Consider the following 57,671-nt stretch of genomic DNA (forward strand, 5'->3'; position numbering starts at 1 on the left):
TGCTTCTTCAGCCTGACGAGAATAACTTCTCCCGCCAGGCCAGTCACAACATACAAGGAGCGAGCGCAGCTCGCGATGCGCCGCGCGGGCGGCGCTCGATCTCACAGGCGCTGAAGATGCTACGGCGAGCACCTGGCAACCCTGATGCCATCGCCAGCCCCCCCCTGGGCTACAACCTGAAATGCCCCACCATCCCCTTCAGGTCGGTGCCCAACTGCGCCAGCTCCACACTTGACCGGGCATTGTCCTGCATGGCCAAGGCCGCCTGGTCGGCACTGCCGCGGATCTGTGTGACGCTGCGGCTGATCTCTTCGGCCACCGAACTCTGCTGCTCGGCTGCCGCGGCGATCTGCTGGTTCATCTGCTGAATCAACGACACTGCCGCGGCAATGCTGCCCAGCGCACTTTCGGTGTGCAACGCGTCAGCCACCGCCATACGCACCAGTTCGGCACTGCCGCGGATCTGCGCCACCGACTGCTGCGCATTGCCGCGCAAGCTGGCCACCAGGGTCTCGATCTGCTCGGTGGACTGGCGGGTACGCTTGGCCAGCGCCCGCACCTCATCGGCCACCACGGCAAAACCGCGCCCCTGCTCACCGGCCCGGGCAGCTTCGATGGCGGCGTTCAGCGCCAGCAGGTTGGTTTGCTCGGCCACGCTCTTGATCACTTCCAGCACATCGCCAATGGTATGGATTTCGGCACTGAGGCTGTCGATGCCGGCACTGGCGGTTTCCGCCGCGGCGGCCAGTTGTTCGATGCGCTGCATGCTCTGGCGCACCACCTGCTGGCCCGAGCCGACCTTGGCGTCTGCCGACTCGGCCGCCTGGGCCGCTTCTTCGGCGTTGCGCGCCACATCGTGCACGGTGGCGGTCATCTGTTGCATGGCGGTGGCGACCTGTTCGGTTTCCTCTTTCTGGCTGCCCACCTCACGGTTGGTCTGTTCGGTCACCGCCGACAGCGCCTGGGCACTGCCTGCCAGTTGCTCGATGCCCTGCTGCAAGCCACTGACAATACCGGCCAGCCCCGCGGCCATCTGCTGCATGGCCTGCATCAACTGCCCCACTTCGTCACGCCGCGGCGCCTGGGCATCGAACGCCAGCTCGCCCGCAGCAATGCGCTGGGCGCGGGCGATCACATGCTTGAGCGGGCCAACCACAGCGCGGGTAATCAACCAGGCCGCCAGCACGCCGGCCAACAGCGCCAGCACCGTGGCCAGGCCAATGGCCAGGGCATTGCGCTGCAGCTCGCCCTGCAGGGCCTGCTCCTGCGCCAGGTAGGCCTGGTCGACGCGCCCGGTGACCTGCTCGGCACTGGCCTGCAACTGGTCCTTCAACCCTTGTTCACGGGCCAACTCGTCGGTGTATTCGTTGAGCTTTTCCGAGAAGCTGCCGATGTGCCCCGCCACTTCGCCCAGCACGCTCTGGTAACCGGCATCGGCGATGGCGCCCTGCAGCTGGCCGACCAGGCTGGCCGCCTCGACGGTTTGGGCAATGCGCTCTTTACTGACACCCTCTTCGCCCTTGCGGCTTTGCTCCAGGCGCACCCGCGCTTCGTCCATGGCCTGCAGCATCAGCCGCGACACCTGTGCCACCTGCCCGGCTTGCTCGAGAAACTCTCCGCCCTGCTGGCCTTGGGACTGCTTGAGGGTGTACACGCCATCGTCGGCCAGGCCGGCCTGCAGCACATCCAGGTTATTGGCCACGCTGGACACCGACCAGCTGGCCATGTCCAGCGCCAGCTCCTTGGCCTGCACCGCCTGCACGAAGGCCTCGAATGCCTGGCCGTAGGCCGCCAGGTCGGACTCTGCCGCCGTCAGCGCCGGCAGGGTACTGGCGCGCTCGGCCAGGCCCTTGAGGCCGCTGCGCAGCGCCTCGGCCTGTTTCAGGTCGGAACGCAGGGCAAATGCCTGTTCGTGCTGGCGCAAGCGCAGCAGGTCGGTATTGAACTGGGCCAGCTGGCGCAAGCTGTCGAAGCGCTGGCCCACGCTGTATAACGCCGCAACACCAATGGCTGCGACCGCCAGTGTCAGCAGCAGCACCAGGGCAAAGCCCAGCCCCAGTTTACGGGCCATGCCCAGGTTGGCCAGCACACCATGCTTGCTCGCGCCCATTGCCCATTCCCCTTGTGCTTGCGAGGTTAACCCGAAGGCCAAGGTTGGCAACGTTGCCTGCTGCTGAACAAGGGCCTGACGTCAGAATAGTGTCAAATAGCTATGTCTTGTCGCTTTTAGCTGCGCTGAAGTCGGTTTCATCAGATCGCTGTCGCCCCACCGTCCACGGTCAGGCAGTGGCCAGTGGTGAACGCCGCGCCGTCGCTGCACAAGTACAGCACCGCACTGGCAATTTCCTCCACCTTGCCAATGCGCCCGACCGGGTGCATGGCCGCGGCGAATTCAGCCTTGCGCGGGTCAGCTTCATAGGCGCGGCGGAACATGTCGGTGTCGATCACCGCCGGGCACACCGCGTTCACGCGGATGCCCTTCTTGGCGTACTCGATGGCCGCCGACTTGGTCAGGCCGATGACCGCATGCTTGCTGGCACTGTAGATGCTCATCTTCGGCGCCGCGCCCAGCCCTGCCACCGAAGCGGTATTCACGATCACCCCGCCGCCCTGGGCCAGCAGCAACGGCAGCTGGTACTTCATGCACAACCACACCCCCTTCACGTTCACGCCCATGATGGCGTCGAACTCGGCCTCGCTGCCGTCGGCCAGGCGATGCTGCTCGATCTCGATACCGGCGTTGTTGAAGGCGTAGTCGAGCCGGCCATAGGCAGCCATCAGCTCGTCGTGCAACTGACGCACCGATGCGTCACGGGTTACGTCGCAGGCAATGAACAGCGCCTGGCCCCCCGCTGCCTGGACAAGCGCTACGGTGGCTTCACCGCCGACCGTGTCGCGGTCGGCCACTACCACCTTCAAACCCTGCTGGGCGAACGCCAGGGCGGTTGCCCGGCCAATGCCGGCCGCCGCGCCGGTAACCAGGGCTACCTGGCCAGAAAAGGTCATGCTCATCGCGCGCTCCTGTGACGGTATGGTGGGGTTCAGAGCATAGTCAGGCGTTGTCTGGCGGGGCAGCATCATCACATGAGCATTTGGGCTGGCATGCTTGTCAGTGATATTAAGGACCTGTATTCATCAACAGGGTAGATTGAAGCCCTGTTTCCCTCCACTGCCTACAAGGACCCCGTCATGAGCCAAACCAACCGCCGCTTCCTGCTCGCCAAACGCCCGGTGGGTGCCGTGCGCCGAGACGACTTCAGCTACGAGACCGTACCTGCCGAGCAACCCGGCGAAGGCCAGGTGCTGGTGCGCAACCTGTACCTGTCGCTGGACCCCGCCATGCGCGGCTGGATGAACGAAGGCAAGTCCTACATTCCGCCGGTGGCCCTGGGCCAGGTGATGCGCGCGCTGGGCGTGGGCGAGGTAGTGGCCTCCAACCACCCGGACTTCAAGGCCGGCGACCATGTAAGCGGCGCGCTGGGCGTGCAGGACTACTTCACCGGCGAGCCCCAGGGCCTGCACAAAATCGACCCCAACCTGGCGCCGCTGCCACGCTACCTGTCGGCGCTGGGCATGACCGGCATGACCGCCTACTTCGCCCTGCTGGAAGTGGGCCAGCCCAAGGCTGGCGACACCGTGGTGATTTCCGGCGCGGCCGGTGCGGTGGGCAGCATTGTCGGGCAGATTGCCAAAGTGAAGGGTTGCCGCGTGGTGGGCATTGCTGGCGGCGCCGAGAAGTGCCAGTACCTGAAGGACGAACTGGGCTTTGACGGGGTGATCGACTACAAGGCCGAAGACGTGCTGGCCGGTTTGAAGCGCGAATGCCCGAAAGGCGTGGACGTGTACTTCGACAACGTGGGCGGCGAGATTCTGGACGCGGTGCTGACGCGCATCAACTTCAAGGCACGCATCGTGATTTGCGGCGCCATCAGCCAGTACAACAACAAGGAAGCGGTGAAGGGCCCGGCTAACTACCTGGCATTGCTGGTGAACCGCGCGCGCATGGAAGGTTTTGTGGTGATGGACCACACCAAGGAGTACGGCAAGGCCGCACAGGAAATTGCCGGGTGGCTGGCCAACGGGCAGGTGAAAAGCAAGGAAGATGTGGTGGAGGGGCTGGAGACCTTCCCAGAGACCTTGCTGAAGCTGTTCAACGGTGAGAATTTCGGCAAGTTGGTGCTGAAGGTTTAACCCTACCCGAATGCGCAGCCCCCGGAAGTTGCGGCCTGGCTTCACGCCGGGCTGCGCAGCACAGCCCCCCTCATTCCCGCACGCTCAGCAGGCGCCCGTGGCCCTGCTGGCGCCGCGAATTGCAGCACCCTTCGGCGTACCGGATTCACAGGTTGACCTTGCCTGTCCGATACCTGCCGTATCCCTTCGTTGCCCCTTCATTTAGAATGGGTAAAGCCTGAGCAAGACATTGGATTACCATCACTTCAGGCCTGGGCAAACAGGCAGTCTGCACCTAAGCGTCAGACAAAACGGATCAACGCTAGGGGTTTGAAATGTGTTCTGAGAATCACGCCGTTACTGACAATCCGTTGGTGACAGTGATCATCGCGTCTTACAACCATGCGCGCTACATCGAAGCCAGCATCATGAGCGTCATCAACCAGACCTACAAGAATATCGAGCTTCTGGTGATCGATGACGGTTCCAAGGACGACAGCCCCGCATTGCTCAAGCGTTTGCAGCAGCAGCACGGTTTCTACCTACGCCTGCAGGCCAACCAGGGCCTGGCACGCACCCTCAACGATGCGATCGCGCAAGCCAAGGGCGACCTGATAGTGCCTTTTGGCTCTGACGACATCATGCTTGCGCACCGTATCGCCACCCAGGTGGCGTATATGCAGGGCAAGCCCGAGGTGGGAATTTGCTCAGCCAACATCGAAACCATCGACCAGGACGGCAAGGTGATGGGTGCCCGTGAGCAGCGCAACCGCAACCTGCCCTTCCGCCGCCTGGACTTCGACGACTTGTTCCTCGACCGCAAGCCAGGGCCCATGGCAGCCACTTTGATGCTGCGCCGTGAGGCCCTGGAAAAGGTAGGTGGCTTCAACCCGGATATCCGCCTGGAAGACGTTTACATCGAGTTGTCGATTGCTCGGGCCGGTTATTACATCGACGTGTTGGGTGAAGTACTGGCGCAGTACCGTGACCACCCTACCAATACCTTCAAGAACGGCCGCTTCATGGTTGATAACGTACTGCGAACCTTTGCAGTGTTCAGCGACCACCCGCAGTACGAGCAGGTTTGCATGAAATTCCGCAACTCCATGCTATTGAAGTACGCCAACCGGGACAAAGCGCTGAGCCGGGAAATGCTTGCGCAAATCCCGCTCAGGTACTGGAACCGCAAGACCCTGCGCGGGCTGTGGCGGTTGCTCTGGTCTTAAGTAACGCGGCCGCGCTGCCAATGGATCAGTGACTGCCCGTAGACCAGCGCCAACGGAATCCAGATCAGAAACCAATGCTCTTTCGGGCGTGACATGAATGCACTGCCTTCAGTCAGGCCCGAAACAAACCCGAAGATCAGCCAGGTGGCAGCCAGCGTTACGCCAGGGTGCTTGCGATAATTCCAGCAGAAGTACATGGCCAGGCTGTAGATCGTCATCCACAGCACCAGGCCCACCACCCCGCCCGCGTACAGCACGCCCAACTCGATGTTATGGGGGTCGGCAAGCGTTTGCGCGAGGCCCGGAATAATCACGGTCATGGGCGTGTCGTAACCATGCCCCAGCCACGGATGCTCGCCAATCTGGCGCAGCGCCTCCAGCCAAATGGCCGGGCGATAGGACAAGCCCCGCTGCGTGATGGCCTCCGGGTAGACCACCACCATGCCCAGCAGCGCGACCAACACTGCAGCCAGCGCCAACAGACCGCGTTTACGGTCGCCGACGATAATCAGCCACGCCAATGCCGCGCCCAGGCCCATCAAAGGTGTCCGTGAACCTGTGGCTACTACCGTGGCGCCCAAGATCGCCAGCCACACCAGCGACATCGGGTCGAGCACGCGTTTTGCCTGGAACCAGTACGCCAGCCATACGGCTGTGAAAGCGCCCAGCACATGAGCGGTTAGTAGAGGGTTGTACAGGGCCCCGTAACCTTCCAGCCGGCTGGCACCCGCTGGCCGTTGGTAAAGCAGGAAATAGCCGAGGTACAGGGCCGCCGCTATCCCTACCAGAGTTGCAGCGATGCGCACGCACTGCTGAAGATGGGCTGGGGCATGCAGGCTGATCATGCCTGCCGATAGCAGCACCATGGCGATGTACAACGGCCTTTTCAGCAAGCTCCCTGCGGAGTTGGCCGAGTCGGACCATGCAATGCTCAGCATGGTGTACGCACAAAACACCAGGAATGCGATGAATAAAGGATTGCCGGCCAGCTTTTTCAGCATTGCCGGCTGCAACAGCAGCGCCACCAAGGTTGGCACTGCCAGCAGGATATAGAACAGCTTGTGGTAGAGAGAACGTTCCCCCACCCAGAACATGCCCGTGAGCATGACCAGCCAACCCAAAGGGAGAACATAGCTGTTGACCTTCCTTCCCCAGCGCTGGGCCGGGGATTCGACTAATACATCGGCTGACATTGACGTTCTCGACAAGAGTGGGGAACTCACGGGCTGCTTACTCGATGTGACCGTAACACAGGCATGTGAACAGAGCGCCTAACGCGCAAGGCTTTGGCCCAACGATGGCTCGGCACTCAGTTGCGAATTTCGGCAACAACGGCTGACAGCGCCTGGCCAGGGTTTGCCGCTTGGCTGATGGGCCGGCCGATCACCAGGTAATCCGAGCCGGCATCCAGCGCTTGGCGCGGGGTGAGGATGCGGCGCTGGTCATCCTGCGCGCTACCCGCTGGGCGAATACCCGGGGTCACCAACTGCAGCGCGGGGTGCGCCGCCTTCAAGGCCGGTGCCTCCAGCGCCGAGCAAACCAGCCCGTCCATGCCCGCTTTCTGCGCCAATGCCGCCAGTCGCAATACCTGCTCTTGCGGGTCTACATCCAGGCCGATGTCGGCCAGGTCTTCACGTTCCATGCTGGTCAGCACGGTCACGCCAATCAGCAACGGCTGCGGGCCGCTGCGCTTGGCCAGTTCTTCGCGGCAGGCCGCCATCATGCGCAGGCCACCGGAGCAATGCACGTTGACCATCCACACCCCCATTTCGGCCGCTGCCTTTACCGCCATGGCCGTGGTGTTGGGGATGTCGTGGAACTTGAGGTCGAGGAACACTTCGAAGCCCTTGGCGCACAGGGTTTCGACAATGCCCGAAGCGCTGCTGGTGAACAGCTCTTTGCCCACCTTTACCCGGCACAGCGCAGGGTCAAGCTGGTCAGCCAGCTTCAGGGCGGCATCACGGGTCGGGAAATCCAGGGCGACGATCAGGGGCGTCTGGCAGGCGGACATGGCAGGGTCTCTTGGCAAGTCGAAAACGGCGCGCATTGTAAACGAAGTGGCGCGGGCTTTGGGGCCCGCAGGTCACGGAATTGGCCCGGCACGGGCCGGCACCTATAATTGAACCAACGGAACGGGTAATTGCTCAAACTTTACACACGCGTTGCCCATGGCCCGATCAAAGGAGAACGACAATGCCCTGGTATGCCTGGCTGATCCTCATCATAGCCCTTGGCTCCATCGTCGGCGGGTTGATGATGTTGCGCGACACGGCCAAGAAACTGCCGCTTACCGATGAGCAACTGCGCAAGGTGCATGAGCGCAACGCCGAGGCAGATGCCAAGGATGCGCGGGATCGCTGAGACGGCCCGCCGTTGCCCGGGGCGCGAGGATTGTTTTTTACGGCCACTTATAAACAGGGCTGGGGGGTAGTGCCTGTTAGTTAAGCGTTACTGGGGCTGCTTTGCAGCCCTTCGCGGGCACGCCCGCTCCCACAGGTTTGGCGCCGAACTCAAGAAATGTGCGATACCCTGTGGGAGCGGGCGTGCCCGCGAAGGGTCGCAAAGCGGCCCCAAATTACTTAACTGACTGGCACGCCCCCTGCCCCTCCTGCAGTTACTCCACCATCACCTTATCCCGGTTGCGCTCCAGCAGGGCATTGCCTATCCCCTTGATCTCCAGCAACTCATCCACCGAGGCAAACGGCCCATTCGCTTCGCGGTAGGCCACAATAGCCTCGGCCTTGGCCTTGCCAATGCCATTCAGCTCCTTCTGTAGTGTGAGGGCATCGGCCTTGTTCAGGTCCAGCCGTTGCGGCTGCTGCACCTGCTGCTGGCTGACTATGGGCACCGGTTCGGCAACCGCTGCCGTATTGGCCGGGGCGGCACTGAGGGAAAAGGACAGGCTGGCGAACAGCGGCAGCAGCAGGTACGACAGAACGTTGTTACGCATGGTGAACACTCCTTGGGTTGGTCTTTTACAGCAGCCGGTTTCCTTCGGCTGTGCCAACAACCCTAGCGACTAACCCGGAAGCAAAACACCCACGCCCGGCAGCGAATGGTTACCAGATCCGTCAACAAGCCTATCAACCTCGCCGACCCTCAAACCGAGTTCACAGCCCCCCCTTAGGCGTCGTCCTCACTGAGGCATGGCTCTGCCGACCGACGTGAGGGCAAATGCCTAAATCTCCGCAAGCGCCTGCCCACCATTAGCCGGCTGTTTTCCCACAAGGCACGCCGCACAATGCCCCAAGAACCGGAAGCCTGACCTTGCCACTGTTGTCGGTGGAGGTGGAATGGGACGCCGCGTTACAAGACATCGACCTTGCCCTGGCCTTCGATCCCGATGGGACCAGTCAATCTGTCGAAATCAATTATGTCAGACTTTCCTGAAACGCTTCCCCGCCTCTTCAGCTTTGGACAACAAGCGAACTATCCTACGCTCCGGTCAGAAGCAGCTGAATAGCCGGGGAAATGCCCTAGGGATAACTTCACCGGGTCGCCGATTTGGTGACCGGGTGTGAGAACCCGACGCGAGTTATCTGGCTTGACTGTAATGGCAGTCGTACGCGGGCAGACTACGGTCTGGCCGGGCTTTGTAGCTCCCTCGGTTTCTCACCCCGTGTACGACTGCCACCCTGATCCGTGAGAAAGATCCGCGTGGCGGTTCCACTTTTCAGGAGCTACAGCCATGAAAAACCACGACCAAGCCCCCATCCTAACCGCAGGCATCGAAACCTTCCTCGAAGCCGGCAACCCCACCCTGGACCTGCTGCGCGTGCAGCCCGGCGTTCCGGTAGACGATGCGTATGAGCATGTCTCCGTGCTGCTAGGCTACTGCAAGCACCTGGTACGCGAAGGCGACATGGAGGATGACCACAAGATGCTGGGCGCAGCGGATTACCTACTGGCCCTGGCCAAGGCCCTGATGAACGACATCGAAATTGCCAAGAACAAACGCCACTAAAAGCACTGCCACCAGGCAATCCAAACCCAGTGATCGGGTCGCGGTAACGGGACAAGCCCGTCGCCCGTCCACACCACCGGAGGTGCGGTTTTCCGCACCCGGCGGTTGGACAGCAGGCAAATGCGGCGATACCCCCGACGGAAAGTGAATGCATACGAGCCGGCCAAAAGCTCCCCTATCCGCTCATGCTCAAAGAGCGGCTGAAAGATTGTAGAATCCCCCCGTCCGCAGTTAGCAAGGGCATGCTGACTACAATTCACTTGCCATGTCCCAATGGCTGCCCTTTGGGCCTATCGAGTAAAAAATGATCAAGATCAACTCCACCATCGAATGCTCCAACTCGGCTCCTTTTGTGCTGTTCGGCGGCATCAATGTTCTCGAGTCTGAAGACCTGGCGCTGACCGCCTGTGCCGAATACGTGCGCGTCACACAGAAGCTGGGCATCCCGTATGTGTTCAAAGCCAGCTTTGATAAAGCGAACCGCTCATCGATCCACTCCTACCGTGGCCCCGGCATGGAGGAAGGGCTGCGGATCTTCGAAAAGGTGAAGGCCGAGTTCGGCGTACCGATCATCACCGACGTTCACGAAATCTACCAGGCGGCCCCGGTCGCGGAAGTGGTCGATGTACTGCAGCTGCCGGCCTTCCTCGCCCGCCAGACAGACCTGGTGGTCGCCCTTGCCAAAACCGGCAAGCCAGTGAATATCAAAAAGCCGCAATTCCTTAGCCCGTCGCAAATGCAGAACATCGTGCACAAGTTCAAGGAAGCGGGTAATGACCAGCTGATCTTGTGTGACAGGGGCACTTGCATGGGCTACGACAACCTGGTCGTGGACATGCTTGGCTTCGGCGTCATGAAACGCACCTGCGAAGACCTGCCGATCATCTTTGACGTCACCCATGCCCTGCAAAACCGTGACCCATCCGGCGCGGCTTCCGGGGGCAGGCGTGAGCAGGTGGTAGAGCTGGCGCGTGCGGGAATGGGCGTGGGCCTGGCCGGCCTGTTCCTCGAAGCCCACCCTAACCCTGATCAAGCCAAGTGTGACGGCCCCAGCGCCCTGCCACTGGACAAGCTGGAACCCTTCCTCGCGCAAATCAAGGCGCTCGATGATCTGGTCAAGTCGTTCCCGCCGTTGACCATTGCTTAAGCTGCGATGATGAACTGGGCCGCTTCTGCGTCAGAAGCGGCCGTGTATCAAGACCTAGGGTTGCCGTCGAAAGTGTCAACAACACCGACAATCGCGCCGCCGGGGTCCACCACCATCAAGGCACGGATCTTGTTTTCCAGCATGTAGGCTTCAGCGACCGACACGCGGCAATCTGCCGCGATGGTATAAGGGTTCAACTTCATGGTTTCGATAACGGTGGAGTGAATGACCTGGTTACCCTTCAGCAAAGCACGGCGCAGGCCGAAAAGCAGCAATTAGCTTTTTTGTTGTTGCTGGTAGATCCAGTCGACAATCTCACCTGATGGCGCGTACCCGTTGACCAATTCCCTCAGTAATTGACGGATACGAGCAAAGTCATCCACGGCCACGGCATTGAGCAATACACCCAAACGGTCACGCAAAAGATCCCAGCTTATGTAGTCTTCATTCGCAACCATGATCATGGGGTGAACCGTAGGAGAAACGTCGTCACCGATCAACAGCTCTTCAAACAGTTTCTCCCCCGGGCGCAACCCTGTGAACTCAATTGCGATATCGCCGCTGGGGTTCGCTGGACTACGCACGCTAAGGCCCGACAGGTGAATCATTTTTTCGGCCAGCTCCACGATTTTCACCGGCTCGCCCATGTCAAGAACGAAGACGTCCCCGCCTTGGCCCATAGCCCCGGCCTGCACGACCAATTGGGCAGCTTCGGGGATAGTCATGAAATAGCGGGTGATTTTTGGGTGCGTAACCGTAATCGGGCCACCGCTTTTGATCTGCTTGTGAAACAACGGTATCACCGAGCCAGAGGAGCCCAGTACGTTGCCAAACCGCACCATGGTGAAGCGGGTTTTATTGACCCGCGCAACCTTGCTGCTGTCACCGTACAACACGGGAGCCGTCTCGCGGCTGAGGGCCTGTAAAATCAACTCCGACAGCCGCTTGGTGCCGCCCATTACATTGGTAGGCCGTACTGCCTTGTCGGTGGAGATGAGCACAAAGTTCGCGACACCTGACTGCAAAGCCGCCTGCGCCGTACAGAGCGTGCCATAGACATTATTCAGAATGCCCTCGGCCATGTTGTGCTCAACCATCGGCACATGCTTGTAAGCGGCCGCATGATAGACAGTGGCCACACGCCAGGTCGCCATCACATCTGCCAGATGTTGCTGATTACGCACTGAGCCCAGAATGGGCAACAGCCTCACCGAAAGCGATTCGCGTGCAATGCGCTGCTCCAGTTCGGTAAGAATCGCGTACAGGTTGTACTCACTATGATCGAACAGCAGCAAGGTAGTAGGCCCGAGCCCGATGATCTGGCGGCAAAGCTCAGAGCCTATGGAGCCCCCTGCCCCGGTAACCAGGACCGTTTGCTTGTGAATACAGCGTTCGAGCAGATCTTCCTGGGCTGGCACTGGGTCCCGCCCAAGCAGGTCGGCAATGTCGACATCCTGAATGTCATCTACCTTGACCCGGCCACTGGCCAGGTCGGCAAAGGCCGGCACACTGCGCACATGCAGCGGGTACGGCTCAAGCAGGGCCAGTATCTCTTTGCGCCGGGCGCGCGACACGGAAGGCAGGGCCAACAGGATCTCTTGCGCTCCGGTTTCCTTGATCATCTGCTGCAGATGCTTCGGTTTGTAGACCTGCAAGCCGGAAATAACCCGATTGGCCAGATCGCCATCGTCATCGATGAACGCCACCGGACGCATTACACGGCCCATGCGCAGTGCTGCAAGCAACTGGTTGCCGGCCGTGCCAGCGCCGTAGATGGCCACTTTGACCAAGCCGTCATCGCGGCTGGCGAACGGTATCTGATGGGCGCCGGTAAACCAGTCACCCATGAAATACTGGCGCATGACCAGGCGCAACCCGCCAATGATCACCATGCTCAACCACCAATAGTTGAACACGATGGAGCGAGGGACAAGGACCTGGTGGTTGCTGTACCAATACACAACCACGGCCAATATCAGCGATGACAGGGTGACCGCCTTGATGATGGCGACCAAGGCGTCATTACCGAAATAACGCATTACCGCCCGGTACATGCCAAAGCGAATGAACAGCGGAATGGCCACTACCGGTGCAGCCATGAACAGCCAGCGATGCTCGACTATAGGGTTGTACATCTCGTCGATGCCCAGGCGCACGATGAACGACAACCACAGTGCTAGCCAGATCAACACCACGTCGGCGCACACTTGCACCAGGCGTTTTTGCCGCCTGGACAGATTGACGAGGTATTCACGCACCCTGCTGTTCTTCGCTGCGCTCATCTGGCATGCCTCAGCGCAAACAGGCTGCGAATGACTGCCGGCGGCGTTTCAGGGGCCAGGCGCAGGGTAGGTTCACCTGCTGGATGCCTTGGGAGCTTGCTCATCCTATTCTTTTTCCCCTGCTTTATAGATTAACGCCAACACTATCAGAGGTACGTAGGCCACCAAGGTTCCCAGTGCACCATCGAGCTGAAATACCACGACCACCATAGCCACGGGTAACAGCCAACCCAGGTTGATGGCCGCCACGGCCAAGGTGACTGTGCGGTGGCTGCCGTGGTGACGGGTCGCGTACTGGTAAGCATGGCTGCGATGCGCTTGGTGAACCTTGTCGCCGCGCAGCAAACGCCGAACCAAGGTAAATGTGGCATCCACCACGAACACACCCAAAAGTATTAACCACCCCCAGAATAATAGCGGGTTTACCCAACCTGCCAGTAACGCCAGCAGGCCCAGCACCATACCGAGGAAACCACTGCCCGCATCACCCATGAAGATGCGGGCGGGGGGGAAATTCCAGCACAGGAAGCCGGCCACCGTGGCAGCCAGCAACAGGGGTAGCCAGGCGTGATGAGCATGATCGGTTACCCAGTACAACAGGCTGGCCCCCACGCAAACGCAGATGGCCTCGACACTGGCGAGGCCGTCGATACCATCCATGAAGTTATAGAGGTTCAGCAGCCATACCAGGTACAGCGCGCCGAATAGGCTGCTCAGCCACAAGGGGGCCAGCGTAAAGCCAAACACATTGATGGGCGGCATGCCCCCCAGCCAAGCGAGGCCCCAGGCCGCAGCCGCAAAATGGCCCAACAGGCGCCAGCGCGCAGCGATATGCCCGTGGTCGTCCATGAAACCGATCACCGCCACCAGCCCCCCGGCGCCCAGCACCCCGACCACCACGGAGGGTGCGATAGGCCCTGCAATAGCCATACAAAGTGCTGCCAGCAGAAAAGCCACCACAAAGCTCAAGCCGCCGCCGCGCGGGGTAGGCAGTGTGTGTGAGCTACGTGCATTGGGAATGTCCATCAGGCTACGGGACAGCGCATAACGCCGCAGCGCTGCCGTCATCCACCATGCTGCCACGCCTGCCGCCAAAACGAGCCAGATCATGGGCGGCGCGCTTCCAGCAAAGATTGAGCGGTCATTTTCAGTCCTTGTTCCAACGTGTAGGGAGGGTACCAGCCGAGCAACTGCCGGTTCTTGGCAATATCCACCTGCAGTGAGCCGAGCAGGCGCTGGGCGAGGTCCCGCCGCCCCACCAACTGCGCTGCGCCATGCAACACCCCCACCGGCACAGGTAGCAAGCGCGCCGGCTGCCCCAGCACGCGACCTAGGGCATGCAGCAGTTGGCTGAGGGAAGCGTCTTCCCCGTCACTGGCCATGAAGGTCTGGTTGGCGGCGTTTGGATGGTCAATGCAGGTAATGATCAGGTCGACCAGGTTGGCCACCGACACCAGGCTGCGACGGTTGTCGACCTTTGCGAATGGCAGTGGCACACCACGCTGCACCCAACGCATCATGCTATGGAAATTGGCCTTGACCCCCGGCCCGTAGACCAGCGTAGGGCGAATCACAACCACCTGCATCGCGGTAGTCGCTGCCAGCTGGCGCAACCCCTGCTCTGCTTCGAGCTTGGACAGCCCATAGGCATCCCGCGGTGCCGGCACATCATCAGCATGCAGCGGCTTGCCTGGCTGGCTGAGCTCACCATTGACCTTGACCGAGCTGATGAAGATAAAGCGCCTTACACCTGCGGCAGCGGCCTGGCGGGCCAGATTGAGCGTGCCCTCGACATTGACCCGACGGAACTCGGCCAGGCTGTCGCTGGCAGTTTCCTTCATGACATGCACCCGGGCAGCGGCATGCACCACAGTATCGACACCGGCCAGTGCTGCAGCCCAGTCGGTGCTGGCGGCGAGGTCAGCGATGCGCACCGCTTGTGCACCCGCAACGGGTGCCTGGCCATTGCCACGCAGTGCGGCTCGGGTATCGAAGCCCACGTTACTGGCCAGCTGACGGCATAGCGCGCTGCCGATGAAGCCGCTTGCACCTGTAACGAGTATCGTGCGTTTTTCCATATAGCTCTGTCTCGAGTCAACGGGGCGCAGGTTTGAACGGAAATTGCCAGGGGCAACCACTGCCCGATCCACCACCGTGCAACGCGCTTCGGTGCCGCAATGGCCTACCGGACTTGCTGCTTGGCTGCGCGGGTGAACAGCTAAAGCAGGCTACGATAGAGCTCGGCATAGCCAGACGCCATGGCCGATGCGGTGAATACCTGCTCATAGCGCTGCAACGCCCGCCCTCCCATGGTTTGGGCCATGGCCGGATCGTCCCACAACCGTTGCATGGCTTGCGCCAGCGCTGCGGCATCGCGTGGAGGCACTACCAGCCCCGTCTCGTCGGCCAGGTTGATGAACGTTGTGCCCGATCCCATTTCGCAGGAGATAAGCGGTTTGCCATACATGGCCGCCTCCAGCAGCGAGATGCCGAACGACTCCGAACGCAGGTGGGACGGGAAAGCGAAGGCGTAGCACAGTTCAAGCAACGCCGCCTTGTCGTCATCCGGCAGCCCGCCCAGGAACTGGACATTGTGCAACCCCGCCTCCGCCGCCTGCTGCTTCAGCTGATGCTCAAGGAAGCCGCCCCCCATGATCACCACCGGCAAGCCGTTGATACGCGCGGCTTCCAGCAAATAATCCAGGCCCTTGTAATAGCGCAAGGCGCCAACGAACAGGAAAAAACGCTCGCCCAGGCGTTGCCGCCAATAGGCCAGCTTCTCGGCACTGGCGGCGGGGTAAGTGGACCGGTCCAGACCATAGGGAATTATGGCGACCTTGTCTTTGAACTGGGTCAGCACCGGGCTATGCGCGGCATAATTCGGCGAAGATGCAACTATACGATCAACGCTGGAAAAGAACCGCCGCATCAAGGGCTGGTAGAGCTTGAGCAGCCACTTTTGCTTGACGATATCGGAGTGGTAGCTGACCACGGTCGGTTTGTTCAGCCGGGCCAGGAAGTGCACAACATCCATGTACGGCCAGGGGAAGTGGTAATGCACGATGTCTGCCTGCCTGGCGAGTTCGGCAAAATCCTTCATTGCCGACAGCGAGAAGCCCGTGGAGGCGACGTGCAAATCCAGCTTGGCCCGATGGGTGCGGTGGTTGGCCACGCATTCGTCACGCCCTGAGCCCCGTGGGCTGAGGTAGAGCACTTCAGGTTCAACGCCGTGGGCTTGAGTCCCTTCGGCAATCTGGAAGATTACCTGCTCGATACCGCCCATGGAGTCCGGGTAGTACGTTTTGAAAAAATGCAGAACCTTTATCATCTTTCCCTGACCGACTTGTAAACCTCGACCGTTGCCTGGGCACAGCGCTCCCACGAGAAGCCGCCGGCATGCAACAGGCCCTGCTGCACCGCCGTTGCACGCCAGGCTTCGTCCTCAAGCCCTTGCTGCGACAATGCAGTCAACCCTTCAACATCATCAGGTGCGCACATCAGCGCAGCCGGGCCTGCCACCTCCGGCAGCGACGAGCTGTTGGAGCACACCACGGGCACACCGGAGCTCATGGCTTCGAGCACCGGCAAGCCAAACCCTTCGTAATGCGACGGGAAGGTGAACAGGCGCGCGCCGGCGAACAGCAAAGGCAGGTCTGCGCTGGCCACGAACCCGAGGTAGCGTGCCCACCCCTGCTGCTGCGCCTGGGCGATACGGTCATGAATGGCTTCGCTGCGCCAACCATGGTAACCGGTAAGAATCAACGGCCAGCGTTGGCGCAGGGCGAGCGGAAGACGACTGTAGGCATCCAGTAGCGAGACGATGTTCTTGCGCGGCTCGATGGTGCCGACGAACAGGCTATAGCCGCCCGGTTCGAGGCCATGGCGGGCCAAGGCCTCGCGCAGGGCACCCGGGCTGCGGGGGTGAAACTGTGGCGAACTGGCCAGGGGGACCGCGTGAATTCGGTCCAGCGGCCAATTGAAATAGTCTGCCAGTTCCTGTCGCATGCAATGCGATACGGTAATCAAGGCGTCTGCACGCTTGAGGCTTTGCGTAAGCTCCTTTTGCAGATACCGCGCGATTTGCGGCGTATGGCAGTGCGCCCAAGTGAACGGCGACAAATCGTGAAACGTCGCCACCCGCGGACCTGCAAATGGCGGCAGGTAAAAGTTGGTACTGTGATAGATGAAGTCTTCATGCCCGCGCAGCGCTTGCTTGCGCAGAATGGGCATCAACCGCCGGTACACTTCCACAGCCAGTGCGTTTTTCTGCACAAAGCGCTTCAGGCCGTGCACAGCGTCGGACTGGTCAGAAGGTGAAACCAGTTCGGGCAAAAACTTGCGACCAGCAAACAGCCGCAACTCGCTGATTTCCTCAGCGTGCTGCAGCCGCGAGGCTAATTCATAGGTATAACGCCCAATGCCGGTAAGCGGAAAGCGCACCGACTCTACAGAAAGGATAAGCTTCATTTATCAGCAAGCATCCAACCCAGCGTTTCATCCAGCGACGGGGTTTCCCAGCCAGGTAGCAAGGCCCGCAGCTTTGCGTTGTCACCACACAGGGTTTTGACCTCGTTAGCGCGGACAAACGCCGGATTCACGTGTACCTCGAGTTGGTGCCCAGTGATAGCCGAGCACTTGCCGATCACTTCGCGCAACGAATGGGTTGTACCAGAACTGACATTGATCGCCTGCCCGACCGGCCGTGCTTCGATCAAGCCACGATAGGCCTGGACAACCGCGCGCACGTCACTGAAGTCGCGCCAGACATCCAGGTTGCCAAGCTCGATCACTTCGGCCTTGCGGCGAAAGTGCGAGACGATCTTGGGTAGCAGGAAGTTGTCTGCCTGCCCAACACCGGTGTAGTTGAAGGGCCGCGCGATAACGATAGGCAGCCGATCGCACCACAACCTGGCCATGTATTCCATGGCCAGTTTGCTGACCGCGTAATCATTGGCGGGCGCCGGCGGCGTCTGCTCGTTCAGCAGCCCTTCGGAAACGTTGCCGTAAACATTGGCACTGCTGGCAAGCAACACACACTCGGGTGTTTTGCCGCAGGCCGCAATAGCTTCGAGCAGGTTGCGCGTACCTATCAGGTTGACCTGATAGAACGCGTCGGCGGCACCATGCCCTACAAAAGCAATGGCAGCCAGATGGACGATGACATCCGGCTGCAGTTCGGCCAGCAACGCGCGCAACCCAGGCCCGTCGGCAAGGTCGACCTGACGGTAGTCAGGGGCCTGCAGGGGCTGGCTGCCAGTGCCGAAAACTTCATAGCCAGCAGCTCGTAGTTCTGCCGCCATGTAGCGGCCGGTGAACCCGTGTATACCTGTGATGAGTGCGCGTTTGCTGGCCATTTGCATCAGAACGAGAACCCTTGTTCGTTACGACGCAGGTCGGCTTCGACCATCATGCGGCACAGCTCTTCGAGGCTGGTCTTGGGCTCCCAGCCCAGCACGTTCTTGGCCTTTTCCGGGTTGCCGATAAGCAGTTCGACTTCGGCTGGGCGGTAGAATTTCGGGTTGATGACAACCAGTACCTTACCGGTTGCAGCGCAGCTGCCCTGCTCTGCTTCGTCTTTGCCGCTCCACTTGATTTCAATACCAACTGCCTTGAAGGCCATGGTAACGAAGTCGCGTACGGTTTCGGTACGGTTGGTGGCGAGCACGAAGGTATCCGGTTCGGCAGCCTGCAGCATGCGCCACATGCCCTCTACGTATTCCTTTGCGAAGCCCCAGTCACGTTTTGCGTCGAGGTTACCCAGCTCCAGCTTGTCCAGCAGGCCCAGCTTGATCTTGGCTACCGAGTCGGTGATCTTGCGGGTCACGAACTCACGGCCACGCAGTGGCGACTCGTGGTTGAACAGGATGCCGCTGGTGGCGAAGATGTTGTACGACTCACGGTAGTTGATGGTCATCCAGTGAGCGTAGAGCTTGGCCACACCGTAAGGGCTGCGCGGGTAGAAGGGGGTGGTTTCGACCTGCGGAATTTCCTGCACCTTGCCGAACATTTCCGAGGTGGAAGCCTGGTAGAAGCGCGCCTTGGGGTTAACGATACGAATGGCTTCGAGCAGGTTGACCGCGCCCAGGCCGGTGATTTCGGCGGTGGTCAGCGGTTGCTCGAACGACACACCCACAAAGCTTTGCGCGGCGAGGTTGTATACCTCGGTGGCCTCGGTGGTTTGCAGCAAACGGATGCTGGCCGACAGGTCGGTGAGGTCGTATTCGACCAGGTGCAGGTTAGGGTTGGTATGGATACCCAACTCCTCGATGCGCCAGAAGTTGACCGAGCTGGTGCGACGGTAGGTGCCGTAAACGGTGTAACCCTTTTCCAGCAGCAGTTCCGCCAGGTAGGCGCCGTCTTGACCAGTGATCCCAGTAACGATTGCTTTCATGCGACTTAACCAACTCCGGTAGTGCCGTGCGGGCATGGTAATTGATAAAACCACGCGGGCCATTGCCGCCACGCGTGTGAAATTTTAATGCGGAAGTATACATAGGTCGGACGGCGGACTCGACTTGCAAAATAACCGCGCGACGGAGCGTGCCGTTTACACTTTGCCTACCGGTGCTTTGGGCAGGGTGCAGCGGGTGAACGCCCTGGTAGATGACGTGAAGGATAAGTACCCGGGCAAAGGCTTTCCAGCCTCTAGCGTGTAGGAAAGGTCTGAAACGGAAGGCGGGGCCCGTGCCGACCACCGCCTGCCGCCCAGCGCTCAATCAGCCACGCGCATTGACCCGCGCCACATCACCACCCGGCAAACTGGTTTCAGGCACCGGGCTAAGCCATACATTTACGTTGTTGACGCTTTCCTCGGTCAACTCGCCTGCCCAGCGGTTCAGCAGAAACAGGTTGGTGATGAAGTCGTACTGGGTTTTCAGCAGGTCACGCCGGGCCTTGAATTCGTTCTGCACCGCGGTCAACACATCGACGGCGTTGACCACGCCGAAAGAAAACGCCTTCTGCGCCGCCAGGCTGGACTGCTGCGCCGAGGACAGCGCATTGCGGTTGGCGCGGATCTTCTCGACAGCGGCCTGCGCGGTAAGGTAGGCAGTGGTAGTTTCCTTGACCACCTGGCGGCGCACGCCCTCCAACTGCTCCTCGGCTGCCAGCTGATCATCGTACAGCCCACGCACCCGAGCTGAAGTGGAACCCCCGCTGTAGATTGGGATTTTCAACCCCAGCGACGCCACATAGCTGTCACTGCGCGGTGCCTGGGTATTGTCAAAACCCTGGTCGTTCTGCTGCGCAGTCAAACTCAGGCCCAACTGCGGATAGTGCTCACCCTTGCCTTCGCGCACCGCCGCTGTGGCTGCGTCTGCTCCACTTTGGTACGACTTGAGCATCGGGTTGGTTTCAATAGCCTGAGTGACCCAGTTCTGCAGGGGCCGGGTAGGCGCCTGCAACGCTACGTCATTACGAACCCGGCTAAGCGGCTCGGTAATCGGGCGCCCGACAATCTCGGCCAACGCCTCGCGGCTGACCTGCACCTGGTTGCGCGCTTCAACTTCCTGCGCAAGCAAAAAGTCTACCCGCGCCTGCATATCCAGCTTGTCGGTAATCTTGGCCATTTGCCGGTCGAACATGCTACTGACGCGGTCAAGGTTTTTCTGGGTGGCCCGGCGTTCCGCCTGGACCAAGGCCAACTCGTCGTCTGCCGCGAGGGCTACGAAGTAGCGCTTGGCCAGGTCGACCGTGGCCTCCGCCAGGGTATCCTCCGCCTCAAACCCTTTCTGGGCCTTGACACTCTTGGACTTCTGGTAACGCTCCCAAGCCGGCTTGTTGTAAAGATACTGGGTCAAGCTGAGCGAATAGGTTTCGGTGTTGTAGATGTCGCGCTCGAGTTCATTCTTTCGCAGAATGCGGCTGGAGTTGGCATTGGCCGACACCTGAGGCAACAATCCACCCAGCGCGGCACGCTGCTGCTCACTCGCAGAGCGCGCCCGTGCGTACGCCGCCAGCACCCGCGGGTCTTCCAGGCGCGCCTCCCGGTACAGCCCGGCCAGGTCCAACGCATAAGTTGAAGCCGATACGCCCTTCGGAGCAACGCCTTCGCCGCCCCTCCCCTCCACGGCCACCGCCTGCCAGGCGACCATGCACATCATTACTCCCGGTAGCAAACGCAGCACGGTCATTCCTCAATCAGCGATTCAGCGAACATGTTGCGCGCCGGTTTCAGCAGGTATTGCAGCATGGTGCGGTCGCCTGCATTGATCAAGACTTCGGCCGGCATGCCAGGTTGCAGCTTGCGACCGGCCAGTTTCTTCATGCCGTCTTCGGTGACTTTAACGCGCACCAGGTAGTACTGATCGCCCGAGCGCTCATCAACCAGGCTGTCCGCCGAAATGCGCGTCAGCTTACCCTCGATGATCGGCGTAGTGGCCTGGTTGAAAGCCGAGAAGCGGACGTCCGCAGTTTTGCCCAATTCCAGCCGGTCGATATCCCGCGGGGCTACTTTGGCTTCAACTACAAGCTCGGACTGCGCTGGCACAATATCCAATAGCGGCGTTGCGGCACTGACGACACCGCCAATGGTGTGCACCTTCATATCCAGCACCATGCCGCTTTCAGGGGCACGGATAACTACGCGGGAAAGGCGGTCGCGAAGCGCTGCTTCCTTTTCCTGCAGGTCGAACACCTGAGCCTGTACGTCGGAAAGCTCCTTGGCAACATCGGCATCGAACTTCTTCTTCAACTGCACGATTTGCAGTTCGGTCTCGCCAATCTGCAACTTGGTCTTGGTGATGCTGGACTGGTGGTCAGCCACTTCGGTCTTGAGCATGTCAAGCTTACGCTCCTGCTCCAGCAACCGCTGGTTGTCGACAAACCCCTCTGCCAGCAACTCCTTCAGTTGCTTGATTTCACCGGAATAAGACTTCTCCAGGCCTGTCTTGGTGCGAATCATGTCGTTCAAGCCAGCAATCTGCTGTTGCATTTGCTGGATACGCTCGCGGTTGACAGAAATTTCGCCCTGCAAGGAATCATGGCGCGCCTTGAACACTTGTTGCTCACCAGCCAACGCTTCCTGGGCACGACCAGAGTCGGTGCCCTCCATCGTCACCGCCGGGATCGACACCAGTCCGTCGCGCTCGGCGCGCAGGCGTGCCTCTTTATAGCGTGCAACGATAAGCTGGTTGCGGGTGGACTCGTATTCAGCGCTGAGCTGTGACTCGTCCAGCACTATCAGCGGGTCACCTTTGTTCACCAGGTCACCATCCCGGGCATGCAGCTCTTTGACGATACCACCTTCCAGGTGCTGCACGGTCTTGCGGTAGTTCTGCACGGTGACCACGCCAGTGCCGTGCACTGCGTTGCTCAAGGGGGCGAAAGCCGCCCAGGTACCGAAAATGCCGAAGGTGACAAAGACGATGGTCAACCCGATGCGGCGGATGCCGCGATCCGAGGTGGGCAGGTCATCAAAATTGTGGTCGAACGCTGTGATCGCTTTACTGCTCATCTAGAAATCCTTTCAAGCACCGGTGCTGGTAGGGGCAGGTGCAGCTGCCGGGGGCGCAGAGGGTGCTGCGGGCGGGTTAGCAGGCGCCGCCGCGCCCGCCGCCTGGGCGCCACGCTGAAGCTTGGCTTGCTGGGCAGCCAGCTCGGCAATAACGCGGTCACGCTCGCCATACATCGAAATAGTGCCACCGGCCATGACCAGGATACGGTCCAGGCGTGTAAGGATATTGGGACGGTGCGAAACAATGAACACCGTCGCGCCAGTTTCCTTGAGCTTTTGCAGGGCTACCCCCAGCGCGCGCTCGCCTACATCATCAAGATTGGAGTTGGGCTCGTCGAGCACGATGAGGCGCGGGTTGCCATAAATGGCGCGCGCCAGGCCGATACGCTGACGCTGGCCACCCGACAGGTTTACCCCGTCGCTGCCGATGACCGTGTCGTAGCCATCTGGCAGCATCAGAATCATTTCATGCACACCCGCCGTTTGCGCGGCCTGCACTACCTTGTCCGGGTCTACCTTGTCAAAACGCGCGATGTTCTCGCTGATGCTGCCCTCGAACAGCTCAATGTCCTGCGGCAGATAGCCCACATACGGGCCGAGGGCTTGTTTGTCCCAGGTGGAGATATCGGCGCCATCAAGGCGTACAACACCATGCTGTGGTGGCCAGATACCCATCAATGCCCGCACCAACGTGGACTTACCGGCTGCGCTCGGGCCGACGATGCCAACGATGGAGCCAGCGGGAGTAACAAAGCTGATGCTGCGGAGCACCGGGGCTTTGGCGCCTGGTGGGGCGACGATGAGGTTTTCGACCTGAACGTGACCTTCTGGAGCCGGTAGCGGCATGCGCTCTGGTTCTTTCTTGAGGTCGTCCATCACCTTGCTTAGCCGGTCATATTGTACTTTCGCCGCAACAAATCCCTTCCAGCTGTTGATCATCTGATCGATGGGCGACAACGCACGGCCGAGCAACAGCGAACCCGCCATCAAAAGGCCGGGATTGATTTCATGAGTAATCACGAGGTAGGCCCCGATCGCCAGCATAGCGGACTGCGACCACGTCCGGAACATTTTGGAGACTGAGCTAATCGCGCCGCCTTTATCGCTTGCCTGCGATTGCAACAGCATTACATTGCGCTGGCGTTTAGCCCAGCGACTCATAAGCGTCTCGAGCATACCCATGGACTCGATCACTTCGGCATTTCTAAGGGTTTTGGACGTTATCACGTTAGAAGCTACATTCTCCTTGTTCGCCGAAGCCAGCGCTTGACCGGTCACCCGATGGTTGACCACTGCGAACACGGTCAAGACAGCACCACACCCCAAGGTCATCCAGCCAAACCAGGGGTGGAACAAGAACATTATCGCCGTGTAAATGGGAAACCATGGCGCATCGAAAAAAGCGAAAATGCCTGGACCGGTGAAGAACTGACGCAACGCCGTGAGATCATTCAACGACTGGGCAGTAGCATCTGCCCCGCCACTATTGAGAGCCCGCTTGAAGCTCGCCCGGTAAACGTCGCGACTCAACAGCACATCTAACCGATTGCTGATACGGACCATGATCCGCGACCGCACCCACTCCAGCGACCCCAAAGTCAGCAACAGGAAAGTCAGAATCAAGGTAAGCATCAATAAGGTAGATGCGCTGCCCGAGGGCACAACCCGGCCCGACACTTGAATCATGTAAAAGGTGGGAACCAGCATCAGCGCGTTTACGAAGAAGCTGAAGAAACCGACCGAAAGGAAGCTGCTTTTGCAGGCTCTGAGGGCGGCTTGCAGGTTATTTTCGGAATGTGAACTCATGGTATCCATACTGAGGAGGCGGAAGCGGCAGGCAGTGTAACACCCGGGTAGGCAAGTCTGGCTCTCAGATTGTCGGCAAACCCGTCTCGTTCCCCGACCAACCGCGATTATTCGTGAAAATTTGCCGAGCAACCCTGCCGTGCTCCCCCGCCTTTTGCAGGACGCAACAACAGGCGACAAACGGCTGGCAAATGAATACCTCTTGTCAAGGGCTTGTCAAAAAAAAAACTGCTGCAGTGCAAACCGCCTACAACCTCAGGTAGGTTGCTGATTTTTCTCATGTTTTTCCATGGCTATATTCACCTATTATTTTTGTCGGGTACTACAATAGGGGGAGCGAGAGCGTGAAACGTAGCGCTAAGTTCCGGAAGAATATGAAATTTTTTTTAGATTTCTTGGTTGACAACCTTTCCCTCTGACGGCATCTTCGCCACTCGCAGGGAGCCTTCACCGGCCGTTTGGTGCACGCACGGGTTTGAGCAAGTTAGCTACCAGTGTTTTTGCTTAAAAGGAGCTTAACAACGCCATGTCTATGCCTTCGCAGACCCTTGACGGCCTGAAAATCAGTTCCCGGGTTACGCTGCTCGAGCCGGGCATGTACATCTTCCGCTACGCCTCGCAGCCGCCTGCCGACAAGCCCGTCTGCATCGCGCTACAGCAAGCGCCATTGGGCAAAGGCTCCATAGACTTCTTCCCCGCCGAGGGCGTCAGCAAAAACATGCTGACCAAACTGGGCGATACCATCGTGGCTCGGGTCAAAGGTGGCGTGACCACCGTTCTGATCACCGAATACCACATGTTCGACGAAGTGATCGACCCAATCGACCTTCGCATCGACCGCATAGACACCTCGCCGGCCATCATGCGCACCTACGCCGTTGTCGCAACCGCGGAGCCAGCCCAGGCCATTGCTGCCAGCGCCAAACCCTTACCCATCACGCTTACCGCCCACCTGAAAAAGGCGGGTGAGGTAACCTCCAATGAGGGTTGGGTAGGTGCACCCGGTACTGAAGATTTCATTGAATCGTTTGCCATCGAATGGGCTGAAAAACCGGTAGGCGTAGATTTGCTCTACACCTGCATGGTGGCTGGCTCAGGCCCTTGTCGCAATGTGTCGACGGGGACGTTCGTCGGTGCCAAGGCGCAGGGCCTACCACTACTGTGTGTTGGTTTCAGCCTTGTCGGCCCACTGCGCAAAAACTACGAATTGACTGGTGTTGTGGTGTTCGGAAATGCCGAGCCACAACGCCTGGTCGCCAATCAGATGATGCATGGCCCCACCGGCAACGAGCCGCTGGTGGCGCTGCATATCGCCCTGACCCCCGTTACGAAGATGAACGCTGCCCGCCTTAAGTCTCCGTGGGAAAACTCTGCAACTGAGCAGACTACTATTGCAGCAGGCCAACTGGCCTGAAGTAACAGGAATACACCATGCAATACGATAACCCCGTATCGAGCAGCGACGTACAAGCTACTCTGACCGCCGAAAGCGCCAACCTGTCCGACTCCACCATCGAGGCTATCAACAGCCTGCTGAACCTGGACAACGCAGAGACCGTTTCGGTTGCTGGTATTACCGGCACTACCGTTAAGCTGCCAGCTTCCGGTGCTGCAAGCATCGTTCAAGGCACTGTTGAAGGCGTTAAGGGCGACACCGTGGTACTGGACCTGGCCGCTGCTGAAGCTGCTGGCGCCAGCGTTTACCACCTGCAGAGCGATGCCAACCTGGTCGTGAACCTGGAAGGCCAAGCTGCCGCTCCTGCTGCCGACGTTCAAGCCTTCGCTGCCCTGGCTGCAGTCGATACCTCGGCTATCGAACTGGTAGTAGCCACCGGCAACGGTGACGACGTAATCACCGTTAAAGGCGACCAGAACACCCTGATCGACGCAGGCAACGGCAACGACACCATCGTTACCGGCAACGGCAATAACACCGTTATCGCTGGCGCTGGCAACAACAACGTCACCACCGGTACCGGCGATGACACCATCATCCTGAGCGGCAGCAACCACGCTGACATCGTCAACGCTGGCGAAGGCTACGACGTTGTTCAGTTGGACGGCTCGCGCGATGACTACACCATCGCAGTTGGCAACAACTTCAATGTCAACCTGACCGGTAACCAGACCGCAGCCATCACCGACGCCGAGTTCCTGACCTTCGTCAACGGTGAAGAAGTGGAAACTGTTGCCCTGGCCCACAACGACGCAGAAGCTGCTGCCCTGCGCCTGTACCAAGGCATCCTGGACCGCGACGTAGACCAAACCGGCGCCAAGTTCTTCACTGCCTATGTCAACAACGGTGGTTCGCTGACCGACGTTGCCAACGCTCTGCTGGATTCGTCCGAGTTCGCTGGCGTTAACAACGCTGCTGACGTCAACGAGCTGTACGAGGCCCTGCTGGGTCGCGGCGCTACCGATGACGCTGGCTCCAGCGTTTGGACCGAGCTGCTGGCCAACGGCGGTAGCCTGGCGGACGTAGCTGCTGCCATCTCGGTTTCGGCCGAAGCTCAGGCACTGGACGCGTCGAACGGTACCTTCGTTGAAAGCCTGTACGAAGCTGCCCTGGGTCGCGAAGCTGACGAAGCTGGCCTGCAGAACTGGGTATCCCAGCTGTTCAACGGCGCAAGCCGTGCCGACATCGCCCAGGCGATCGTTGGTTCTGCTGAAGCTGCCTCGAAAGCCAACTCCGACTTCATCGATTCGCTGTACCAGTCCGCTCTGGACCGTACTGCTGATGACGCTGGTAAGGCTCACTGGGCTGCTCAGCTGGAAGCTGGCGCTTCGCAGGCTGACGTTGCTATCGCAATCGTCGGTTCCGAAGAAGCCGTCGCCCACAACGACAACGTCGTTGTACTGCACGGCCAAGTGTAACTAGCCCTGCTGTAGCGAAGCATACGCCCAGCCGCAAGGCTGGGTCGTATGCAAAAAGGGGCGACTTTCGGGTCGCCCTCTTTTATTTTTTGTAGTAAAGCAAAGCCTATGTCCAGACAACCTGAGCATGTCCCCGAAACGCTCATGCAGCTGTTCCACCGCTATCGCCAGGCCAATCAGCAGGACCTAGCCGCTTCCGTACTCGCTCGTGCTATGAATATTGCCGACTATCGACCGGAAGCACAGTTGTGGAAAGGCATTGCGGCCCTGCCGGAAGACCCTGGATTAGCTTTTTTATTTTTTTCCAATGCCGCTCAAGCGTTGCCCGAGCGTGCCGATATCAGCGCGCTGGTTGGCCGCAGCCTTCTGGCACAAGGGCAGACGGAGCTAGCTACCCGTTACCTGACCGACGCGTGGCGCAAAAAACCTAACGACAATTCGCTGCGCATGATGCTGTGGCAGGCACGCAGCATGTCTGAGGCGCCAGCAACCCTGCGACGTATGATTCTTGCTCACCTGCCCGAGATCAACTCGCCAAAGGAATTGATGCAAGTCCTCAAGCTGCTCGCAGAGCAAGATGACGCACCCGGCACAGTGGGTGTGGTGCGTTACCTGGAAGAGCAGCGCGAAGTGCAAGGTTGGGCTATTGATCTACGTGATTTGCAGACGCCAGTCTCATTGAAGATTGAAGCTGGCAGCGTGAAGGTAGATGCCGTGGCCAACCTACCCCACCCGGTGCTCAGCGCTGCCGGCCTATCTGCCACCCATGGCGGCTTGCGAATAAAAGTACCCAGTCCGACGGCCGCCGTGCATGTCCGCTTCGCCGACGATACCCAACTACTGGGTAGCCCTGTGTTTGCAATGCCTTCGTTTGTGCCACCACCCCGGCCCAGCATTCAGAATGAGCAGAAACACGTAGATGTGCTGATACCGGTGTACAACGGGTTGCACGAGACGTTGGAATGCATCGACAGTGTGCTCAAAGCCCGAAAGCTTAACCACACGCCTCATCGTTTGGTCGTGATTGAAGACGCCACTCCGGTTCCAGCGTTGGCAAAAGCGCTGAAGGTCTTGGCGGGCAAAGGCAAGATCACATTAGTGAACAATGCTGTGAACATGGGCTTCATTCGCTCGATGAACCGCGCGATGGCGCTGAGCCCGGGCAAGGATGTGGTGTGGCTGAATGCCGATACCCGGGTTCACGGCAACTGGCTCGACCGCTTGCGAAACGTAGCGCATAGCAGTGCAGACATCGCTTCGGTCACGCCATTCACTAACAATGGCGAGTTGATGAGCTTCCCACAGAGCCGAATCAGCCATGTAATGCCCACGGCACATGAGCAGGCGGAACTGGATGAGTTGGCCCAACACGTAAACGCCTCTCCGATCGAGATCGAAACAGGCTGTGGCTTCTGCCTTTACATAAAACGTGCAGCGCTTGATCAGGTCGGCTATCTGGATGAAGTTCATTTAGCACGCGGTTATGGTGAAGAAACAGATTGGTGCCTGCGCGCTCGAAGCTTCGGCTGGCGCCATATGGGCGCACCAAATGTTTTTGTTGCGCATGAAGGCGGGATTTCCTTCGGGGCGGAAAAAACGCTGCGTGTAGCCCAGAACAACGCCTTTCTGCGCCTTCGCTATCCTGAAGCTTCGGCCCGCTACAATGCATTTTGCTTGCGCGACCCGATCAAGCCTGCCCGGAATGCGCTGCAGCGTGCTCGACTTGATCAGCTTGCCGAATGCAAGGATCAAAGCAAGCGGTCGCGATTGCTACATAGCACTACCCTGCATGTACATGACGGGAGTGCACCCGATTCAACCTTCTGCCTCATTTGGCATCGCGACATCCATGGCATGCGGGTCACCCTAAGGGCGCCCCTCCAGCCCTTGGCCCTGGAGCTTGACTACGATCTGCCTGGGGGCTTTACCCAACTGATCAAAGATCTGTGCGCCCTGCAAATAACCGACATCGTGTTTGAGTATCACCGGGGGTGCCCGACTCAGCTCTGTGACCTACCCGCACTGCTGGGTATTCCGTACAAAATCAGTCGCCGCGACTGTGATGTTCTGGGTAGGGACAAGGCATATGATTGGCAGCGATTTGCCAACTTTGCAGCCAGTGTGCTTTTACCCTGGAAAGCTTGGGAGCAACCGTTTGCCGAAGCATTTCCGCAAGCCAACATCGTCATTGAGCCCCGCAGTACACAACCAGCCACAGCCAAAGGCACGCCACGCAGGCTGCTGATCGGCGATACGCTGGATAACCCGCAGATCGTTGAACAATGGGTCAACGTGGGCAAACGCATCACCCGCGAGAATTTACCTCTCACGCTGCTGGTAAAAAACGATACACCCTGGCTGAAAATCCTGTGCGCTACGGGTGCCGTGCACGTCTTACCTGATGTAAATGGGTTCAGCAAGGCGGAGACGGCACAAGCCGCCGGGTGCGATGGCGCAGTAAGCCTTGCTGCTTGCCCAACCACTGAATGGCATGCTCCAGTATTGGCCAGCCAGTTCGATCTGCCCCTGTATTCCCCACCGCACGCGCTTGCCGCCGAAGCAGGGGCAATTCCAGTCGCCCAATTACCTTTTTCACTGAGTCAAACCTGATGACACAGAACGTCCTCGACGAGTGGCCGACCGGTCAGCAGCCACTAATACCTAGCTCTTTTCAGGGCTCCATCACCGGCCTGTACGGGGATGTGCTGCAAGGTTGGGCAATGGACATCATGCAGCCTGACCAGCGGCCTGTAATCGAAGTGTTCATTGATGGGGCCAGTGTAGCGCTGGCCAGGGCAGATCAATATGAACCTACTGCTGCGCATGGCGACCAATTTCATGGTTTTACCGTACAGCTACGCCATAGCTGGCTCACAACTGCCAACCTGATAACAGCACGAGTTGCCAATACTGGCTTCCTGCTTGAGGGTGAGATTCAGCTACCCAGCCGTCCCTGCGATGAAGCCGCCGCTGTGGCTTCACAAGTTTGGCATACCGGCGGGCTGCGCGTGAGTGGGTGGTCTTGGGACCCACAAGCTCCGCATCGCCATGTGCAGGTCACTTTCCGTGAAAGCGGGAGGGTCATTGCTCAAGTCGCTTGTAGCACACACCATCAGGCCCTTGCTTATCGCGCCACAAGTGACCATGGCTTCACGCTCGATCTGCCGTGGGAGCTGGCCGATGGTAAGCTGCACGTAATAGATGTAATCAATGATCTAGGTCAGCCGCTGTCAGGAAGCCCCGTCCGCTTGCGCTGCCGCCCTGAGGGCCTGGAGGGCTTGCTGCAACAGCTCGAACTGAACAACGACACGTCCATGCTGGGCATTGTGACGGAGTTAGCGAAAGAACAATCATCGCGCTTGCCAAAAAGCGCGGGTTGGCAGTACTACCCGCAATGGTTCGAGACTTTTCAAAAACCCAATACTGTCGCGACTTTGTCAACTGATGCCAAACCCGGCGTGCTGCTGATCAGTCAAGGTGATACACAGCTAGAACAGCTGAGCCTCGCCAGCCTGGACACAGAAACAGATCGCATCCATGTACTGGAAAAGGCTGCTGCATCTGATCTTCTGCTAGCGATTGAGCAGCTGCTGGCAGCCGGTTGCGACAGCATCATTTCCCTCTGCGCAGGCGACAGGCTGGCACCACATGCCATCGTGCAACTTCACGACTTGCTGAAAGATGGTAGCGCTTGGGCCTATGCAGACTGTGATCGCGACGGCCCCCAAGGCCAACGTAGCCAGCCATGGTTCAAGCCAGCTTGGGACCTGGACTTGTTCATCGGCGCAGACATTTTTTCTGATGGAGCAATATATTCCTCGGAGATTGTTCAAGACGCATTGGCCCTACTGAAAGCAGACAAGAACCCGTCGACCATCAACCGAGACGAACTGATTGCCGGTATTGTCCTGGCTACGGAATTATGCGGAAAATCGGTTACACATTTGCCCCGCGTTCTCTATCATCGCTCAAACCTTGCCTGCTCCAGCCCAGAACAAGCATTACCTTCCGAGCAACGAAAAGATGCGGTAGCTTGGTTATGCAAACGACTCAATCCTGGTGCACAGGTTAGTGCCCTACCTGATTATCCAGCCCTCCTCAGGGCGCAATGGCCGCTTCCAGAAAAACTACCACGTGTCAGCCTGATTGTCCCCACACGGGACCAATACAAACTGCTGCACGCCTGCATCGAAGGTCTGCTGAACAATACAGACTACCCGGAGCTGGAGATTATTGTGGTCGACAATCAGTCCACTGATCCAGCAACATTGGCCTATTTCGCCGAACTCATGCAGCGTGGCGTGAAGATTCTTGCACACCCTTACCCTTTCAACTATTCGACCATCAACAACCGCGCCGCAACCCAAGCAACAGGCGAGCTGATCGGTTTGGTTAACAACGATATTGAAATCATTGAAAGCGGCTGGCTCAAGGAGATGGTTTCACAGGCTCTGCGGCCCGGCGTAGGTGCGGTGGGAGCCAAGTTGTTGTGGCCCAACCGAATGGTTCAGCATGGGGGTGTAGTGGTTGGGGTCAACGGCCTCGCCGCACATTCGGGGAACACTTTGGAACAACGCGACGCTGGCTATCTTGGGATGAACCAGCTTACCAGGCGCCAGAGCGCAGTTACTGCGGCGTGCCTGCTGCTGCGCAAGCAAATATTCGAAACGGTTAAAGGCTTGGATGAGCAAGCGTTTCCCGTCGCCTTCAACGATGTCGATTTGTGCTTGCGGATTAGTAAGTGTGGTCTTCGTAATATCTGGACCCCGTTCGCACAGCTCATCCATGCAGAATCTGCCAGCCGAGGTAAAGATGCTTCGCCAGAGAAGATGGCGCGTGCTCAGCGAGAGCAGCGTTTATTTATAGAACGCTGGTCCGTCACTTACCGGGACCCCTACTACCATCCTGCGTTGAGCCTGGACTATCTGACCGGTCCCTATGGCGGCCTGTCATTGCCTCCGGAATCAGAATATTGCGCCCCAAGGACAGCAGCACCGGCCTATAGTCATGATCTTAGCTTCCGGCCAGATCACTCATGAAGAGCCTATACGATCACCCATCATTAAAGGGATAAAAAGACATGAAGCATCTGGATTGCACATTACGAGACGGTGGTTACTACAATAACTGGAACTTCTCCGAGGCGCTGATTACACAGTACGTCACCGCCATGCAGGCTGCTGGAGTTCAAACAATTGAGCTGGGCCTTCGCTCGTTGAAAAACGCCAGTTTCAGCGGCGCCTGCGCCTACACCACGGATGCCTTCCTGAATACCTTGGATCTCCCGCCATCCATGACTATCGGGGTGATGGTTAACGGCAGCGAGCTGGTCGGAAAAAATGCTGGGCAGCAGGTCCTACAATCGCTGTTCCCTAACCCAGCAAATAAATCGCCGGTTGATCTGGTGCGTATTGCTTGCCATGTACACGAATTTGCGGAAGCGCTACCTGCAGCGAGCTGGCTCAAAGAAAGGGGCTTCAGTGTCGGCTTCAACCTGATGCAGATAGCGAACTGCAGCGAAAGCGAAATCAAAGCGCTGGCCAGGCTGGCGAACAACTATCCCCTGGATGTCCTTTATTTCGCGGACAGTATGGGGAGCATGTCGCCAGACGAGGCAGCACAGATCATCCAATGGCTGCGTAGCGAGTGGCAAGGAGCGCTGGGGATCCACACCCATGACAATCTGGGCTTGGCACTGTCCAATACATTACGCGCAATGAAGGAAGGTGTTACCTGGGTGGACTCTACAGTGACGGGCATGGGCCGAGGCCCAGGTAACGCTCGCACTGAAGAACTGGCAATCGAGATCGCTTCACGCACCGGGAAGCCTGCCAATCTGATACCTTTGATGACGCTTATTCGCGAGCACTTCAAGCCCATGCAGGTCAAGTATGGCTGGGGTACCAACCCCTATTACTACCTTGCCGGTAAATATGGCATTCACCCTACCTATATTCAGGAAATGCTGGGTGACTCCCGCTTTGGCGAGGAAGATATCCTTGCTGTGATCGAATACCTTCGCAATGAAGGCGGTAAGAAATTCAGCGTAAATACACTGGATGCCGCCCGCCACTTTTACAGTGGCTCCCCGACTGGTCAATGGGCACCCGAAGCCCTGTTTGCAGGGCAAGACGTGTTGCTCCTGGGCACAGGTCCAGGGGTCGCGGCCCACCGGCAAGCACTGGAACACTTCATCCGCGAACATAAACCGGTCGTCATGGCCCTGAATACCCAGAGCTCGATCGCAGCTGAATTGATCGATGTCAGAGTGGCGTGCCACCCTGTCCGCCTGCTGGCCGACTGCGAGGCACACATCAACCTGCCTCAACCGTTGATTACTCCCTATTCCATGCTGCCATTGGACGTACAGGGTGCGCTCGCTCATAAAAACGTGCTCGACTTTGGGCTTAATGTACAACCCGACAATTTCACGTTCGAAAATACCCATTGCACCATCCCGACCTCGCTAGTAGTAGCGTATGCCATGGCTGCTGCCAGCTCCGGTAAAGCGAAACGCATCCTGATGGCCGGTTTCGACGGCTATCCAGGGGAAGATCCCCGTAACGCTGATACCAATAAGCTTTTGAGGCAGTATCAAGATACCCCGTCCAGCATCCCACTGCTCTGCCTTACGCCTACCCGATATGATATTGAAAGCCAAAGCATTTACGGGCCACTCAAATGAAACGTGAAAAGACAACTTGTTTTCTGCCCTGCCGCAAAGGTAGCGAACGCATTCCGAACAAGAATATAAAACCCTTCGGCGGCCATAACTTCGGCTTAATCGAGATAAAGTTAAATCAACTGCTTGAAGCCGACGCAATTGACGCGATCGTACTCAGCACCAATGACGACAGTATCCTTGATTACGCCTCATCGCTGCAGAATGGCAAGATCAAGCTTCACAAGCGAAGAGAAGATTTGTCTTCCAGCCAGACTAGCACTGACCAGTTGGTTGCGCACGCTCTCGAGTTGATCGGCCAAGGTAATATCTTGTGGACTCACGTTACCTCGCCGTTCCTCACCGCCAATCATTACAATGAGATAGTGCAGGTGCACAACGATAAATTGCTCGAAGGGTATGACTCGTTGATGACCACCAATCTACTGCATGGCTTCCTCTGGCAACATGGCGAAGCTATGAATTACGACAGAAGCGTCGAAAAATGGCCGAGAACACAAACGCTTGTTCCAGTGCATGAAGTGAACAGCGGTGTATTCCTCGCTCATGCAAGCATATATAGAGAACTAGACGATCGAATAGGTCGGAGGCCCTATCTTCATCCATTAGGGAAATTGGTTAGTCATGATATCGACTGGCCTGAAGACTTTACGATTGCGGAATGCTTGATGGAAAAAGGCTTGGTTAAATTATGAAAAAAAGTTCATTCATCCCGACCGACTACGCCACACTGGTTTTTGACTGCGACGGAGTACTTCTGGACTCCAATAAGGTAAAGACCAATGCTTTCTACCAGGCTGCGCTACCATATGGCAAGGCCGCGGCTCAAGCCCTTGCTGATTATCATATATCTAATGGTGGTGTTTCCCGTTATAAAAAATTCTCATATTTTCTAGAGCACATTGTTGAAGAACGTATTGAAGGCGACACTTTAGACGATCTCCTGTTAAGTTATGCAGACCACGTTCGGAGCGGCCTACTCAGCTGCGATGTAGCACCCGGACTAAACGAACTTCGTAACATGACTTCAAAATCTCGCTGGATGATTGTATCTGGAGGCGACCAGGCCGAGCTTCGGGAGATTTTTGCGCAGCGACAGCTGGCTGATCTGTTCGACGGGGGTATATTTGGCAGTCCCGATATCAAAGAGGACATTCTTTCAAGGGAACAAAAGAGCGCTAACATAGTACAACCTGCGCTGTTCATAGGGGACAGCAAGTACGACTATAAAGCCGCTAGCGAAGCGAAGCTTGATTTCGTTTTTATGAGCGACTGGTCTGAAGTTGAAAACTGGCAGCAATGGTGCGACAAAAATGACATACAATCTCTAAATTCGATTTCATCACTTATAGAACTGAGTGACGGCCAACCCCCGCAGCACAATTAAAATTGCGATACGAAAAACTTTCCCCTCCAATAAAACCAAGTTACACACAAGCAGGCCAAGCAGAGGCACCCAATCGAAATCATAAGCAACTCGCATTCAACATAACATTTCAAAAGCCCCCTAAATAATTGGAAGATAGATGACTTTATGGCCCTCGCATGCGGGACACTGGCAAAGACACACCGCAACTGGCAATGCTCAGCGAGCCCGAAAATCAGTGGGTAACAGCCGCTGGTGAGGCTGATGAAGAAGTCATTGCGCCGACTAAATGCCGTGGCAAGCGCAAACCGTCGTCGACTGACCTGCCAGGTGTCGAAGTCGCTCATGACTTGCCCGAGCACGAGCAAACCTGCGAATGCGATTGCTGCAAGCATCTGATTGGCGTGGAAACCAGCGAGCAGCTCGAATAGTACCGATGTAGTCCAAACACGTGCGCAAAGTCTACAGTTGCCCTGGCTGCGAAAGCGTGCCGGTCACGGCCAACAAGCCAAACCAATTGATTGAAAGGCAAATGGCCAGCGCAAGCGTGCTGGCCATGCTGCTGATCATCAAGTATCTCGACGGCCTCCCGCCACACCGTTTTGAAAGTGTGCGGTCCTGGCATGGCATCGAACTCTCTAGACAAACCCTAGTCCGCTGGATGATCCAGTGCAGCGGACACTCACAGCCGTTGCTGAACCTGATGCGTGAGCGGTTGTTGAAAAGTCCGTGATTGCAGAAATCAGCTCAAACCATTCTTTTGTTAGCAGCTAGATATCGCGCGATTATTTTACCAACCTTACCGGCTCCAAACTCGTTGAGGTGGAAATAATCGTAGAAGCAACGACAATCCCCATCCATGATCGCATCTAAGTCGATCAAATCGACTCCATTAGCAACACAAAATTCCCTAGTGTTTTCATTAACGCCCCGAATCCTAACATCTCTGCATCCGTGCTTGGCGAAGTACCTTTGCAGATAAGGATCTGCCCCCCTAAGTGGCAGTGTCGCTATAGCCAGATCAATCCCGAAAAGCTTACAGGTATCAGCAAATAGGCGAAGAAATTTTGATCGTGCCGAAAAATCAATTTCATCCAATCGCTTAGGTGCTGGATGCCCGGTCCTTTCTTCTTCGATAGGGTTGAAATAATCCCCTTTTGACCACAAGCCAGTAGAAAACTGGAGCGCGTCGGAGTCGATTATACCATTCATCAGGACGATCTTATCTGGTCGCATCGGAATAATCTTCGACTGCAAAGCCATCAAGAGCTGAAGGATAGTCGCCCCGGATCGACCGCCGTTCTCAACTCTCGTTGATATACCAAGCTCTCTCAGCTCTCTTTCAACAGCATCAGACAATCTGCTCCCCTCGCTAACAAAAGAACATTCCACAACACTATCACCCATTATTATCACGCGCTTGTCAAAAACGCCCGGACGCTCAGGGTCTATTAGAAACCCATCTTGGGAAACCGTTATTGAAACAGGATGTGGCGAAATACTTCCATCTGATTCCTCAATAAGGTTGGCAGGCGGAGTCATCTGTCGCTTAAGGCCTGGCTCCCATTCTTTCAGACGAATACCGCGCCTCATTCTTGCTACTCCTAGCTGTTTTTTAATCTTGAGATTTACGGGCTAATGGCCCAAAGCTCGACATGATATCCCAAATGACTGGGCCTTGGGCCCTTTTAGACTCCCGTAGCTTCCATCAGCATTTTTTCCACCGCGATTAGGTTGACGGCCGACAGCGCATTTTCGAGGGCAACGAAAGCGTTGGAAGACCTGGCCTGAGATACGACAGATTTCGAAGCGCTGTCAGTCCGGATAGCGCGCATGTTCAATTCTGTGTCAGAGCAAGGGGGTTTGACCGTTTAGTTAGCGATCGACCACATTTCAGCTCCGTATTAACGGATACTAATCTTCCCTGCGGTCCGAGGGTGTAAACAGCCGTTCTGTTTTGCCGTGGATAATCATCGTGCCGTTCGGGACCTAAAATCCACAGGCTTGGGATGGGGGTGAACCTTTTCCACCTCGCTGTAGGGCGCATCATGCTGGGCCGTCTCCAGAAAGAAATCGGGTCCCAGCATCGCGAATCAGGTGAAAGACTGGAATGTGGGGATGATGGATCCCTCACAGTGCTCTGGACGTAGCCATTCCTACACAGTCAACCGGTATGCTACGCAAGACAGTCTAGAGGTTAAGGTGCGTGCCCTGCTAGCCAAATGGAGGCAGCGCATTGGGTACGATACCAAGCTAGTTTTTGCGACTAGCGCTTGCCGGCGAGCCCCCACATCCATATCTTCTCTATTTTGGGCGAACCATTGCCAAGATTTCAGATCATATTCCAAGCCTATTGGATGTAACTTAGCCGCCGCCCCGTTCGGAGCTATGCTTGATCATGCGTAGATAGGCCTTAGATCGAATCAGACCAGAAAGGAGACTGCAGTTGGATGGCCTACCAGTGATCGAAGCGCCAAAGCTCGGAGAAGCCACGTCAGCTATCGCCGTTGGGGGTGGTAGGATTGCTCAGCTGGATACTGGGTCTAGCCGTTGGATTATAGATGCTAAGCCAGGAAATATAAGAAGCCCAGTATTTTCATCAGATGCTAGCGAAAAAAAACAAAGTAATTTGGAAGATACTGTCACGCGTAAAGATAAGGTAATGCCAATAGCAATGAAGGATACCCGCCCATATGCGGTAGCTGCAGCCAAGCAAAATATAGATCAGACTGCGAAGTCAAGCGAGAGCTTTGAGCAGCGCCCTAAAGTTGTATACGTTGATTCGCCTGCGCGTATTGAGCGCAATATCAACGATGCAGATTATATTTTGTCTGGGCGAAGATATCAAGCAACACCGACTATATCCCGCTCAGGCCCAAACAGGTATTGGGCTGCATGGCGAGCAGATAATAAAACTGCCGGCGAGGGACCTGGTAACTTTGCAGTGCTTGCATACTCGGATGATAAAAACAAGAGTTTCAAGGAGTATGGATACCTCACATATTCCCCTGAGCATCCCGGAAATCAAATAGTCGACCCAATGCTTTGGACTGATCCAGATGGTCGTTTATGGTTGTTCTACGGAGTCCTTGGTAATAACCAGCATTATGATGGTGTTGGTGGGTCATGGGCAATTGTGAACGATAGTCCAAACGCTGAGGATCCTGTCTGGAGTGAGCCGTTTCGACTTTCATATCATGGAGTTCCTAGGGTTCCCATCAAAGTGGGTGACAGGTGGTATATGGCTATCGACGGGTGGCGATTCTCTGCTGAGGAGCCGCCTATGTATATGGATCATGTAGGCCCACACATCTACGAGCTTGATTGGAAGAAGAAGAGAGTCAAGCACGTTTCGCGCTTGCCTCCCAATAACAATGGGCAGTATAGTGGTTTCTTTGAGACGGAGTTTGTCGAGCGGAAGGATGGCGCTGTGGCAGCTCTTCTACGGTGGCAGGGCAAAAATTCCCAGGTGCTGTTCTCTGTCAGCAAAGATGGGATGCGGAGTTGGACGCCATGGCAAGATTATAAAGTCATTGCACCTAGCTCATCGTCCAGAGTGTGGCTAGGACGCACCCCATCTGGTCGACTGCTACTCTGCTGGAATAACGATACCGTCCGGCGAACCTTGACGGTGGGCTTATCGGAAGACGAAGGTCGTTCCTGGAAGTTTAAAAAAATTATAGAGCCTGACGCTGCGATACAGGTCTCATACCCTGTTGTTGCTTTTGGAGACGATAGTGAGATCTTCGTCATTTATGATAGCGGAAGGGACAGTAATAGGCAGATTCGCGTTTCTAAAGTAATCGAGCAGGAAATCATTTCAGGTTCGAGTAAGCCGCTGGTGAACGTCATTAGTGATCCAGCTAGACAATGAGAGGTCTAGGGGAACACCGATCAAGTCAGCACAGGCAGCCTGACCTGTGCTGAAATAGCGCTCCGTTCATCCACGCCAACAAGTTTTGCCCATGAGTCAGATGAGCTTCTCCGATTTTGAATATGCCGGTAAGCGCAAGCAGATCCGTCGTGAGCGTTTCCTGGCCGAGATGGAACAGGTCGTACCGTGGAGCGGACTGGTCGCGTTGATCGAGCCGCATTACCCCTTCATTGGCGCCTTTTTCAACGGTCGCTCACCACCACGCATTTTGGACGCAGCAGCACAGGGTGGTTTGAAGCCGGTTCCTGCAAGCAGACTTCGGGAGACCTACTCCCATCTTTGATAGAGCATCGCGGGGTGACGCCAGCGTTGGTGACACACCCTAGTAAAGGATTTTCACGCGATTGCGAGGCTTGTTGAGGAAGACGAAAAGCACTGGGTCAAACACCGCCATCTTGATATCGAGTTTGACCAGCGCAGCCAGGCCATCAATCGATTTTCGAAAGTCGACAGGCTTGGGTAGAGGTACACTTTTTCGACTTTGCCGTCGGGTCGCATCATGGTCGGCGAGCTCCAGAAAGAAATCGGGAGAACAGCATCGGGGATCAGGTAAGCGCTTTGAATGTGGTGTTCATGGAGCGCTTAAAATTTGTCGAGGCGCAGAAGGTGCAGCCGAAAGGCAAAACCGGACGGGCCGATGTTGCGCCGACGATGATCAACGAACTGTATAGAATCGAGCGCGAACTGAAAGACGCTAGTGATGAGCAGCGTTGTGTAGCGCCTGCCAGTCCAGACCCAGTTGAAAAGTTGGTTGGACAGGGCCCAATCCCAAGTGACGCCGCAAAGCGCGTTGGACAAGGCCGTGATTTATCTAGCGAGTAAGGGGAGCCGGTTGGTGAGTCACGTCGAGGCTGGTTATCTGCCAATCGACCACAATCTGGCTGAGCGCTCGATCAAGCCGTTTGTCATCGGTCGTAGGGCCTGGGTGTTCAGCGGCACGCCCGAGAGCGCTAAGGTCAGTGCCCAGATCTACAGCTTGGCCGAGACTGAGGATCAACGGCCAAGAGCCTTATACGGGGCTGCGCCACGTGCTGGAGCGACTCCCCCACGCGCAATCTGTGGCGGACTATGAAGCGGTACTGCCGTAGAACTGCTCGCCGGAGATTCCACGGTAACTGCGACTTCCTCTACTCGGTAGGTGGGGTCCATGGATGGGTTACTGTTCGACGACGAGGAATTGAGCATACATATTGAAACCTAATAGGTCTTAGCCAATTAATATAATTCCTCTTTCCACAATTAGAAAAAAGGCTTAAACCCCTCCAACCCACAAATAAAATAAGCTAGCTGCGCCAAACGAGCTTCTCCCATATATAAAATTTGCCGGAGATTCAAATTCCATTTACTCAGAACTTAGGCAAAATGAAACTCATTCGCACTAGGAATAAGTTTCATTAGCAACCTAGCTATATATCTTAAAACTCGTTCTCGGAGGAAAGTTCAGGCAGAGTTTTAGACTGCATTAAAAAACTTCTCGGATGCGTTAAAGAAATTACTGTTGAATCTCGGCAGTGAGTTTTGAAATCTTGTGAAAACTGGCGCGAAACTAATCTTTCCGCTATATTTTATGTCAGCGTATCGAGACTCGGAAGGTATTTTCCCCAAACTTCTAGTCGCACACTTCATCGCTAGCTCGCCAAGATTTAAAAGCGCATGGCAGTCCGATATCTGTCCTAAAACCCAATCATTACGAGAATGGAAAATATCATTTATAGCTTTTCTCGAAAAGTCAAAAGCCGCGAGATACTTCCAGCCAGCTTCTTTAACTTTACCTGAATGCGCTAGGATAGTGGCCTTCAAAATCAGACATTGGCAGTAATTCCAATAACTTAGTTGATTCAGATTAGGATCATATTTCCCAAGTGCTGAATCAATCACATCTTCAGCATTGCCTACCTGATCATTAAGAAGAAGTACAAGAGCGAAAGCTGTAGCCGAGGAAATACCCCAACGAGCGAAGTTAGGAGTACAATATCCTACAAACGCATCAAACTTACTTTTGGCATCTAACAGAACCTCCAGCACCCATCCTCGATAATCTGGCGACTCCAGATACTTATAGGATATCAGAGTAATCAATGCACCAAAGAAATGGTTGCCTATTGGCATTATTGATAGAGCATTATAGGCAACGAAAAATAACTCATTATTATCCATGCCTCGAGTCGCAGCATTGATAATGGCACCTGTGACGTAAAATTCGTCTGCTAGTTTATTTTCGTTTAACCTATACTTTTCAAAAGCATCAGCCAGCTCAACTTTATATTCATCAGAAGTCAGCAGTAAACTCTCATAAACTGAGAAGTCTCTGATATTGATCTCGATCGCGGCTTGCTGTGTATCACCGGCAGCTACCCATTTGAATGGCACCTCGCGGTCCTGTTGGCTAAGAATCGCATTCTCGGCAGTCTCGGCGCGCGCGAACTCTATCACAACCGAAGATAAACCAATATTCGTCACTTCCATTATCTATGCTTCCTACCAACAGTATGAACTTTGCCTAAGGCCATGTAGATTTGTTTCAAATCCATAGCTTGGCTAGCAGATGTTCTCCTCACTTCACTGCGGGATGCAGCCTTATGCTGGGCCACGGAACCATTAATATGGTTCAACGTAACTGCCAATGCCTCCAAGCTAGGATCAATAACATAACCATTTTTATGTGGGATAATGTCCTCTCCTATTCCTCCCATGTTGCTAGCGACGACCCAGCATCCATTAGCGACGGCTTCCCGCGTGACAAGACCGAAACTTTCTGGCCACATCGACGGAGCAAACAATACATCGATTTTCCCATATAAGCCTACCACACCTTTCTGATCGATTCGACCGACAAATCTAACCGGCACCTTACCCCAAACAGATTGATGTTCGTATCCTTCTTCTTTGGAGTGATCGACAATCAGAAGCTCAATATTTTCTGGCTGACATTGGAGCACCGCTTCCTTGAGCAAATAGTAGCCCTTGTGCTCCGACATTCCGCCAATGTGACCGCAAACCACTCGTTTAGTATGAGAGGTATCCTTTACTGCCCACAAAACATTGCTAGAGACCCCATTGGCTACAACTTCAATTTGAGGAATATCGTTTTTACGATAAATATCTGCGAAGGCTTTGGAAACCGTCAACACCCTTGATGCACCATGTAATAGCTCTTTCAAGTCTCGTCGGCGCTCAATGGAATCTGCCAACTTTATATTGGTTGGTAAGTCAATGAGCTGGTAAGGATCCGGATGTCCATGAGGATAAACTTTAGAATTATGATCGACCAAGAATTGGAAATCCGATATCCACCAGGCATCGTGAATCGTGACGACATACGGAATTCCTGCATCCCGTGCAGCCTCAACGATCGACGCAGTCAGTCGCTGGACGCAGTGAAAGTGAATCAGATCGGGCTTCTCAAGCTCAAGAAATTCCTGGAAAAGGCGGTACATCTCCGGATCTTTTGGATGCCAATCCATGTGTTCACGCCAGAGAGTCGTTGACCGGTAGACTCGGCAGCCCTCGTAGGAATAGACCGTCATCTCGTGGGGCGGCCTGCACTCTACATCAGCTGTAAAGACACAGACATCAAAGTCATCTGCATAAGACTTTCTGAATTCTGAGAAGTTATCTGCCACCACGCGGGTCGCACCACCGATGGCCTGTGGAGGGAAAAACACATTGACCAACGCAATTTTCTTCTTCGGCTTGGCTTGTTGAGTGGCGCTTGCAACACCATCGAGCGTAGCTGCCAAGGTACTACCTAGCGCGTGCAGGCTGTAATCGCTTTCGGCCCGCTTCTGGGCAGCTTGGCCTACCTTCTTCCGAAGCGTTTGACTCCCTGCCAGTTTTTTCAGCGCGGAATACCATTCCTCGACCGTGGTAGCTAGGAAGCCGTCCTCTCCATCTCTGACAACATCCCGATAATTGGCGGTGCTGCTCAAGACAGACGGAATGCCAAAACAGCCTGCTTCAAACCATTTGAGCTCACTTTTACACGCATTGACTTTGTCATCGTGTAGTACAGCGATATTGATATCTGCTTGCTCGAGCAGCGACCAGTAGCCTTGGACGCTATCCATCGCGGGCAACTGAGTAAACTGCTTGGCATATTGAGCAGTGAATGCAGTCGGTAGGCGCAGATAGCCGACGACAACCAATCGAGCTTGGGGTATCTCACTGAGAACGCGCTGAATCGCAGGCAGCGCTTGCTCGATAAAATCGGTGTTGTGTGCCTGCGTACCGCTGCCATAGAAAATGTCGATGGTCTTTTTGTGCGATTTATCGCTGGAGCGAATTCGATTCAGGCTATCCAGGCCGTTGCGATGCAGCCAACATTTATTTTCTCGGACCAGCTTGGCCAGCTCCAAACGGAGCGGTTCCGTTGATGCAATACCTTGGCGACAAAGTCGCGCGGCAGCATTGAACAAGGCCATACCGCGCGTTAATTCACGGTGGGTGGCCAGTGAAACATAGCCGCCGTAGCTTTCGATAGACGGTGGGTACTCGGGTACGAAAAGCAGGTCGTCGATTTCATACAGGCTGAGTTTGCCAGTTGCGTTGACTTGAGCGATCGCCCTGATCACCTGCATTACTGCTGGTACTCGATAGAAGATCACCACGTCGTGCAAAGCCAATGCGTTCTTATGTTTATCGAGCTCAGTCCAGTTGATTGCGGTCACATGCTTGCCAACTGCTTCTAACTGCTCGATTTTTTGCTCAATGCGATAACGAACGCACTGCGCCACGTGGAAATCACCCACGATCAAGATACGGTCAGTATTCAGATCGACCAAAGGCGGCAGCGCTGGCAAATCCTCCGATGGGCCTTGCGACGGGCCGCCGAAGACCGGAAGAAAAGCGCGATACACCTTAGTAGCGTAACTGTAAGCGTCGCTGATCAAGCGTTCACGGTCCAGCGTATCCACTCGAGTCATTAACTTCGCATGCACGTCGCGCCACTTTTGCTCTGCGAGCCGTTCGAGTTCGTCTTGCTGGGGACGGTGGTTCGGATTGACTGCAATCCCATCAGCAAGTACCTGAATCGCTTCATCCAGTCGATGCAGCTTGGCCAGGCAGTGCGCTCTGTTGAAGGCTGTCCAGACCGGCGGGTTGGGTAGCTGCGCGGCAGCATCGAAATACTGCAAAGCAATGTTGAAATGGCCGTCGTCCATGTAGCTACCGCCTAGCCGACCACATGCATCTGCACAAGGCCCCAAGCTCAGGGCTGCTTCAAGCAGAATTCGGCCCTGTTGAGCCTTGTGAGACGAAAGATAATGGGCACCCAGCTTGGAAAATACAGCCTGGCTTTTCTGCGGCGTATCGGCGAGATCAACGGGTATAACATCTTGCCCTAGAAAGATTCCCATAATACGTTGTGGCTCAAGCTCGAGACCGCGCTTGGCGCTCCGTTCAATGACGGCAGAAAGACTAAATCCACTCGGTATCAGTTGTTCAGGAACGCCGTGCTTTTTCGCCCATTCTGTGACTGACGGAATTCGCCCTTCCGCCCGGCCGTAGCGATGGAAGTGCATTTCGGCAATAGCTTGAGTGTCAACGCCGCCAGCCCGGAGGTCGGGGTAAAAAGTCAGATAGAAGTCCAGTTCAACTGTCGGAACATCAGACTCTGTCACAGCTGCACTTTCAGCGGCATGGAGCACTGCTTCTGCAACAAGCTTCGCATCACCACTCTCGTGGGAAGCCGATGCATAACGACCCTCTTGATAACCGAACGTGTGCCAATGCTGCTCCAATGCCTCATCGGTCATTGAAGAAAGATCTGGGTATCGCTCCCGATAATAAGCTAGATCCAACACAAAGCGCGCCGAACCGCCTTTTTTTTGAAGGGCGGTCACTGCGCTTTTTTTAACTTGCGAACCCGCCTGCTCATCAACGCTCGGCAAGCCTTCCTTAACAGACATTTCCACTTTCCTATGAATATACAAGAGCGCCAGACAGCTGAAACATAGAGAACGACGTCAACCTGCAAAAAATCAAGCCTCTTGTTTTTCTCGTTGGGGTGCTCTAATGCAGGAATTGCCATCGCCTTCCATCCCATTTCAGGAACGCTGACAATTTAAAATATCAAATCGTAATTCGCAAAATCGGCCGGTGGACGGAGCCAAGTCCTGCCCTAGTATGCCCGCCGGACTACAATCCCCGAACAGCGGTAACATAGGATTTCCATGACTTGTCAGCACTTATTTCCATCTCCTTAAATTGCGTTGTTCATACACATTTTGTTGCACAAAACGGGGCGCCCCCAGCCAGGCCCTGCCGACCGAGAGATCTGGTCCGCTGCCCGAAGGTACTCGACCTTACCAAGCGGGCGCCGCGCGGCAGGCTCAGTACCAGTACCCAGCAGTGTATTTTTCGACATCAGGGTGGTCTAATTCATCGCAACGCTAGCTGCCTGCCTCGCGCTGCCGTGGCGAAGTTTCTCAGCGTCATCTGTCTACGACAACACCTTTTGTCCAATTAGAGCTAATTTATGATTCTAGTAACAGGCGGAGCCGGCTTCATCGGCTCAAATTTCGTTCTGCAATGGTGTGCGCACAACCAGGAGCCCGTGCTCAACCTGGACGCCCTGACCTACGCAGGCAACCTGGCGAACCTGCAATCGCTGGCAGGTAACGAACAGCACCAATTCGTCCAAGGCAATATCTGCGATGCAGCACTGCTGGCCCAGCTTTTCGCCGAGCATCGCCCACGCGCCGTGGTTCATTTCGCCGCCGAATCGCACGTTGATCGCTCGATCACTGGCCCTGAAGCGTTTGTCGAGACCAACGTGATGGGCACCTTCCGCTTGCTGGAAGCCGCCAGGGCCCACTGGAACAGCCTGGAAGGCGCGGAGAAGGAGGCATTCCGCTTCCTTCACGTTTCTACGGACGAAGTCTACGGCACACTCGGGCCAAACGACCCGGCCTTCACCGAGGCCACCCCTTACGCGCCAAACAGTCCGTACTCGGCCAGCAAGGCAGCCAGCGACCACCTGGTACGTTCATATTTCCATACCTACGGCATGCCGGTACTCACTACCAACTGCTCCAACAACTATGGACCGTTCCATTTCCCGGAAAAACTGATACCGCTGATGATCGTCAATGCCCTGGCAGGCAAGGCGCTGCCGGTCTATGGCGACGGCCAGCAAATTCGCGACTGGCTATATGTCGAGGACCACTGCTCGGGCATCCGTCGTGTACTGGAAGCCGGTGCGTTCGGCGAGACATACAACATTGGCGGCTGGAACGAAAAAGCCAATATCGACATCGTCCATACCCTTTGCAGCTTGCTCGACGAGCTTGCACCAGCGGCCTCGCGCCAAGTGATAAACCAGAAAACCGGCAAGGCTGTCGAGCAGTATGCCGAACTCATCACCTATGTCACCGACCGCCCAGGCCATGACCGCCGTTATGCAATCGATGCCCGCAAGATCGAGCGTGAGCTCGGCTGGAAACCTGCGGAAACCTTCGAAACCGGCATTCGCAAGACAGTCGCTTGGTACCTGGCCAATCAGGAATGGGTCAAAGGCGTCATGGACGGCAGCTACCGTGACTGGGTGGCACAGCAATACGGGGCGAATAAAGCGTGAAAATCCTGCTGCTAGGGAAAAACGGTCAAGTAGGCTGGGAGCTGCAGCGCGCTCTGGCGCCGCTAGGCGAGTTCATCGCGCTGGACCGCCAAGGGGCTGAAGGCTTGTGTGGCGATTTGTCCCAAGTGGATGGTTTGGCCGCCACGGTTCGTCAACTGGCGCCCGACATAATCGTCAACGCTGCTGCCTACACAGCAGTAGATAAAGCAGAAAGCGACCAGGCATTAGCCGCAATGATCAATGCGCAAGCCCCCGCCGTGTTGGCACGCGAAGCAGCAGCGCTGGGTGCCTGGTTGGTTCACTATTCCACCGATTATGTATTTGACGGCAGCGGTGACCAGCCCTGGGAGGAAACCGCAGCTACCGGCCCTCTCTCGGTCTATGGCCGTACCAAACTTGAGGGCGAGCGTGGCATCCTTGCCAGCGGCGCCAAGGCCTTGGTGCTGCGCACAAGCTGGGTGTATGCTGCGCGCGGGCATAATTTTGCCAAGACCATGCTGCGCCTGGCTGCTGAACGTGAAGGTTTGAGCGTGGTGGCAGACCAGTTTGGTGCTCCAACGGGCGCTGAACTAATCGCCGACGTTACCGCTCACATCCTACGGCAAATCTTCAACGGGCAAGACAACCGTCACCTGGCAGGGGTTTACCACTTGGCCGCAGCCGGTGAAACCAGCTGGCATGGTTTTGCTCAGTTCGTCTTGGCGCACGCACAGCGCAACGGCGTGGCGCTCAAAGTGACGGCTGATAAGGTTGCCCCGATCAGCACCGAAGCTTATCCAGTACCTGCTCCGCGTCCGCGCAACTCGCGCCTGGCGCTGGCCAAGCTGGAAAAAACGTTCAATTTCAAAATGCCGCTTTGGGAGCAAGGCGTGCAACGTATGCTGGACGAAATCCAGTAATAGGGACTCTCATGGCTCGTAAAGGAATTATTCTGGCTGGCGGTTCGGGTACACGCTTGCATCCGGCCACACTTTCGGTTTCGAAGCAGCTGCTGCCGGTCTATGACAAACCGATGATCTATTACCCGCTCAGCACGCTGCTGCTAGCCGGGATCCGGGACATCCTGGTCATTTCTACCCCGCAAGACACCCCGCGCTTCGAACAGTTGCTGGGCAATGGCAGCCAGTGGGGCCTGAACCTGTCTTACGCGGTACAACCGAGCCCGGACGGGTTGGCGCAGGCGTTTACCATAGGCGCTGACTTTATTGGTAACGACCCATCTGCGCTGGTACTGGGTGACAATATCTTCTACGGCCATGACTTCCAGGCGCTGCTGCTGAATGCCGACAAGCGGGATTCCGGTGCGTCGGTATTCGCCTATCACGTGCACGACCCAGAGCGCTACGGCGTGGCTGAGTTCGACGACAGCGGCCGTGTGTTGTCTCTGGAAGAAAAGCCGGCTGTTCCAAAGTCGAGCTATGCCGTCACTGGTCTGTATTTCTATGACAACCAAGTCGTCGACCTGGCCCGCGACCTGAAGCCCTCCGCGCGCGGCGAGCTGGAAATCACCGACCTCAACAATCTCTACCTGCAACAGCAGCAGTTGCAGGTTGAAATCATGGGCCGCGGCTACGCATGGCTCGACACCGGTACGCACGACAGCCTGCTCGAAGCAAGCCAATACATCGCCACGATGGAGCGCCGTCAGGGCTTGAAAGTGGCCTGCCCTGAAGAAATTTGCTACCGCGCTGGCTGGATCGACGCCGAGCAACTCGAGCGGCTGGCTCAACCCATGCTGAAAAACGGTTACGGCAAGTATCTGCAAAACTTGCTGAAAGAGAAGGTATTCTGATGCAAGCCATTGCGATGAGCATCCCGGAAGTCGTTCTGTTTACCCCGAAGGTATTCGGCGATGAACGAGGTTTTTTCTACGAGAGCTTCAACGCCCGCGTCTTCAGCGAAGTAACTGGCCTGCAGCCTGATTTTGTTCAAGACAACCACTCCCGCTCGGTTAAAGGCGTGCTGCGTGGCCTGCATTATCAGCTGGCACCTCACGCCCAAGGCAAGCTGGTGCGTGTGGTGCAGGGTGAGGTTTTCGACGTTGCGGTAGATATCCGCCGCTCCTCCCCTACCTTCGGTAAATGGGTGGGTGCGGTGTTGTCAGCGGAGAACAAGAACCAGCTGTGGATCCCGCCAGGCTTCGCCCACGGGTTCGTCACCTTGAGTGAAACCGCAGAGTTCCTCTACAAGACCACCGATTTCTACTCGCCGCAGTGCGAGCGCTGTATTGCATGGGATGACCCGGCAGTCGGAATCGAGTGGCCTATCGACTTTACCCCAAGCTTGTCTGGCAAAGATCAGCTCGGGGTGGCCCTGGCTGACGCAGAGCTGTTCGATTAACGGTTTGCCACAGAGAAGGGCTGCGAAAACGCAGCCTTTTCTCTAGACAGATACCGGCACCAGGCTTTTTCGGTGGAGGTGCTTACATGCCGCCGAGTAGCATTGGCTCCACTGACTATATGATCTTGCCCCTTCGTTGTAGGCCACACTCTGCGATATCCCAATTCGGGCTCTCAGGCGCCCGTAGGGTGGATTGCAGCCCCGACGATCGTGCGCTAATTGCGCCGCTCTTAGGTTGGGCCCACCATTCCTGCATGCCCGGGCGCTGGCGCCCATCAGGAAAGACGAGCCCCTTAGAAGTGCATTCACCAACTAGCAAAAACCCCGCAGTGCGGCCGCGCCGTACTGCAGGGTTCATGGGTGGCCGAACGTTTGCACTCAGTACACTTTAGCAGGCCCCTCGTGCTTCACCTCAGTGCTCTGCACCACGCCCAATACCTGGCGCTTGAGTTCAGCAGCACTTTCACTCCAATGCAGCCAAGGCATTTCATCCGACAGCGGCTGGGCGCCCTTTTCCAATAGCGCCAACCACTGCTTCACGGCCTGCGCCAGCTCACGCGCTGCACCGCCCTGGAAGTAATACGCGTACTCCCCCGCCACCTCTCGGAACACGGGGATATCGCGCGCAATGATGGGCAGTTTGTGCTGCGCAGCTTCAATCAACGGCAAGCCGAAGCCTTCGGCCTCCGACGCGGCAATCAACGCACAGCTGGCGCTGTAAAGCTCGGTCAGGTCGGCATCGCTCAAGCCCTGCAGCCAGAACAGGCGCTTGCCTAGCTGTGGGTGTGCACGCAGGTTCTGCACCAATTGCTCAACAGCCCAGCCCTCTTTGCCAACCAGCACCAGGTTGACCTCGACCCCCTGCGCCCATAGCAAATCAAATGCAGCCAATGTCTGTGCATGCCCTTTGCGTGGCTCGAGCGTGCCCACCATCAAGAACGTGGGCACTGCCTTCAACTGTTCAATGAAGGCATCTTCCAACGTCACCCCACCCTGGCCTTGAACCTCTTCGATATCAGCACCCAGATGGAAATGGCTGATGGAAGGCATCACGCGCCCGCCACCATGCTGCTGCAACCATACTTTGACGTCAGCAGCCACTGCGGCCGAAATCGCTACAACGCCGTCGGCATACTGGCTGATAGAACGCATCCAGTTGTTGAATGCTCCATCGATACCAGGGTATGCAAATTTCGCGTGCAACAACGGGATCAGGTCGTAGACCACAAAGTGGATACTGACGCCCGCGCGGCGCATGCGTTCGAGCTCTTTATCAAACTCCGGGAACAAATGCGCACTAAGGTCCAGCCCCAGGAACACATCCCCCGGCGCGTATTCGATAGGGCATTCGTTCAGGCTGGCCACATAAGCACTGGAACCTGGATAACCACTGGCAACACGGTACCCTTTGCCGGTAACACCGAAAATCGGAATAACCTGGTAATCCACGCCTTCGCCACGCTGGAACTCGCTGATTACCCGCTTCACCACCCGCTGGATACCGGTTTTGGCATCACGGAAATAAAGCTCAGATACATCTACCAACAACTTTTTAGGTACTGTCGGGCTGATGCCTGGGCTGAGCCGGCGATGTTTATCCACAACCGGGGCCAGGTGTTGGGTTTCGAACAACAGCGCCTGCACGGTAGCGCTCAGACGGGCGGAAACCCGACCCCAACTGCGGTCTTCAATCCAGCGCTCTTGTCGGGCTACCAATGCTTGTGCCTTTTCATGGTCGCGCTCAAGCTCGGCAATCGACGCCACGATATCCGCTGCGTGGCTACCTGCCATTTGCAGCGTTGCTTCGGCCATGTCTGAAAAGATATGGATCGGGCTTACCAGTACCGGTTTGAGGGTAGTAATGCCGATGGTGACTGCGCCGCTGGCACTCTCCTGGGTTTCCTTGTACGGGAAGATCACGTAGTCCGCAGCGCTCATGAGGCGCAAGCATTCCTTGATGGGCCGGAAGTCGGTAACCCAAGTGATCCGGTCATCCACGCCCAGTTCAACTGCCCTGGCCCGGTAGGCATCCAATGTCTGTTCGCTGCGCGCATCAAGAATGGAGTGCAAGCCGAGCATGTGAACGCTGCGCCCTGTTTCCTGCGCCAGCGGCAGAATGGTCTCGATCAACGTATCGATACCTTTATGCGCAAGGATGAAACCGAAACACGCAATGACCAAGGCATCCTGAGCGATGCCCAGCTCATCGCGAACAGCTGCAGGCTGTACGTCGGTGAGCGGCGATATGACACCGTGCGCCATCATCATCACGTTGGCAGCCAAGCCCAACACCAGCAAGTTGTTCAGGTCTTCTGGCTTGTGAACGATAATGCGGTCAAGTTTGTGCAGCGAACGTACGGCCCTTTCGGAAAGACGATGGTCGGTGATCAGCGGTTGAGTCGAGTGCAACTCAAGCATTACCACCTTGCCTTGGTCATGCAACTGCGCCAAACGCTCGCATACTTCGTCAGTCAGGGCGAAAAGGCTCGGCTGATGCTGAACCAGAACCACATCCGCTTCAGCGCACCCCTCATTGGCCAGCACTCTGCATACCGATTTGGCATCGGCCAGCCGCCAGGCGGGCTGATAAACCTCGGAGGTGGTATCCGTGGTGCGTTCATCGCAGTAAACGCGGATATCGTAGGTGTCGGCGGTGAACTCGCTCAGCAATGCCTGGGTATATTCAGCGATACCGCACTTGGTAGCCCACGGCGACACCACCACCAACTTAGTCTTGCCAGCCGAGGCCGCTGGCATTTCGTGCTTGAGCCAGTTGGCACTCGCCAGAACCGCTTGCGCACTCTGCTGCCAGGTGTAGATGCTGCGTACCAGCTCTATGCCCTGCCGCCGGCGCTGTTCAAGGGCATGGTCGCCTTCGACAATCTTGCCGCGAAGCTCACCCATCTTGAGGGCCAACGTATGTTTGTCTGGCTCAACCCAGCAAGAGTTGGCTGCCCCGAGGTGGCTGCCCGACTTGGCAAACAGGAATGGCAGCAACTCGGCGGTGCCAAGTGTGCAGAAATCGACATGCGCGCCGAACCCCGTGACTATTACCGGCAAGCCAATTGCCAGGGCTTCTGCCGCAGGCAGGTTGAAACCTTCGCCACGGGTGGGCAGAACCAGCGTATGGGCGGAGCGGTACAAGGCGATAATGCCTTGGTCGTCCATGGGGCTTTCGTCAACCACGATCGCCGGCATGTCCTGCCGCTCGGCGGACAGCTTGGCGATCATTTCGTGAACGCGATTGTGCGGGTTAGGGAACGTCTTGATGTAGAGCTCGACGTTGTCCGCGCTGGAAAACGCCTCGGCAAAAGCTTCAAGCAACACGTCCGGGCCTTTACGCTCGAACATCGACGATACATGCAAAAAGCGGAACCGCTGCCCGCTTGCTGGCCGAATGTCGGTAATGGGTACCACTTCACTGGTGATGATGTGGTCAACGCCGACAGGGCAGATGAACACCGGCACTTCACAGCCGGAATCATGCAGTACTTTCTTCACGAAAGAGGCCGCCACGATAACACCATCAAAGTTTTCGTTAAGGAAGCTTATGGTGTCGTGCGGTACCGCAGTCTCTTCCCAGAAGAAGATGACCAGGCGCATGCCGGCCCCTTGCAGGTCCTTGATCATGGGGTAGTGATGAACGATCGACAGCACTTCCCCTTCCAACGCATCATCAAAGCGCTGGCCTACGGCATTCGTCAGCCGCTGCTGGAACGCAGGTACTTCGAGTACGTTGTCGTACGCCTTGCCGTGGTAAGGCTGGAACGCGAGCTTGCCTTCCAGTAGGTCGTACAACGCCACACCCAGCCCGCGGTTGACAATGGCAAGGCTGTAATGACCTTCGATATGCCCTGTAATGCGGACAGCCCCAAAGGCCGGTGCGACAGATTCGCACTTGAGGTAGCAGGCCTCAGGCAACAACGGCGCTTTAGGATAAACCGCGAAGCTGACGCGGGTGTAGTCCACTGCCTGGAACCCCTGGTGCCCGGGGCCCGCAGCCGCGAACGCGCCGCCGCCAATCAGCCCGCGATTTTGCGCGAACAGTTTCAGCTGGCGGTGCAATTTAGGGAACCTGCGCAGTAACTGGTTGGCGTTATGGCGCAGCGCCTGATTGCCCAATACCGACCGTATCACTTTGACCGCAAGTGGTCTGGCGGTGCGTTTAACCCTGGCAACCAGGGATTTGGCCTGTTGTTGTTCGATCCAGGCTTGCATTGCCGCCATGCGCTCATCCGCCGCAGCCAGCTGCTGGTGGGCATAACCCAAATGGTTGTGCAGGCTGTGCACCGTTTCCTTGAGGCCCTCCAGTTCGGCGCGATAACGCTCCACTTCCTGGCTCAAGTCTGCATGGGCCGCCTGATGCTCGGCCATGTCCAGACCCACTTGCGCCAGCACTTCACTGCAGCCGGCTACGCTTTCGTCCAGCTGCTGAAAGTTATTAGCCAGTCTTTCTTCAAAGCGTTCAGCCAAGGCCTCCAGGGTCACGCCATATTCGTTATCGAATGCGCTGGCAAAGGCCGAAAGTGTGGACTGCGGGGCATCTTTCTGGGCGATTACCGCATAGTCCGGGCTTACGCCGCTCAGCACATTCACCAGGCGCATATCGTCGGGTGCAGGTAATGGCGAGAGCTCCTGCAAACGCAAGAGTTTACTGCGCCCAAAGCCTTCGTATTCAGCCAGGAAGCTGAGTAACAGGTTGGGAATGGGCTTTTCATGGCTAGGGTCAAGATAGAAGCTGTTGGTCCCCACCATAAGGTTTTCAGCGTTAGGGGTTTCCAGAATCAGCAGCCCGCCAGGCTTGAGTACTCTAAGCGCCTGCCCTACAAGCTCTTGCAAAACCGCGAAGGGTACGTGTTCGGCAATATGGAACCCGGACACCAGTACCTGGCTACCGTCAGCCAAGGATTTGAGCTTGGCAACGGCGTCGATATTTTCAACGGCATAACCCTCGATTCGGCATTGCTCCAGCATGCCGTCATCCAGATCGACACCAACGGCATTGAAGCCCTGCCCGGCCAGTACACCCAGCCACTCGCCACGGCCGCAACCCAAGTCGATCGCTCGGTGTTCGTCATCCAGCGCCAGCAGCGGGTGAAGGAACGGCAAGTACACCTCCAGCCGCTCGGTGATCAGTGCTGCAGAGCCACGGTAACGGTCCTCGAACGCGCGATAGAACGGTTTTTTCACCGGATGCACTCCACAGCTGTTGGCACCCATGCCATCCCGACAAATTGGGGCTTTGAGGTGTTGACGACGTTGAACACAAGCGCCAGGTCTCGCCATTCGTAGTTGCTACCGATATGCACTTCGTTGGCGTGCAAGGCGATGGCCACAGAATAAGAGCCAGGCCCGAGATTCATGTCGAAATCGAAGCGATATTCCAGTTGCTCACCAACCGTCAGCCCCTTCAGAGCCTTGCCAAGGTGATGCGTATTGGTACCGAACACGTGCTGCCCCAAGCGATCCTTGATGACATAGCCCACCACCAGCTCTGGAATGGGCGCATGTACATCAACTTGCACACTCAACGTTACCTTGTCGCCCACCGCCACGAACTCGACCGGCGTTCCGTCAGCATCGTAAAGTGCAACCGTACCGATAGTAGCTTCGCCACTACCTGACTGAGTTTGTACGGTACCGTCGGCCAACTGCTTGACCTGCACGGTGCTGTTTTCCTTCTCGGCAATCAGGGCATTGTAATAGTCCATGACTTGCTCGGGAGGGCCGTCCTTGATGATCGAACCGTTCTCCAGCAGCAGTGCCCGGCTGCACAACGACTGGATAGCGCCGCGGTCGTGAGAAACGATCAACAACGAGGTGCCCAGGCGCTGAAATTCACGGATGCGTTCAAAACTTTTGTGCTGGAAGTAGCTGTCACCCACAGACAGCGCCTCATCCACAATGAGAATTTCCGGCCGAAACGCAGTGGCCACAGCAAATGCGACGCGCATCTGCATACCACTGGAATAGGTGCGTACGGCCTCATCGAAGTACTCGCCAATTTCGGCGAAGGCTTCGATGTCGTCGATCGCACCGTTGATCTGCTGAGCATCGAAACCCATCAAGCCGGCAGCGTGATACACGTTCTGGCGGCCGGTCAGCTCTGGGTTGAACCCCATGCCCAACTCCAGGATCGCCGCAATCCGGCCATTGACCTGTACCCGGCCCTGGGTTGGCTGCAGGGTACCGGTGATCATTTTAAGCAGTGTTGACTTGCCGGCACCGTTTTGGCCGATGATGCCAATGGCTTCACCGGGCTCGATCGCGAAGTTGATGTGCTTCAGCACCCAATGCTCACTGGTTGCCTTCGAGGGCAGGAAGAACCAGTGGGCAATGCGCTGCCACTCTGAACGGTAGGTTTTGTAGGCCTTGCCGACATCACTGACACTCAACAGGCTCATAGCACATCCACCATTTCGGGCACGGAGCGACGGAACAGGAACAGGCCAAGCAGCAGCAGCCCGAACGAAATGCCTACCATGACCATTGCCTGGCTCAAGTCAGGGGCTTTGGCAAACACCAACACGTCATGATACGCAGTGACGATTGGGTACATGGGGTTGAAACTGAGGGTAACCCGCAAATGCTCAGGGATTACATTGACCATGTAGACAATGGGGGTGAACCAGAACAAGACCTGCAGCACGATTGGCACAACTTGGCCAACATCGCGCAGGAATACATTGAGAATACCCAATACCAGGCCAATCCCTACGCTAAGCGCAACAACGATCATGACCAGGGGTATCAGCCATAGTAATTGAAGCGTTGGGTAGTGCCCCAGCAACGCGAAAACAAGCATCACAGCTGCGAACAACAAGACGTTGTTCAGCAAGCATGAGCCCACCACAATGACCGGCAACGTGATGCGCGGAAACCGCATCTTCTTCATGATGTTGCCCTGTTCAATGAACAGCGTAAGGCACCGGCTGACGATTTCAGCGAACAGGTTCCAGGCCAGAATGCCGGCCATCAGGTACAGCGCATAGGCGTACTTGTTGTCGATGCCCGGCAACTTGGCCGACAGCACATTGGATAAAATCAGCGCATAGATGGCGACCTGGGCCAAGGGGTGGATAATCATCCACAAACCGCCCAGCTTGCTTCGCGCAAAACGTGAAACGAATTCGTTCTTGATGGAAGAGAGGATGAAGCCGCGATAGCTCCACACTCCATGAATCATGCCAAACATAATTAACCTCTGATTAGGCCGGCGATTTGCGCAACCTGACGATCAACGAGCGCTTGATCACCGCGGCTCTCCACATTCAACCGCAGCAACGGCTCGGTGTTGGAACCACGCAGGCTGAAGCGCCACTCGGGAAACGCCACGCTAATGCCATCGGTGCGATCAACGCTGGGGTTTTGCGGCAGAAAGTGGGCGAGTATTTTTTCGATAGTGCCTTTGACATCCGCCACTTCGTAATTGATTTCGCCGCTGCACGGGAACGCCGCTATACGCTCGTCCACCAATTGCCCCAGGCTCTTGCCTGTCACGCTCATCAACTGAGCCACCAACAACCAAGGGATATTGCCGCTGTCGCAATAAGCGAAATCGCGGAAATAGTGGTGGGCGCTCATCTCGCCGCCGTAAACAGCGTCTTCAGCGCGCATTCGCTCCTTGATGAAAGCGTGGCCTGTCTTACTCTGAATCGCCACACCGCCCGCTTCCTCGACCTGCTTGATCGTGTTCCAGGTCAAGCGTGGGTCATGGATGATCTTGCTACCAGGATGCTTCGCCAGCAGCATCTCGGCCAGCAGGCCTACTACGTAGTAGCCCTCGATGAAACGCCCCTGGTTGTCGAAGAAGAAGCAGCGGTCAAAGTCGCCATCGAAGGCGATACCCATGTCGGCGCGGGTATCCAGCACAGCCTGGCGGGTAAGGTCACGGTTTTCCGGCAGCAAGGGGTTAGGGATGCCGTTAGGGAAGTTGCCATCAGGTTCACCATTGATGATGGTGAGCTCCAGCGGCAGGCGCGCCTTCAGTAGCTCCAGCACCGGGCCTACGGCGCCGTTACCTGGGTCTGCCAGCACTTTCAGCGGCTTGAGACTGGCCAGGTCAACGTACGTCAACAGGTGGTCGATATAAGCGCCTTTATCGTAAGCCGAGCGAACAGTGCCTGCCACAGAGGCTGCGACGCCAAGGTCACCGGCCTCTACACGGCGCCGAATATCATCCAGCCCAGTATCACCACTGATGGGGCGCGATTGCTCCCGCACCAGCTTCATACCGTTATAGCCTTTTGGATTATGGCTGGCAGTCACCATGATGCCGCCATCGGCCTGATAATGGCTGGTGGCAAAGTAAACTTCCTCCGTGCCGCACAGGCCGATGTCAATCACATTGGCGCCCCCTTCGGTCAGCCCATTCACCAGTGCCTGGGAGAGCGCCGGGCTTTCCAGCCGCATGTCACGACCTACCACGTAACTGCGCCCGCCCAGTTCTGCAACCAAGGCACGGCCTATGCGGTAGGCGATGTCGTCATTGAGGTCGTTCGGCACCTGGCCGCGAATATCGTAGGCTTTGAAGCAGCGGGTCTGGATCGGTGGGTACATACATCTCACTTGTATACAGCGACGCTTGAGCGAACGCCATTAGAAAGGGATGGTCGGCGAAAGCTTGCCGAATGGGGTCGGCCCCGCGCCAGGGTCAGGCGCCCGGGACCGACGGGAGAGCCTGGACTCAGGCGTCGCAACGACCGTAGTTGTCCTCGAAGCGAACAATATCGTCTTCGCCAAGGTAGTCGCCGCTTTGAACTTCGATCAGTACCAGATCAATTACGCCCGGGTTCTGCAAACGGTGTTTGTGGCCGGCGCGAATGAAAGTGGATTCGTTGGTATTGAGCA

General features: G+C 56.7%; 42 protein-coding genes and 3 pseudogenes (1 of these 45 running past the window's edge). 20 read left to right on the forward strand and 25 right to left on the reverse strand.

Going from position 1 to position 57,671, the window contains the following annotated elements; translation table 11 throughout:
- Positions 1 to 169 precede the first annotated feature (169 nt).
- Both QME24_RS16430 and QME24_RS16435 read right to left on the reverse strand, forming a co-directional pair.
- A complete protein-coding gene (locus QME24_RS16430) occupies positions 170 to 2,110 on the reverse strand; it encodes a methyl-accepting chemotaxis protein (protein ID WP_009685944.1) in 1,941 nt (646 codons plus the stop codon).
- Between the two features lie 140 nt (positions 2,111 to 2,250).
- Positions 2,251 to 3,012 carry an SDR family oxidoreductase gene (locus QME24_RS16435; protein ID WP_009685945.1) on the reverse strand — a complete coding sequence of 254 codons (762 nt, stop codon included), beginning with the start codon at positions 3,010 to 3,012 and terminating at the stop codon, positions 2,251 to 2,253.
- A gap of 177 nt (positions 3,013 to 3,189) precedes the next feature.
- Here QME24_RS16435 and QME24_RS16440 point away from each other — a divergent pair, with 177 nt between their 5' ends.
- On the forward strand, positions 3,190 to 4,191 hold the full coding sequence (locus tag QME24_RS16440) for an NADP-dependent oxidoreductase (protein ID WP_009685946.1): 1,002 nt from the start codon (positions 3,190 to 3,192) through the stop codon (positions 4,189 to 4,191).
- A gap of 314 nt (positions 4,192 to 4,505) precedes the next feature.
- The gene (locus tag QME24_RS16445) at positions 4,506 to 5,396 is read left to right on the forward strand and encodes a glycosyltransferase (protein ID WP_009685947.1); all 891 of its coding nucleotides are present in this window, start codon (positions 4,506 to 4,508) and stop codon (positions 5,394 to 5,396) included.
- On the opposite strand, the gene QME24_RS16450 is transcribed toward QME24_RS16445, so the two are convergent.
- Both QME24_RS16450 and pyrF read right to left on the reverse strand, forming a co-directional pair.
- Entirely contained in the window at positions 5,393 to 6,589 is a 1,197-nt protein-coding gene (locus QME24_RS16450) for an O-antigen ligase family protein (protein WP_033691015.1), read from the reverse strand. The genes QME24_RS16445 and QME24_RS16450 overlap by 4 nt on opposite strands.
- Positions 6,590 to 6,705: 116 nt before the next feature.
- Positions 6,706 to 7,407 (reverse strand): orotidine-5'-phosphate decarboxylase, encoded by a 702-nt coding sequence (gene pyrF / locus QME24_RS16455; RefSeq protein ID WP_009685949.1) that lies wholly within the window; start codon positions 7,405 to 7,407, stop codon positions 6,706 to 6,708.
- Between the two features lie 182 nt (positions 7,408 to 7,589).
- Between pyrF and QME24_RS16460 the strand changes: the two genes are divergently transcribed.
- Entirely contained in the window at positions 7,590 to 7,757 is a 168-nt protein-coding gene (locus QME24_RS16460; protein ID WP_009685950.1) for a DUF2897 family protein, read from the forward strand.
- A 253-nt stretch (positions 7,758 to 8,010) separates the two neighbouring features.
- Here QME24_RS16460 and QME24_RS16465 read toward each other — a convergent pair whose 3' ends face one another.
- On the reverse strand, positions 8,011 to 8,346 hold the full coding sequence (locus QME24_RS16465) for a helix-hairpin-helix domain-containing protein (protein ID WP_029885250.1): 336 nt from the start codon (positions 8,344 to 8,346) through the stop codon (positions 8,011 to 8,013).
- A 738-nt stretch (positions 8,347 to 9,084) separates the two neighbouring features.
- On the opposite strand from QME24_RS16465, the gene QME24_RS16470 reads away from it, so the two are divergent.
- Together QME24_RS16470 and kdsA are read left to right on the forward strand one after the other, a co-directional pair.
- A complete protein-coding gene (locus QME24_RS16470) occupies positions 9,085 to 9,360 on the forward strand; it encodes a DUF3077 domain-containing protein (protein WP_009685953.1) in 276 nt (91 codons plus the stop codon).
- A 304-nt stretch (positions 9,361 to 9,664) separates the two neighbouring features.
- A complete protein-coding gene (gene kdsA, locus QME24_RS16475; protein WP_009685954.1) occupies positions 9,665 to 10,507 on the forward strand; it encodes a 3-deoxy-8-phosphooctulonate synthase in 843 nt (280 codons plus the stop codon).
- Positions 10,508 to 10,554: 47 nt separating this feature from the next.
- Here the strand turns inward: kdsA and QME24_RS16480 are convergent, their stop codons facing one another.
- The 11 genes from QME24_RS16480 to QME24_RS16530 all read right to left on the reverse strand — a co-directional run bounded on the left by QME24_RS16480 (position 10,555) and on the right by QME24_RS16530 (position 24,049).
- Entirely contained in the window at positions 10,555 to 10,782 is a 228-nt protein-coding gene (locus QME24_RS16480; protein ID WP_054881467.1) for a hypothetical protein, read from the reverse strand.
- Positions 10,783 to 12,789: a nucleoside-diphosphate sugar epimerase/dehydratase gene (locus QME24_RS16485; RefSeq protein WP_009685956.1), complete on the reverse strand. Its 2,007-nt coding sequence runs from the start codon at positions 12,787 to 12,789 to the stop codon at positions 10,783 to 10,785.
- 105 nt (positions 12,790 to 12,894) lie between these two features.
- Positions 12,895 to 13,899 (reverse strand): glycosyltransferase family 4 protein, encoded by a 1,005-nt coding sequence (locus QME24_RS16490; protein ID WP_281690883.1) that lies wholly within the window; start codon positions 13,897 to 13,899, stop codon positions 12,895 to 12,897.
- Entirely contained in the window at positions 13,896 to 14,867 is a 972-nt protein-coding gene (locus QME24_RS16495; RefSeq protein WP_029885247.1) for an SDR family oxidoreductase, read from the reverse strand. Before QME24_RS16495 ends, QME24_RS16490 begins: the two co-directional genes overlap by 4 nt.
- A gap of 140 nt (positions 14,868 to 15,007) precedes the next feature.
- Positions 15,008 to 16,117: a glycosyltransferase family 4 protein gene (locus QME24_RS16500; RefSeq protein ID WP_281690884.1), complete on the reverse strand. Its 1,110-nt coding sequence runs from the start codon at positions 16,115 to 16,117 to the stop codon at positions 15,008 to 15,010.
- Positions 16,114 to 17,256: a glycosyltransferase family 1 protein gene (locus tag QME24_RS16505; protein ID WP_281690885.1), complete on the reverse strand. Its 1,143-nt coding sequence runs from the start codon at positions 17,254 to 17,256 to the stop codon at positions 16,114 to 16,116. Before QME24_RS16505 ends, QME24_RS16500 begins: the two co-directional genes overlap by 4 nt.
- Positions 17,253 to 18,149, reverse strand: a complete 897-nt coding sequence (locus QME24_RS16510; protein ID WP_281690886.1) for a GDP-mannose 4,6-dehydratase — start codon at positions 18,147 to 18,149, stop codon at positions 17,253 to 17,255. The genes QME24_RS16505 and QME24_RS16510 overlap by 4 nt, the downstream gene beginning before the upstream one ends.
- Entirely contained in the window at positions 18,149 to 19,180 is a 1,032-nt protein-coding gene (gene gmd, locus QME24_RS16515; RefSeq protein WP_009685964.1) for a GDP-mannose 4,6-dehydratase, read from the reverse strand. The genes QME24_RS16510 and gmd overlap by 1 nt, the downstream gene beginning before the upstream one ends.
- A 325-nt stretch (positions 19,181 to 19,505) precedes the next feature.
- Entirely contained in the window at positions 19,506 to 20,921 is a 1,416-nt protein-coding gene (locus tag QME24_RS16520) for a TolC family outer membrane protein (protein WP_281690887.1), read from the reverse strand.
- Positions 20,918 to 22,243, reverse strand: coding sequence for an HlyD family type I secretion periplasmic adaptor subunit (locus tag QME24_RS16525; RefSeq protein WP_281690888.1), 1,326 nt, complete (start codon positions 22,241 to 22,243; stop codon positions 20,918 to 20,920). The genes QME24_RS16520 and QME24_RS16525 overlap by 4 nt, the downstream gene beginning before the upstream one ends.
- 12 nt (positions 22,244 to 22,255) lie before the next feature.
- Entirely contained in the window at positions 22,256 to 24,049 is a 1,794-nt protein-coding gene (locus QME24_RS16530) for a type I secretion system permease/ATPase (RefSeq protein WP_281690889.1), read from the reverse strand.
- A 532-nt stretch (positions 24,050 to 24,581) separates the two neighbouring features.
- Here QME24_RS16530 and QME24_RS16535 point away from each other — a divergent pair.
- From QME24_RS16535 to QME24_RS16570, 8 genes and pseudogenes are all read left to right on the forward strand, one after another.
- Positions 24,582 to 25,463 (forward strand): hypothetical protein, encoded by an 882-nt coding sequence (locus tag QME24_RS16535; RefSeq protein WP_197885802.1) that lies wholly within the window; start codon positions 24,582 to 24,584, stop codon positions 25,461 to 25,463.
- Between the two features lie 17 nt (positions 25,464 to 25,480).
- On the forward strand, positions 25,481 to 26,923 hold the full coding sequence (locus QME24_RS16540; protein WP_281690890.1) for a DUF4214 domain-containing protein: 1,443 nt from the start codon (positions 25,481 to 25,483) through the stop codon (positions 26,921 to 26,923).
- Positions 26,924 to 27,067: 144 nt separating this feature from the next.
- Complete coding sequence (locus tag QME24_RS16545; protein WP_281690891.1) at positions 27,068 to 29,533, forward strand: glycosyltransferase family 2 protein; 2,466 nt, start codon at positions 27,068 to 27,070, stop codon at positions 29,531 to 29,533.
- Positions 29,533 to 31,962: a glycosyltransferase family 2 protein gene (locus QME24_RS16550; RefSeq protein ID WP_281690892.1), complete on the forward strand. Its 2,430-nt coding sequence runs from the start codon at positions 29,533 to 29,535 to the stop codon at positions 31,960 to 31,962. Before QME24_RS16545 ends, QME24_RS16550 begins: the two co-directional genes overlap by 1 nt.
- A gap of 41 nt (positions 31,963 to 32,003) precedes the next feature.
- Complete coding sequence (locus QME24_RS16555; protein ID WP_281690893.1) at positions 32,004 to 33,608, forward strand: aldolase catalytic domain-containing protein; 1,605 nt, start codon at positions 32,004 to 32,006, stop codon at positions 33,606 to 33,608.
- Entirely contained in the window at positions 33,605 to 34,300 is a 696-nt protein-coding gene (locus QME24_RS16560; protein WP_281690894.1) for an acylneuraminate cytidylyltransferase family protein, read from the forward strand. Before QME24_RS16555 ends, QME24_RS16560 begins: the two co-directional genes overlap by 4 nt.
- On the forward strand, positions 34,297 to 34,992 hold the full coding sequence (locus QME24_RS16565; protein WP_281690895.1) for an HAD family hydrolase: 696 nt from the start codon (positions 34,297 to 34,299) through the stop codon (positions 34,990 to 34,992). The genes QME24_RS16560 and QME24_RS16565 overlap by 4 nt, the downstream gene beginning before the upstream one ends.
- Before the next feature lie 110 nt (positions 34,993 to 35,102).
- Positions 35,103 to 35,701 (forward strand): annotated as a pseudogene (locus QME24_RS16570) (transposase); the annotation flags it as partial.
- A gap of 17 nt (positions 35,702 to 35,718) precedes the next feature.
- On the opposite strand, the gene QME24_RS16575 reads toward QME24_RS16570, so the two are convergent.
- Positions 35,719 to 36,564: an SGNH/GDSL hydrolase family protein gene (locus tag QME24_RS16575; protein WP_281690896.1), complete on the reverse strand. Its 846-nt coding sequence runs from the start codon at positions 36,562 to 36,564 to the stop codon at positions 35,719 to 35,721.
- Positions 36,565 to 37,417: 853 nt separating this feature from the next.
- Here QME24_RS16575 and QME24_RS16580 point away from each other — a divergent pair.
- Together QME24_RS16580 and QME24_RS16585 are read left to right on the forward strand one after the other, a co-directional pair.
- Positions 37,418 to 38,845, forward strand: a complete 1,428-nt coding sequence (locus QME24_RS16580; RefSeq protein WP_281690897.1) for a sialidase family protein — start codon at positions 37,418 to 37,420, stop codon at positions 38,843 to 38,845.
- Positions 38,846 to 38,936: 91 nt separating this feature from the next.
- A pseudogene (locus tag QME24_RS16585) lies at positions 38,937 to 39,071 on the forward strand (IS5/IS1182 family transposase); the annotation flags it as partial.
- A gap of 156 nt (positions 39,072 to 39,227) precedes the next feature.
- On the opposite strand, the gene tnpB reads toward QME24_RS16585, so the two are convergent.
- Positions 39,228 to 39,422 carry an IS66 family insertion sequence element accessory protein TnpB gene (gene tnpB, locus QME24_RS24765; protein ID WP_348650969.1) on the reverse strand — a complete coding sequence of 65 codons (195 nt, stop codon included), beginning with the start codon at positions 39,420 to 39,422 and terminating at the stop codon, positions 39,228 to 39,230.
- A gap of 62 nt (positions 39,423 to 39,484) precedes the next feature.
- On the opposite strand from tnpB, the pseudogene QME24_RS16595 reads away from it, so the two are divergent.
- Positions 39,485 to 39,993 (forward strand): annotated as a pseudogene (locus tag QME24_RS16595) (transposase); the annotation flags it as partial.
- A gap of 364 nt (positions 39,994 to 40,357) precedes the next feature.
- On the opposite strand, the gene QME24_RS16600 reads toward QME24_RS16595, so the two are convergent.
- Together QME24_RS16600 and QME24_RS16605 are read right to left on the reverse strand one after the other, a co-directional pair.
- Positions 40,358 to 41,371, reverse strand: coding sequence for a hypothetical protein (locus QME24_RS16600; RefSeq protein WP_281690898.1), 1,014 nt, complete (start codon positions 41,369 to 41,371; stop codon positions 40,358 to 40,360).
- Positions 41,371 to 44,811, reverse strand: coding sequence for a glycosyltransferase (locus tag QME24_RS16605; RefSeq protein WP_281690899.1), 3,441 nt, complete (start codon positions 44,809 to 44,811; stop codon positions 41,371 to 41,373). Before QME24_RS16605 ends, QME24_RS16600 begins: the two co-directional genes overlap by 1 nt.
- A gap of 569 nt (positions 44,812 to 45,380) precedes the next feature.
- Here QME24_RS16605 and rfbB point away from each other — a divergent pair.
- The 4 genes from rfbB to rfbC are packed head-to-tail and all read left to right on the forward strand — an operon-like array spanning position 45,381 to position 48,821.
- Positions 45,381 to 46,481, forward strand: a complete 1,101-nt coding sequence (gene rfbB / locus QME24_RS16610) for a dTDP-glucose 4,6-dehydratase (protein WP_070085799.1) — start codon at positions 45,381 to 45,383, stop codon at positions 46,479 to 46,481.
- Positions 46,478 to 47,380: a dTDP-4-dehydrorhamnose reductase gene (rfbD, locus tag QME24_RS16615; RefSeq protein WP_281690900.1), complete on the forward strand. Its 903-nt coding sequence runs from the start codon at positions 46,478 to 46,480 to the stop codon at positions 47,378 to 47,380. The genes rfbB and rfbD overlap by 4 nt, the downstream gene beginning before the upstream one ends.
- Before the next feature lie 11 nt (positions 47,381 to 47,391).
- Entirely contained in the window at positions 47,392 to 48,273 is an 882-nt protein-coding gene (gene rfbA / locus QME24_RS16620; RefSeq protein WP_009685979.1) for a glucose-1-phosphate thymidylyltransferase RfbA, read from the forward strand.
- Positions 48,273 to 48,821, forward strand: coding sequence for a dTDP-4-dehydrorhamnose 3,5-epimerase (rfbC, locus tag QME24_RS16625; protein ID WP_029885231.1), 549 nt, complete (start codon positions 48,273 to 48,275; stop codon positions 48,819 to 48,821). The genes rfbA and rfbC overlap by 1 nt, the downstream gene beginning before the upstream one ends.
- A gap of 378 nt (positions 48,822 to 49,199) precedes the next feature.
- On the opposite strand, the gene QME24_RS16630 is transcribed toward rfbC, so the two are convergent.
- The 5 genes from QME24_RS16630 to QME24_RS16650 form a co-directional block, all read right to left on the reverse strand.
- On the reverse strand, positions 49,200 to 54,011 hold the full coding sequence (locus QME24_RS16630) for a glycosyltransferase (RefSeq protein ID WP_281690901.1): 4,812 nt from the start codon (positions 54,009 to 54,011) through the stop codon (positions 49,200 to 49,202).
- A complete protein-coding gene (locus QME24_RS16635) occupies positions 54,008 to 55,225 on the reverse strand; it encodes an ABC transporter ATP-binding protein (RefSeq protein ID WP_054890061.1) in 1,218 nt (405 codons plus the stop codon). Before QME24_RS16635 ends, QME24_RS16630 begins: the two co-directional genes overlap by 4 nt.
- On the reverse strand, positions 55,222 to 56,016 hold the full coding sequence (locus tag QME24_RS16640) for an ABC transporter permease (protein WP_029887949.1): 795 nt from the start codon (positions 56,014 to 56,016) through the stop codon (positions 55,222 to 55,224). The genes QME24_RS16635 and QME24_RS16640 overlap by 4 nt, the downstream gene beginning before the upstream one ends.
- 2 nt (positions 56,017 to 56,018) lie before the next feature.
- On the reverse strand, positions 56,019 to 57,380 hold the full coding sequence (locus QME24_RS16645) for a phosphomannomutase (protein WP_281690902.1): 1,362 nt from the start codon (positions 57,378 to 57,380) through the stop codon (positions 56,019 to 56,021).
- 127 nt (positions 57,381 to 57,507) lie between these two features.
- Positions 57,508 to 57,671, reverse strand: the final stretch of a protein-coding gene (locus QME24_RS16650) for a mannose-1-phosphate guanylyltransferase/mannose-6-phosphate isomerase (RefSeq protein ID WP_054890062.1). The gene runs 1,279 nt beyond the window's last position; 164 of the gene's 1,443 nt are visible here — the last part of the coding sequence; its start codon lies beyond the right edge, outside the window; the stop codon is at positions 57,508 to 57,510.

Source organism: Pseudomonas sp. PARCl1 (genome assembly GCF_947311875.1).
GTDB classification, from domain to species: domain Bacteria; phylum Pseudomonadota; class Gammaproteobacteria; order Pseudomonadales; family Pseudomonadaceae; genus Aquipseudomonas; species Aquipseudomonas juntendi.

Excerpts from the sequence above, each read along its gene's own strand:
- QME24_RS16535 (WP_197885802.1), top strand. The coding sequence starts at position 24,582 with ATGCCTTCGCAGACCCTTGACGGCCTGAAAATCAGTTCCCGGGTTACG.
- QME24_RS16485 (WP_009685956.1), bottom strand. The coding sequence starts at position 12,789 with ATGAGCGCAGCGAAGAACAGCAGGGTGCGTGAATACCTCGTCAATCTG.
- QME24_RS16575 (WP_281690896.1), bottom strand. The coding sequence starts at position 36,564 with ATGAGGCGCGGTATTCGTCTGAAAGAATGGGAGCCAGGCCTTAAGCGA.
- rfbB (WP_070085799.1), top strand. The coding sequence starts at position 45,381 with ATGATTCTAGTAACAGGCGGAGCCGGCTTCATCGGCTCAAATTTCGTT.
- QME24_RS16460 (WP_009685950.1), top strand. The coding sequence starts at position 7,590 with ATGCCCTGGTATGCCTGGCTGATCCTCATCATAGCCCTTGGCTCCATC.
- kdsA (WP_009685954.1), top strand. The coding sequence starts at position 9,665 with ATGATCAAGATCAACTCCACCATCGAATGCTCCAACTCGGCTCCTTTT.
- QME24_RS16550 (WP_281690892.1), top strand. The coding sequence starts at position 29,533 with ATGACACAGAACGTCCTCGACGAGTGGCCGACCGGTCAGCAGCCACTA.
- pyrF (WP_009685949.1), bottom strand. The coding sequence starts at position 7,407 with ATGTCCGCCTGCCAGACGCCCCTGATCGTCGCCCTGGATTTCCCGACC.
- QME24_RS16510 (WP_281690886.1), bottom strand. The coding sequence starts at position 18,149 with ATGCAAATGGCCAGCAAACGCGCACTCATCACAGGTATACACGGGTTC.
- QME24_RS16635 (WP_054890061.1), bottom strand. The coding sequence starts at position 55,225 with ATGAGCCTGTTGAGTGTCAGTGATGTCGGCAAGGCCTACAAAACCTAC.
- QME24_RS16470 (WP_009685953.1), top strand. The coding sequence starts at position 9,085 with ATGAAAAACCACGACCAAGCCCCCATCCTAACCGCAGGCATCGAAACC.
- QME24_RS16520 (WP_281690887.1), bottom strand. The coding sequence starts at position 20,921 with ATGACCGTGCTGCGTTTGCTACCGGGAGTAATGATGTGCATGGTCGCC.
- QME24_RS16605 (WP_281690899.1), bottom strand. The coding sequence starts at position 44,811 with ATGTCTGTTAAGGAAGGCTTGCCGAGCGTTGATGAGCAGGCGGGTTCG.
- QME24_RS16540 (WP_281690890.1), top strand. The coding sequence starts at position 25,481 with ATGCAATACGATAACCCCGTATCGAGCAGCGACGTACAAGCTACTCTG.
- QME24_RS16445 (WP_009685947.1), top strand. The coding sequence starts at position 4,506 with ATGTGTTCTGAGAATCACGCCGTTACTGACAATCCGTTGGTGACAGTG.
- QME24_RS16505 (WP_281690885.1), bottom strand. The coding sequence starts at position 17,256 with ATGAAGCTTATCCTTTCTGTAGAGTCGGTGCGCTTTCCGCTTACCGGC.
- QME24_RS16440 (WP_009685946.1), top strand. The coding sequence starts at position 3,190 with ATGAGCCAAACCAACCGCCGCTTCCTGCTCGCCAAACGCCCGGTGGGT.
- QME24_RS16450 (WP_033691015.1), bottom strand. The coding sequence starts at position 6,589 with ATGTCAGCCGATGTATTAGTCGAATCCCCGGCCCAGCGCTGGGGAAGG.
- gmd (WP_009685964.1), bottom strand. The coding sequence starts at position 19,180 with ATGAAAGCAATCGTTACTGGGATCACTGGTCAAGACGGCGCCTACCTG.
- QME24_RS16555 (WP_281690893.1), top strand. The coding sequence starts at position 32,004 with ATGAAGCATCTGGATTGCACATTACGAGACGGTGGTTACTACAATAAC.
- QME24_RS16565 (WP_281690895.1), top strand. The coding sequence starts at position 34,297 with ATGAAAAAAAGTTCATTCATCCCGACCGACTACGCCACACTGGTTTTT.
- QME24_RS16435 (WP_009685945.1), bottom strand. The coding sequence starts at position 3,012 with ATGAGCATGACCTTTTCTGGCCAGGTAGCCCTGGTTACCGGCGCGGCG.
- QME24_RS16495 (WP_029885247.1), bottom strand. The coding sequence starts at position 14,867 with ATGGAAAAACGCACGATACTCGTTACAGGTGCAAGCGGCTTCATCGGC.
- QME24_RS16545 (WP_281690891.1), top strand. The coding sequence starts at position 27,068 with ATGCAGCTGTTCCACCGCTATCGCCAGGCCAATCAGCAGGACCTAGCC.
- QME24_RS16530 (WP_281690889.1), bottom strand. The coding sequence starts at position 24,049 with ATGAGTTCACATTCCGAAAATAACCTGCAAGCCGCCCTCAGAGCCTGC.
- QME24_RS16500 (WP_281690884.1), bottom strand. The coding sequence starts at position 16,117 with ATGATAAAGGTTCTGCATTTTTTCAAAACGTACTACCCGGACTCCATG.
- QME24_RS16640 (WP_029887949.1), bottom strand. The coding sequence starts at position 56,016 with ATGTTTGGCATGATTCATGGAGTGTGGAGCTATCGCGGCTTCATCCTC.
- QME24_RS16490 (WP_281690883.1), bottom strand. The coding sequence starts at position 13,899 with ATGATCTGGCTCGTTTTGGCGGCAGGCGTGGCAGCATGGTGGATGACG.
- QME24_RS16645 (WP_281690902.1), bottom strand. The coding sequence starts at position 57,380 with ATGTACCCACCGATCCAGACCCGCTGCTTCAAAGCCTACGATATTCGC.
- rfbA (WP_009685979.1), top strand. The coding sequence starts at position 47,392 with ATGGCTCGTAAAGGAATTATTCTGGCTGGCGGTTCGGGTACACGCTTG.
- QME24_RS16600 (WP_281690898.1), bottom strand. The coding sequence starts at position 41,371 with ATGGAAGTGACGAATATTGGTTTATCTTCGGTTGTGATAGAGTTCGCG.
- QME24_RS16465 (WP_029885250.1), bottom strand. The coding sequence starts at position 8,346 with ATGCGTAACAACGTTCTGTCGTACCTGCTGCTGCCGCTGTTCGCCAGC.
- QME24_RS16430 (WP_009685944.1), bottom strand. The coding sequence starts at position 2,110 with ATGGGCGCGAGCAAGCATGGTGTGCTGGCCAACCTGGGCATGGCCCGT.
- QME24_RS16560 (WP_281690894.1), top strand. The coding sequence starts at position 33,605 with ATGAAACGTGAAAAGACAACTTGTTTTCTGCCCTGCCGCAAAGGTAGC.
- QME24_RS16525 (WP_281690888.1), bottom strand. The coding sequence starts at position 22,243 with ATGAGCAGTAAAGCGATCACAGCGTTCGACCACAATTTTGATGACCTG.
- rfbC (WP_029885231.1), top strand. The coding sequence starts at position 48,273 with ATGCAAGCCATTGCGATGAGCATCCCGGAAGTCGTTCTGTTTACCCCG.